General features: G+C 52.7%; 58 protein-coding genes, 1 tRNA gene and 2 pseudogenes (2 of these 61 running past the window's edge). 15 read left to right on the forward strand and 46 right to left on the reverse strand.

Annotation, left to right across the window (positions count from 1 at the left end; genetic code table 11):
* From R2K26_RS05440 to R2K26_RS05465, 6 genes are all read right to left on the reverse strand, one after another.
* Positions 1-235, reverse strand: the beginning of a protein-coding gene (locus R2K26_RS05440) for an aldo/keto reductase (protein ID WP_316519118.1). Its footprint begins 623 nt before the window's first position; only the first 235 of its 858 coding nucleotides appear in the window; its start codon is at positions 233-235; the stop codon falls past the left edge of the window.
* 184 nt (positions 236-419) lie between these two features.
* Positions 420-881: a pyruvate formate lyase family protein gene (locus R2K26_RS05445; RefSeq protein ID WP_316519119.1), complete on the reverse strand. Its 462-nt coding sequence runs from the start codon at positions 879-881 to the stop codon at positions 420-422.
* Between the two features lie 45 nt (positions 882-926).
* Positions 927-2,255, reverse strand: coding sequence for a carboxylesterase family protein (locus R2K26_RS05450; RefSeq protein ID WP_316519120.1), 1,329 nt, complete (start codon positions 2,253-2,255; stop codon positions 927-929).
* An 82-nt stretch (positions 2,256-2,337) separates the two neighbouring features.
* Entirely contained in the window at positions 2,338-4,584 is a 2,247-nt protein-coding gene (locus tag R2K26_RS05455; RefSeq protein ID WP_316519121.1) for a glycoside hydrolase family 3 C-terminal domain-containing protein, read from the reverse strand.
* 136 nt (positions 4,585-4,720) lie between these two features.
* Positions 4,721-5,530: an amidohydrolase family protein gene (locus R2K26_RS05460; RefSeq protein ID WP_316519122.1), complete on the reverse strand. Its 810-nt coding sequence runs from the start codon at positions 5,528-5,530 to the stop codon at positions 4,721-4,723.
* Entirely contained in the window at positions 5,517-6,158 is a 642-nt protein-coding gene (locus R2K26_RS05465) for an epoxyqueuosine reductase QueH (protein ID WP_316519123.1), read from the reverse strand. The genes R2K26_RS05460 and R2K26_RS05465 overlap by 14 nt, the downstream gene beginning before the upstream one ends.
* A gap of 183 nt (positions 6,159-6,341) precedes the next feature.
* Here R2K26_RS05465 and R2K26_RS05470 point away from each other — a divergent pair, with 183 nt between their 5' ends.
* Positions 6,342-6,815, forward strand: a complete 474-nt coding sequence (locus R2K26_RS05470; RefSeq protein ID WP_316519124.1) for a divergent PAP2 family protein — start codon at positions 6,342-6,344, stop codon at positions 6,813-6,815.
* Between the two features lie 142 nt (positions 6,816-6,957).
* Here the strand turns inward: R2K26_RS05470 and R2K26_RS05475 are convergent, their stop codons facing one another.
* Positions 6,958-7,263 carry a DUF4368 domain-containing protein gene (locus R2K26_RS05475; protein WP_316519125.1) on the reverse strand — a complete coding sequence of 102 codons (306 nt, stop codon included), beginning with the start codon at positions 7,261-7,263 and terminating at the stop codon, positions 6,958-6,960.
* A gap of 132 nt (positions 7,264-7,395) precedes the next feature.
* A complete protein-coding gene (locus R2K26_RS05480; protein ID WP_316519126.1) occupies positions 7,396-7,521 on the reverse strand; it encodes a hypothetical protein in 126 nt (41 codons plus the stop codon).
* Positions 7,522-7,533: 12 nt separating this feature from the next.
* Here R2K26_RS05480 and R2K26_RS05485 point away from each other — a divergent pair, with 12 nt between their 5' ends.
* From R2K26_RS05485 to R2K26_RS05505, 5 genes are all read left to right on the forward strand, one after another.
* The gene (locus R2K26_RS05485) at positions 7,534-8,271 is read left to right on the forward strand and encodes a TetR/AcrR family transcriptional regulator (RefSeq protein ID WP_316519127.1); all 738 of its coding nucleotides are present in this window, start codon (positions 7,534-7,536) and stop codon (positions 8,269-8,271) included.
* An 87-nt stretch (positions 8,272-8,358) separates the two neighbouring features.
* Positions 8,359-10,521, forward strand: coding sequence for an ATP-binding cassette domain-containing protein (locus R2K26_RS05490; protein ID WP_316519128.1), 2,163 nt, complete (start codon positions 8,359-8,361; stop codon positions 10,519-10,521).
* 53 nt (positions 10,522-10,574) lie between these two features.
* Entirely contained in the window at positions 10,575-11,150 is a 576-nt protein-coding gene (locus R2K26_RS05495; protein ID WP_316519129.1) for an MptD family putative ECF transporter S component, read from the forward strand.
* Between the two features lie 21 nt (positions 11,151-11,171).
* On the forward strand, positions 11,172-12,929 hold the full coding sequence (locus R2K26_RS05500; protein WP_316519130.1) for an ABC transporter ATP-binding protein: 1,758 nt from the start codon (positions 11,172-11,174) through the stop codon (positions 12,927-12,929).
* Entirely contained in the window at positions 12,929-14,662 is a 1,734-nt protein-coding gene (locus R2K26_RS05505; RefSeq protein WP_316519131.1) for an ABC transporter ATP-binding protein, read from the forward strand. Before R2K26_RS05500 ends, R2K26_RS05505 begins: the two co-directional genes overlap by 1 nt.
* Positions 14,663-14,727: 65 nt before the next feature.
* Here the strand turns inward: R2K26_RS05505 and R2K26_RS05510 are convergent, their stop codons facing one another.
* From R2K26_RS05510 to R2K26_RS05585, 16 genes are all read right to left on the reverse strand, one after another.
* Positions 14,728-15,354: an L-2-amino-thiazoline-4-carboxylic acid hydrolase gene (locus R2K26_RS05510; protein ID WP_316519132.1), complete on the reverse strand. Its 627-nt coding sequence runs from the start codon at positions 15,352-15,354 to the stop codon at positions 14,728-14,730.
* 178 nt (positions 15,355-15,532) lie between these two features.
* The gene (locus R2K26_RS05515) at positions 15,533-16,324 is read right to left on the reverse strand and encodes a class I SAM-dependent methyltransferase (protein ID WP_316519133.1); all 792 of its coding nucleotides are present in this window, start codon (positions 16,322-16,324) and stop codon (positions 15,533-15,535) included.
* Positions 16,325-16,339: 15 nt separating this feature from the next.
* Positions 16,340-17,041 carry a DUF6796 family protein gene (locus R2K26_RS05520; RefSeq protein ID WP_316519134.1) on the reverse strand — a complete coding sequence of 234 codons (702 nt, stop codon included), beginning with the start codon at positions 17,039-17,041 and terminating at the stop codon, positions 16,340-16,342.
* Between the two features lie 19 nt (positions 17,042-17,060).
* Positions 17,061-17,660, reverse strand: a complete 600-nt coding sequence (locus tag R2K26_RS05525; RefSeq protein WP_316519135.1) for an L-2-amino-thiazoline-4-carboxylic acid hydrolase — start codon at positions 17,658-17,660, stop codon at positions 17,061-17,063.
* Positions 17,657-18,319, reverse strand: coding sequence for an L-2-amino-thiazoline-4-carboxylic acid hydrolase (locus R2K26_RS05530; RefSeq protein WP_316519136.1), 663 nt, complete (start codon positions 18,317-18,319; stop codon positions 17,657-17,659). Before R2K26_RS05530 ends, R2K26_RS05525 begins: the two co-directional genes overlap by 4 nt.
* Positions 18,316-19,248 (reverse strand): acyl-CoA thioester hydrolase/BAAT C-terminal domain-containing protein, encoded by a 933-nt coding sequence (locus R2K26_RS05535; RefSeq protein WP_316519137.1) that lies wholly within the window; start codon positions 19,246-19,248, stop codon positions 18,316-18,318. The genes R2K26_RS05530 and R2K26_RS05535 overlap by 4 nt, the downstream gene beginning before the upstream one ends.
* Positions 19,249-19,262: 14 nt before the next feature.
* Positions 19,263-20,093: a class I SAM-dependent methyltransferase gene (locus R2K26_RS05540; RefSeq protein WP_316519138.1), complete on the reverse strand. Its 831-nt coding sequence runs from the start codon at positions 20,091-20,093 to the stop codon at positions 19,263-19,265.
* A gap of 9 nt (positions 20,094-20,102) precedes the next feature.
* Positions 20,103-20,876: a hypothetical protein gene (locus R2K26_RS05545; protein ID WP_316519139.1), complete on the reverse strand. Its 774-nt coding sequence runs from the start codon at positions 20,874-20,876 to the stop codon at positions 20,103-20,105.
* A gap of 10 nt (positions 20,877-20,886) precedes the next feature.
* Positions 20,887-21,381, reverse strand: coding sequence for a hypothetical protein (locus tag R2K26_RS05550; RefSeq protein ID WP_316519140.1), 495 nt, complete (start codon positions 21,379-21,381; stop codon positions 20,887-20,889).
* Positions 21,381-22,082 (reverse strand): L-2-amino-thiazoline-4-carboxylic acid hydrolase, encoded by a 702-nt coding sequence (locus tag R2K26_RS05555; protein WP_316519141.1) that lies wholly within the window; start codon positions 22,080-22,082, stop codon positions 21,381-21,383. The genes R2K26_RS05550 and R2K26_RS05555 overlap by 1 nt, the downstream gene beginning before the upstream one ends.
* Positions 22,079-22,942: an MBL fold metallo-hydrolase gene (locus R2K26_RS05560; RefSeq protein WP_078783451.1), complete on the reverse strand. Its 864-nt coding sequence runs from the start codon at positions 22,940-22,942 to the stop codon at positions 22,079-22,081. Before R2K26_RS05560 ends, R2K26_RS05555 begins: the two co-directional genes overlap by 4 nt.
* An 11-nt stretch (positions 22,943-22,953) precedes the next feature.
* On the reverse strand, positions 22,954-23,637 hold the full coding sequence (locus R2K26_RS05565; protein WP_316519142.1) for a class I SAM-dependent methyltransferase: 684 nt from the start codon (positions 23,635-23,637) through the stop codon (positions 22,954-22,956).
* 44 nt (positions 23,638-23,681) lie between these two features.
* Entirely contained in the window at positions 23,682-24,587 is a 906-nt protein-coding gene (locus R2K26_RS05570) for an alpha/beta hydrolase (RefSeq protein ID WP_316519143.1), read from the reverse strand.
* Between the two features lie 12 nt (positions 24,588-24,599).
* Entirely contained in the window at positions 24,600-25,205 is a 606-nt protein-coding gene (locus R2K26_RS05575; RefSeq protein ID WP_316519144.1) for a class I SAM-dependent methyltransferase, read from the reverse strand.
* A 4-nt stretch (positions 25,206-25,209) separates the two neighbouring features.
* Positions 25,210-25,824, reverse strand: coding sequence for a class I SAM-dependent methyltransferase (locus tag R2K26_RS05580; protein ID WP_316519145.1), 615 nt, complete (start codon positions 25,822-25,824; stop codon positions 25,210-25,212).
* A 110-nt stretch (positions 25,825-25,934) separates the two neighbouring features.
* The gene (locus tag R2K26_RS05585) at positions 25,935-26,513 is read right to left on the reverse strand and encodes a TetR/AcrR family transcriptional regulator (protein ID WP_316519146.1); all 579 of its coding nucleotides are present in this window, start codon (positions 26,511-26,513) and stop codon (positions 25,935-25,937) included.
* Positions 26,514-26,784: 271 nt separating this feature from the next.
* Here R2K26_RS05585 and R2K26_RS05590 point away from each other — a divergent pair, with 271 nt between their 5' ends.
* The 3 genes and pseudogenes from R2K26_RS05590 to R2K26_RS05600 all read left to right on the forward strand — a co-directional run.
* Positions 26,785-27,453 (forward strand): integrase core domain-containing protein, encoded by a 669-nt coding sequence (locus tag R2K26_RS05590; protein ID WP_316519147.1) that lies wholly within the window; start codon positions 26,785-26,787, stop codon positions 27,451-27,453.
* Between the two features lie 387 nt (positions 27,454-27,840).
* Entirely contained in the window at positions 27,841-28,050 is a 210-nt protein-coding gene (locus R2K26_RS05595; RefSeq protein WP_316519148.1) for an IS3 family transposase, read from the forward strand.
* Positions 28,051-28,102: 52 nt separating this feature from the next.
* Positions 28,103-28,270 (forward strand): annotated as a pseudogene (locus R2K26_RS05600) (IS6 family transposase); the annotation flags it as partial.
* Positions 28,271-28,496: 226 nt separating this feature from the next.
* Here the strand turns inward: R2K26_RS05600 and R2K26_RS05605 are convergent.
* On the reverse strand, positions 28,497-28,973 hold the full coding sequence (locus R2K26_RS05605) for a hypothetical protein (RefSeq protein ID WP_316519149.1): 477 nt from the start codon (positions 28,971-28,973) through the stop codon (positions 28,497-28,499).
* A gap of 30 nt (positions 28,974-29,003) precedes the next feature.
* On the reverse strand, positions 29,004-29,183 hold the full coding sequence (locus tag R2K26_RS05610) for a hypothetical protein (protein WP_316519150.1): 180 nt from the start codon (positions 29,181-29,183) through the stop codon (positions 29,004-29,006).
* A gap of 167 nt (positions 29,184-29,350) precedes the next feature.
* Here R2K26_RS05610 and R2K26_RS05615 point away from each other — a divergent pair, with 167 nt between their 5' ends.
* The gene (locus tag R2K26_RS05615; RefSeq protein ID WP_308449742.1) at positions 29,351-30,940 is read left to right on the forward strand and encodes a peptide chain release factor 3; all 1,590 of its coding nucleotides are present in this window, start codon (positions 29,351-29,353) and stop codon (positions 30,938-30,940) included.
* Positions 30,941-30,994: 54 nt separating this feature from the next.
* Here R2K26_RS05615 and R2K26_RS05620 read toward each other — a convergent pair whose 3' ends face one another.
* Positions 30,995-31,825, reverse strand: coding sequence for an AraC family transcriptional regulator (locus tag R2K26_RS05620; protein WP_316519151.1), 831 nt, complete (start codon positions 31,823-31,825; stop codon positions 30,995-30,997).
* 156 nt (positions 31,826-31,981) lie between these two features.
* Here R2K26_RS05620 and R2K26_RS05625 point away from each other — a divergent pair, with 156 nt between their 5' ends.
* The gene (locus tag R2K26_RS05625; protein WP_316519152.1) at positions 31,982-33,304 is read left to right on the forward strand and encodes an alpha-glucosidase/alpha-galactosidase; all 1,323 of its coding nucleotides are present in this window, start codon (positions 31,982-31,984) and stop codon (positions 33,302-33,304) included.
* 85 nt (positions 33,305-33,389) lie between these two features.
* Here the strand turns inward: R2K26_RS05625 and R2K26_RS05630 are convergent, their stop codons facing one another.
* The 5 genes from R2K26_RS05630 to R2K26_RS05650 form a co-directional block, all read right to left on the reverse strand.
* Positions 33,390-35,009 carry a PASTA domain-containing protein gene (locus tag R2K26_RS05630; protein WP_316519153.1) on the reverse strand — a complete coding sequence of 540 codons (1,620 nt, stop codon included), beginning with the start codon at positions 35,007-35,009 and terminating at the stop codon, positions 33,390-33,392.
* 278 nt (positions 35,010-35,287) lie between these two features.
* Entirely contained in the window at positions 35,288-36,151 is an 864-nt protein-coding gene (fba, locus tag R2K26_RS05635) for a class II fructose-1,6-bisphosphate aldolase (RefSeq protein ID WP_176820503.1), read from the reverse strand.
* Between the two features lie 176 nt (positions 36,152-36,327).
* Positions 36,328-37,368 carry an ABC transporter permease gene (locus R2K26_RS05640; protein ID WP_316519154.1) on the reverse strand — a complete coding sequence of 347 codons (1,041 nt, stop codon included), beginning with the start codon at positions 37,366-37,368 and terminating at the stop codon, positions 36,328-36,330.
* Positions 37,368-38,852 (reverse strand): sugar ABC transporter ATP-binding protein, encoded by a 1,485-nt coding sequence (locus R2K26_RS05645; protein ID WP_316519155.1) that lies wholly within the window; start codon positions 38,850-38,852, stop codon positions 37,368-37,370. The genes R2K26_RS05640 and R2K26_RS05645 overlap by 1 nt, the downstream gene beginning before the upstream one ends.
* Before the next feature lie 122 nt (positions 38,853-38,974).
* A complete protein-coding gene (locus R2K26_RS05650) occupies positions 38,975-40,015 on the reverse strand; it encodes an ABC transporter substrate-binding protein (RefSeq protein WP_316519156.1) in 1,041 nt (346 codons plus the stop codon).
* A gap of 250 nt (positions 40,016-40,265) precedes the next feature.
* On the opposite strand from R2K26_RS05650, the gene R2K26_RS05655 reads away from it, so the two are divergent.
* Together R2K26_RS05655 and R2K26_RS05660 are read left to right on the forward strand one after the other, a co-directional pair.
* The gene (locus tag R2K26_RS05655) at positions 40,266-40,535 is read left to right on the forward strand and encodes a hypothetical protein (RefSeq protein ID WP_316519157.1); all 270 of its coding nucleotides are present in this window, start codon (positions 40,266-40,268) and stop codon (positions 40,533-40,535) included.
* Positions 40,536-40,551: 16 nt separating this feature from the next.
* Complete coding sequence (locus R2K26_RS05660) at positions 40,552-41,379, forward strand: RNA methyltransferase (RefSeq protein WP_316519158.1); 828 nt, start codon at positions 40,552-40,554, stop codon at positions 41,377-41,379.
* A gap of 38 nt (positions 41,380-41,417) precedes the next feature.
* On the opposite strand, the gene R2K26_RS05665 is transcribed toward R2K26_RS05660, so the two are convergent.
* Together R2K26_RS05665 and R2K26_RS05670 are read right to left on the reverse strand one after the other, a co-directional pair.
* Complete coding sequence (locus R2K26_RS05665) at positions 41,418-41,942, reverse strand: nitroreductase family protein (protein WP_316519159.1); 525 nt, start codon at positions 41,940-41,942, stop codon at positions 41,418-41,420.
* A 148-nt stretch (positions 41,943-42,090) separates the two neighbouring features.
* Positions 42,091-43,044, reverse strand: a complete 954-nt coding sequence (locus tag R2K26_RS05670) for an AraC family transcriptional regulator (RefSeq protein WP_316519160.1) — start codon at positions 43,042-43,044, stop codon at positions 42,091-42,093.
* Positions 43,045-43,329: 285 nt separating this feature from the next.
* On the opposite strand from R2K26_RS05670, the gene R2K26_RS05675 reads away from it, so the two are divergent.
* A complete protein-coding gene (locus tag R2K26_RS05675) occupies positions 43,330-44,106 on the forward strand; it encodes a ZIP family metal transporter (protein WP_396897224.1) in 777 nt (258 codons plus the stop codon).
* Between the two features lie 243 nt (positions 44,107-44,349).
* Here the strand turns inward: R2K26_RS05675 and R2K26_RS05680 are convergent.
* From R2K26_RS05680 to R2K26_RS05715, 8 genes are all read right to left on the reverse strand, one after another.
* Positions 44,350-44,425 (reverse strand) — tRNA-Ala (locus tag R2K26_RS05680).
* 97 nt (positions 44,426-44,522) lie between these two features.
* Positions 44,523-46,784: a family 78 glycoside hydrolase catalytic domain gene (locus tag R2K26_RS05685; protein WP_316519161.1), complete on the reverse strand. Its 2,262-nt coding sequence runs from the start codon at positions 46,782-46,784 to the stop codon at positions 44,523-44,525.
* A 33-nt stretch (positions 46,785-46,817) separates the two neighbouring features.
* Positions 46,818-48,581, reverse strand: a complete 1,764-nt coding sequence (locus R2K26_RS05690) for an NFACT RNA binding domain-containing protein (RefSeq protein WP_316519162.1) — start codon at positions 48,579-48,581, stop codon at positions 46,818-46,820.
* Positions 48,582-48,624: 43 nt separating this feature from the next.
* Positions 48,625-49,389, reverse strand: coding sequence for a Nif3-like dinuclear metal center hexameric protein (locus R2K26_RS05695; protein ID WP_316519163.1), 765 nt, complete (start codon positions 49,387-49,389; stop codon positions 48,625-48,627).
* Positions 49,386-50,096, reverse strand: a complete 711-nt coding sequence (locus R2K26_RS05700; RefSeq protein WP_316519164.1) for a class I SAM-dependent methyltransferase — start codon at positions 50,094-50,096, stop codon at positions 49,386-49,388. Before R2K26_RS05700 ends, R2K26_RS05695 begins: the two co-directional genes overlap by 4 nt.
* 34 nt (positions 50,097-50,130) lie before the next feature.
* The gene (locus tag R2K26_RS05705) at positions 50,131-50,331 is read right to left on the reverse strand and encodes a DUF1858 domain-containing protein (protein ID WP_316519165.1); all 201 of its coding nucleotides are present in this window, start codon (positions 50,329-50,331) and stop codon (positions 50,131-50,133) included.
* A gap of 177 nt (positions 50,332-50,508) precedes the next feature.
* Positions 50,509-50,787 (reverse strand): zinc-ribbon domain containing protein, encoded by a 279-nt coding sequence (locus R2K26_RS05710; RefSeq protein WP_176820484.1) that lies wholly within the window; start codon positions 50,785-50,787, stop codon positions 50,509-50,511.
* A 146-nt stretch (positions 50,788-50,933) separates the two neighbouring features.
* Complete coding sequence (locus R2K26_RS05715) at positions 50,934-51,578, reverse strand: sigma-70 family RNA polymerase sigma factor (protein ID WP_316519166.1); 645 nt, start codon at positions 51,576-51,578, stop codon at positions 50,934-50,936.
* Positions 51,579-51,733: 155 nt separating this feature from the next.
* On the opposite strand from R2K26_RS05715, the gene R2K26_RS05720 reads away from it, so the two are divergent.
* Positions 51,734-53,260, forward strand: a complete 1,527-nt coding sequence (locus tag R2K26_RS05720; RefSeq protein ID WP_316519167.1) for a YifB family Mg chelatase-like AAA ATPase — start codon at positions 51,734-51,736, stop codon at positions 53,258-53,260.
* 105 nt (positions 53,261-53,365) lie between these two features.
* On the opposite strand, the gene R2K26_RS05725 is transcribed toward R2K26_RS05720, so the two are convergent.
* The 4 genes and pseudogenes from R2K26_RS05725 to R2K26_RS05740 all read right to left on the reverse strand — a co-directional run.
* Complete coding sequence (locus tag R2K26_RS05725; protein WP_316519168.1) at positions 53,366-53,824, reverse strand: low molecular weight protein-tyrosine-phosphatase; 459 nt, start codon at positions 53,822-53,824, stop codon at positions 53,366-53,368.
* A gap of 232 nt (positions 53,825-54,056) precedes the next feature.
* Positions 54,057-54,227, reverse strand: a pseudogene (locus tag R2K26_RS05730) (tyrosine-type recombinase/integrase); the annotation flags it as partial.
* A 120-nt stretch (positions 54,228-54,347) separates the two neighbouring features.
* Complete coding sequence (locus R2K26_RS05735) at positions 54,348-55,925, reverse strand: recombinase family protein (RefSeq protein ID WP_316519169.1); 1,578 nt, start codon at positions 55,923-55,925, stop codon at positions 54,348-54,350.
* Positions 55,922-56,149, reverse strand: partial view of a recombinase family protein gene (locus R2K26_RS05740; RefSeq protein WP_316519170.1) — the end only. The gene runs 1,464 nt beyond the window's last position; only the last 228 of its 1,692 coding nucleotides appear in the window; its start codon lies off the right edge, out of view; it ends in the stop codon at positions 55,922-55,924. Before R2K26_RS05740 ends, R2K26_RS05735 begins: the two co-directional genes overlap by 4 nt.

A 56,149-nucleotide genomic window follows, 5' to 3' on the forward strand; every position in this document is an offset into this window, starting at 1 on the left:
TGGTCACAAACAGCTTTTCTCTCGGCACTCCCGACATGCGGATTCCGGCTCCCACCCCAATCTCGTTGTGATATACCGCCGCCGTATCTATATGGGTGTATCCTGCCTCTATGGCGTGCATTACCGCATCTGCCGCTGTCTCTCCGTCCGGCATCTGCCATGTGCCGAAGCCCACCTGAGGGATCTCCACTTTGTTATGCAACTGAAATGTTCCGTTTTCGTGTATATTTTCCATTATATTTTCTCTCCTTTCTTTACCTGTTACGTCTCTGTCCTTTCCCGTCTAATACATCATTGCATTAATCTCGAAGTAAATATTGCTTGATATCCGTGTCAGCTGTGCGTCTGCGAATCGACGGCGCAGCGGTGCCTGCGTCTAGCTCCGCAGGCGGGCAGAGGATGCGGATAGCGAGTACTATTTACTCGAGAGAATCCGTAGACAGCTTCAGATAAGAATTCAGAGCCGCCATGGGGCCTGATACATCCCTGGACAGAACCGGAGACATGTTAGCGGCAATGGGATCCTTAGACATACGGCCGTCTGCGGAGGCTCCTATCCGCTTTCCGATGTTCACAATCCAGGAAAATGTAGCGATACACGGGGAAAAGATAAGATCGCCATACCGGCTGTTGTATGCCTCTACCCGTTCCACAAAATAGTTTACCATCTCGCAGGCCAGATTGCCAGCTTCTTTTTGTCCGTTTCCGAATTTCGCCCCTTCATTTATCATCTTCATCTGCAGAACCTGATTTCCCTCCCAGTTATTTTTCAGGATCTCCACCAGCTGCGGCAGTGTCACCATCTCTTTTTCAAATACGAATTTCTCAATGGCTGCCATGGCATCCGCCGCATTGGAAACTCCCTCGGGTTTCAGCCGCAAGGCTGAACTGTAACAATTTTTGTAAAAAACCGGATTTGCGTCGGTTTAATCCTCAACGATGATGGCGTTTTCTTCTTTGACTTCTTCCGCAAGCAGCATGCGCACGGGGTGCTCGGCAGTATACGGTTGCCATGTGGGCAAGCCCTCCCCATTCGGGTCGCCGGTCTTTGCGAAGTTTGCCCAGTAGGAGGACATTGCAGCTTCAAGCGTATAGTCGCACGGTTCCCACGGGCGCCAGCATCTGTTCATCGTGTGGAAAACATACCACAACTCGGACGAATGGAACGCACCTGCGTTGTCGCCCGGCAACTGACGGTTGAAGAAATAGATGTAGCTCGGGCATCTGCCGAGTTTATTCTGGTTCTTCGCCCAGCGCACGGCGCTCTTTTCGAGAATTCTCTCGCCCGCTGCGATGTCGCCGCCGGTGCAGCCGATCATGTAATCGATGTCATGCGCATTGCCGGAAAGCGCCACTTCGTCTACGGAAGCCTTCAGCAGCACGTTATCAACAACGGGCTGCCACGCAAGACCGCTTGGGGACTGGATGGTATACTGCACCTCAGCAATTTTTTCTGCCGGGACAGCGCGCATCTCTTCGATGTTTTTCGCGCCGAGCTTTTCCATCAGCTCTTTGGAGGACTTCACGCGCATTTCAACGGAAACGTCGTGCGAAAGGCCGCCGAGGCCGCCTGCGCTCTGCAAAACAGCGCGCTTAATCTTGCCGCGCGTCAAATCGGACGAAATAAGCGTCTGCACGCTCATGCAGCCTGCGGACTGGCCCGCCGCCGTGATGCAGTCCGGGTCGCCACCGAACGCTGCAATATTCTCGTATACCCAGTCGATCGCTGCAACTTGATCGTAAATACCGTAGTTGCCGCTGATGCCCTCGGGGTTTTCGGCATCGAGCTCCGGGTGTGCAAAGAAGCCGAGTGCGCCGACACGGTAGTTGATGGAGACAAACACCACGCCGTTTTTCGCAAACTGCTCGCCGTCGAACTCCTTTTCCGCGCCGCTGCCGTGCGTGAACGCACCGCCGTGAATCCAGAAGAACACGGGCAACTTATCGCCCGGCTGCGCAGATGCAGGCGTCCAGATGTTCAGATACAGGCAGTCTTCGCTCTGCTTTAGGTTTTCATCACTGTAAAACTCCTTGCCGTAGAGATCCATTTTGGACAGGTCAGATTGCGGCGCTTTGGCAGAGAACTCCAGTGCGGGGCGCACACCCTCCCACTTTGCGTGCGGTTGCGGACGCTTCCAGCGCAGCTCGCCGACCGGCGGTGCAGCATACGGCACGCCCTTGAAGATCACGCTTTGTTTATCATCGGAAAACGCACCTTCGAGTGCGCCTTCTTTGACGGTTACGATCGTATTCATTGAAACTTCCTCCCAGGGATAAAATTCACGGCAACGTCGCGGATAAATTTTTGCGGTGCTGTCGGTGGTTTATAAATTTAATTTATGCGTTAAGCTGCTTCAGGAGCATCTCCCCTGCGCCGGCGGGCACAGTGTCGCCGCCGAACGACAACAGCGCACGCAGCGGCATTTCCGCCATCATACGCGCCATGGCCTCGCCCATGCCGATGTCGTCCGCATCTGCCTGTGCAAGCGGGTTCTGTGCCATCATCTTGCCGAGAATCTCGCGGCCGACGGGGCTTTCCATAATCTCTTCAATCGTGGAATTCATTGTGTAGACGCGCTTAATCTGCGTAGTAGAGGTGACGTTCACCGTCGCGGTGCAGGCGATGTCGCGGCTGGATTTTGCCGCCATAATCGTGTAGTCGCCGGACTCGACGTACCAATCGGAAATATCGGTGCGGTAGTACGCGAACGCACGCTTTGCGAGCGTAAAGGTGATGGCCTTCTCCTCACCCGGCTCGAGTTCGATCTTTTCAAAGCCGCGCAGCTCTTTCACGGGACGAATGGTATGGCTTTCGGGCTTTGCTACATACAGCTGTACGACCTCTTTGCCCTTCACCTTGCCGGTGTTGCGGACGTTGACGGAGACGGTCAGCGTATCGGTATCGTTCATTTCGGCCTTATCAAGCGTTAAATCGCTGTATTCAAATGTCGTATAGCTGAGACCGTAGCCGAACGGGAACAACACGTCCATGTTCTTTTTGTCGTAGTAGCGGTAACCGACAAATACACCCTCGCGATACTCGGTCTTATTCTGCTCATCGCCGAAGAAATAGAGGTACGAGGGGTTATCCTCCAGACGGCGCGGGAACGTTTCCGCGAGTTTGCCGGAAGGGTTCACATCGCCGAACAGCAGGTCGAGCGTCGCGGTGCCGACGGCTTCACCGCCGAGGTATGCGTACAGCACACCGCGCACGTCATCAATCCACGGCATGGTGATGCAGCCACCACACATGACGACAACGACGGTGTTCTTCTGCACCTCGGAAACAGCTTTGACGAGTGCTTCGTGGTTTCTCGGCATCGAAAGCGTGCGGCGATCCATGCCCTCGGACTCCATGGCGTCCGTGATGCCGACGAATACAACGGCAATATCGGCGTTCTTTGCGGCCTCCTGCGCTTCCTCGAGGAGCGCTTCGTCGGACTCTGCGGTGTTCGTATCGTAGCCGGGCGCGTAGGTGACATCGAGCCCCTTTGCAGCCTCGAGCGCGCTTGTGACCTTATAGGAGTTCACATGCGAGCTGCCGCCGCCCTGAAAACGCGGAGTCTCCGCAAACTTGCCGATGAACGCAAGTTTCTGGCTGCGCTTTAATGGCAGAATACCATCATTTTTGAGCAGAACCATAGACTCATCTGCAATCTTGCGCGCTTCTTCGTGGTCGGCTTCAAAATCGATCTTCGTTTCGGGCTGCTTATTTTCGGTGTATTTGAGAACAATGTTCAAAATGCGCTCCACAGCGGTATCGAGCACCTTGATATCGAGCGTGCCGTTGTTGACCGCGTCAACGATCTGCTTGTCGTTTGCGGCGTTTTTGCCGGGCATTTCAAGCTCCATGCCGGCTTCAAGGCACTTTACGCGGTCTGCGGTGGTCGCGCCCCAGTCGCTCATCACGTAGCCGTCAAAGCCCCACTCGTCGCGGAGAATATCGGTCAGCAAACGCTTGTTTTCAGCGGCGAACGTACCGTTGATGCGGTTATACGAGCACATAATCGTCCACGGCTTCGAGTCCTTTACGGCGGTCTCGAACGCAGAAAGGTAGATTTCGCGCAGGGTGCGTTCATCAACGACGCTGTCGCTGGACATGCGGTTATATTCCTGACTGTTGGCGGCGAAATGCTTCACGCTGACGCCGACATTCTGGCTCTGCACGCCGTTTATGTAGTTTTTGGCAAGCTCGCCGGTGAGGTACGGGTCTTCGGAAAGATACTCAAAATTGCGGCCACCGAGCGGAGAACGCTTGATGTTGATGGCCGGGCCGAGCAGAACAGAAAGGTCCTCCGCCTGGCAGGCGCGGCCAAGCACTTCACCGGAGCAGCGGAACAGCTCGCGGTCGAATGAGCACGCCATGCAGGAGCCTGTGGGGTAGCTGGTGGCGGGCACGCTGGCGTTGAGGCCGAGGTGGTCGGCGGTGTCAGACTGCTTACGGATGCCGCACGGGCCGTCCGAGACCATGACGGATTCAATGCCGAGGCGCTGCGGAGTATCGAGATGCCAGAAGTCTTTACCGGAGCAAAGCGCGGCTTTCTCTTCCAGCGTCATTTGAGAAATGATCGATTTCACATCCATACAAACAACTCCTATGACTGATTTGAGTTCAGTATAGCACACTTTCTCGAAAATTTCCATAGACAATTCAGAAATTTTGTTGACTTTATTGGTAGAAAGATATTATAAAAGCCGATACGATTACATCGGCTTTTCATCACAATTTGAATAGTTTTTCAAAATTATCATAAAGCATTTTCCGGTTCTCTTCCTCCCCGTAGGCGAGTGCGAAAAAGCGTTCGAGCTCCTTTTCGTGCGTCCACATGGGGAAATCCGTGCCGAACATGACTTTATCCATACCGAAATGCTCAATGCTTTTCCTTGCTTCGTCCGGGCTCAACACAAACAGCGAGCTGCTGGTATCGACCCACACGTTCGCGCCTTTTAGGCACGCTTTGGCTTCATCCCAGCGCCGGTAACCACCGAGATGCGCGGCGATGCACTTTAATTCCGGCAGCTTTTCGAGCACATTCGCAAGCTTCTTCGGCGCAGAGAGCTCGCTTCTGGCGTCACCCATGTGAAATAAAATCGGCAGATCGCGCGCCATGCAGGCTTTGTAGACCGGCAGCATTTTTTCGTCATCGATGGCAAAGCCTTGAAAATCCGAGTGCAGCTTGATGCCGTGCAGGCCGAGCGCCTGAATTTCATTGAGCTCTTTTTCGACGTCCTCAATGTCCCGGTGCCATGCGCCAAGGCCGACGAACTTCGGGTATTTTTCGCATTTGGCCGCGATGAAACGATTGATGGAGCCAACCTGCTCCACTTTTGTCGCAACGGAGCAGACGAGAAATTTATCGAATCCTACGGCAGTGCCTTCTTCGTTTAAAACGTGCGGCAGACCGACCTTCGCCATAGGAAGATCATAAAAACGGCCAACGTTTTCGGTCGCCTTTTCCGCAATCTTGCCGGGGTAAATGTGGGCGTGCGCGTCGGCGGCACGGTACAAAACGCCGTTATGCTTCACCATGCGCCTTCGCCTCCCTTTCTTTTTTCGAGAACACACAGCCACAGAAATCCTGCCGATATAGGTTATAGTCTGCCGAAAGCTGAATGGAGCGCTTATAGCCCTCCTGTTTTTTGAAATCGGACGGCAAGTGCGGCACGCCGTATTCTTCTGCAAGCGATTCGCCGATCTCGTTTAACTTCTGCGCGTTTTTCAGCGGGCTGATGGACAGCGTTGTCGTGAAAAAATCAAAATGATGCCCTGCGGCATACTTTGCTGCTGCTTCCATGCGCAGCTTGTAGCACGCAAAACAGCGCTCGCCGCCCTCCGGGATGTGCTCAAGCCCGCGCACGGCGGTGAAGAATTCTTCCGGCACGTAAGGCAGATCGACAAGCGCTACTTCCTTGGTGCATGGCATTTCGGAGATAAGCCGCTTTAACTCTGCTTCCCTTTTTTGATACTCTGCCTCCGGATAGATATTGGGATTATAAAACAGCACGGTAATTTTAAAATGCGCTGTAAGCTTCTCCAAAACGGCGCTGGAGCACGGCGCACAGCACGCGTGCAAGAGCAAAGTCGGCCGCTTTTCCTCGTGCGTAAAGGTTTCGATGAGTGTATTCAGTTCTTTTGCGTAGTTTCTTTTATTAGCCATGGTCTTATTTTAGCACCGAAGCCTCGTTTTCGCAAGATATGTGTACTCTTTATCACAAATTTCTTACAAATCCGCCGTGTGAATTGACAATATTGCCGTTTCGCGGTAAACTATATATATCAAATTGTGCTCATACGGCGCATTTCGGTGTTTGTGTGCCGTTTTACAGAAAGGTTTCGTGACATGTTCGATTTTTCTATATTGATTTCCAACCCGCTCATCAACGTCGCTGTTGTTTCGTGGTGTGCGGCACAAATCTTAAAGACCAGCATCCATCTTTTTAAACACGGTGAATTTAAGAAAGAGCGTCTCTCCGGCGCAGGCGGCATGCCAAGCTCCCACTCGGCGGTAACGTGCTCGGTGCTGCTGACCTCTTACCTTATCTACGGCTTTTCCTCCCCGATCTTCGCCATGGCGTTCGTGCTGGCACTCATCGTCATGTACGACGCGACCGGCGTACGCTGGGCGGCGGGTCTGCACGCGAAGGCCATCAACTACATTGTGGAATATTTAGGCGATGAGAACACCAAGGACAAAGACCAACTGAAAGAAATGATCCCGAAGCTGAACGAATCGCTTGGCCACCGCATGATCGAGGTGGTGTGCGGCGCGCTGCTCGGCTTTACAATCTCGCTCATCGGGTACTTCTGCTTCTAAAATTCAATTTGCATGAAAAAACGCTGCACGGAGCTTAGCCATGGGCTAATAAGGCAGTATTTAAGGAATTATGGTGTAATCCCGATAAAGGGGGGGTTACACCTTTTCTTTATTTAAGCGGATTTTTCCGCTTTTTTCTGTTTTACTCTTTCCATTGTATTAATAAGCTGCTGCTCTGTTGGGATGTCAAATAACCCGACTGCCGTAAAAAAATATCCACTTTAACATTATTATGAGAATGTTTCTTCTCATCGTTGTAAATTTCAATACGCTCAATAAGTTTGTTTACAACGGTCGGAGTAAGCTGTTTCATCTCTGTAAATTCCATAAGCCCTTGATAGAGCATCTTCATATCAACAGTTTGCTTTTGAAGTTCAATGAGAGCTTTTTCATTTTCCTCAACCTCTGATATAAGTCGCTTTTGCTCAGCTTCGTATTCATTTGCCATACGGGAATAACGCTCATCGGATAACTTACCGAGAATATTATCCTCATAAATTCTTGAGAATTTGGAATAATCTGATAATCATCTTGATATTTCTCAATTTTTTTATGCACTTTGTAACTGACTGTTGTACTCTTACCGTTTACGGTACAGAAGGCTTTCCATTTCCTGAAAACCGGGACGGTTAAATGTTGTTCCGCTGATACCGTCATCAACAAAGAATTGCGGATGTAAATATCCGTTTTTCTTTGCATAAGTCATAAGAATTTCCTTTTGAGACGAGATTTGTCAAGGTATGTTTTTGTAAAGAAGTGTGCAATTTGCATTGACAAGCAGCAAAAAGAACGCTATAATAATGTCGTTATCGATTATGCCGTTATCGTAATGTGGGGAGGTCAACACATGGCCAATAGGGATCATTCCCTGGATGATGGGATCATTCAGGCTGCTTATTCGGAATTTCTTGCTTACGGCTTTCAGAAAGCCTCTCTGCATAAAATCGCTGAAAAGGCCGGCGTCACAACGGGGGCGATCTACACAAGACACAAGAATAAAGACGCGTTGTTTGCCAGTCTGCTTCAGGATTTTTTTGAGACGATGAATGCCTTGTTTGCGCCCATCGCTGAAGAATACGAAAAAGCAAAGTGCAGTGCACAGCCGGAGGATATCCTTCGCGCCATCAACGCCGAGGAACAAGTATATTTTCGGCTGCTGACCGAACATCGTGACGACTGCACTTTATTTTTCTGCCGCAGCGATGGCAGCTCCATGGAAACCGTGCTGCATGAACTGATGAACCGTAAAGCGGAACAAACGGTGGAATTCTTTTCGCATATCTATGGGAAAGCGCCAAATGCTGATGCGATCCGCCTTCTGATGGGCTCACAGTTCTGGTACTTCCGCCAGCTGCTGGATCAGCATATGGAGGAAGGCAGAATGCTTACCTGCTTACAGGCAGTCCTTGATTTCACCAACGCTGGCTGGCGGCAGCTATGCGATACCTTGCAATAAATCCGAAAAGTTGATTCGGACGGTCGATCCGTCCGTTTCTTACGGCTGTTGGTTAGAGATGGCTAACTAATAAGAAAAGAGTTTGCGATGATAGATTTTGAATTTGAATTCCAATATGCGGAGGCAAAGCTGCCCATCCTCCGGCAGGTCGGCGGCGGCATCCCGGCGGGACGCTGCGTGGTGCTTTGCGGAGGCAGCGGATGCGGAAAATCCACGCTGCTGCGGTGCATCAACGGACTGATACCGCAGTTATATGAGGGAGAGCTAAAAGGCTTCTGCCGCCTGAACGGGCAGGACACCGCCGGGCTGCGTATCGGCGAGATCGGCGAGCTGGCAGCATCGGTATTTCAGGATCCGCGAAGTCAATTTTTTACCGTGAACAGTTCCAATGAAGTGGCCTTCGGCCTTGAAAATCACGGTCTGCCGCAAGATAAAATCCGTCAGCGGGTGGAGGATGCCTTCCGGATCTTTCATCTGGAGCGGCTGAAGGACCGCAATGTCTACGAGCTGTCCAGCGGCGAGCGACAGCTCATCTCCATCTTGTCCGCGTGGGCAATGGACACAGATATTTTTCTGCTGGACGAGCCCACGGCCAATCTGGACTTTACAGCCACGCAGCAGTTAAAAGAGATTCTGCTTGCCCTGAAAAGGCAGGGCAAAACGCTGCTGCTCAGTGAGCACCGGCTCTACTATCTTGCCGACATTGCCGATGAATATTGGGTCATGGCAGACGGCGAGATCAAAGGAAAATACACTGCCGCAGAGGCAAAGGCGTTCTCAGTGGAGCGGAGACAAACACTTTCTCTGCGCACGTTCGACCTTGCGGAGATCACCGTGCCGGAGAAAGAGCCGCTGCCGAAAACTGCGCCGACGGCGCTTGCCGTCTCAGAGGTCCGCTATACATACGGCAGGAAGGCCGGAGATACCCTCTCCGGTGTCAGTTTTTCCGTCCTTGAGCATGAGATCGTCGGCCTTGTGGGCGCAAACGGCTGCGGCAAAACGACCATCGGCAAGCTGATTGCAGGGCTTTACCGCCCCTCCGGCGGCAGGATAATGCTTTTCGAAAAGCCGCAAAATCCAAAGCAGCTGCAAAAACAAGTGCTGTTCATCCTTCAGGAGGCGGAGTTCCAGTTCTTCACAGGCTCCGTCCTGCACGAACTGCAATACGGCCATGCGGTGACACCGGAGTTTGAAGCAAAAACGGAAGCACTGCTGAAAAGTATGGATATGTGGGACTGCCGCGACCGGCATCCCTTTTCCCTCTCCGGCGGGCAGATGCAGCGTCTGACGCTGATGACGGCGTATCTATCCGACAAGCCAATCGTCATACTGGACGAGCCGACAGCAGGACAGGACGCGGAAAGTCTGGAGCGGTGCGCGGCGCTGATTCGGGAGATGCGGAAGGAAAAGACTGTTCTCATCATCACCCACGACCTTGAACTGATTGCAGATGCCTGCGACTACTGCATCGGGCTGTCGGATGGACATGCAGAGGCAGAATTTCCCGTTCATTCGGAACGAGATTTGCAAGCGGTACGGCAATATATGGAGCGCTTCCATCCTTCCGATGCTCCTGCGAAAAAACAGCATAAAGAACGATTTCACCCGGCAACGAAGCTGCTTTACTGGCAGGCCCTGCTGGTCGTGATCTCCACATCCAACAACCACTTAGTTTATGCCGTATATACGGCACTGATCCTGCTGACCGCAGCGGACGGCTGGTTCGGAACGGCGCTGGCAGGCGGCATAAGCTTTGGGGTGCTGTGGGCGGCTAACGCCATGCTGCCGGGCACGGTGTTTTCCTTTATGTTAGTGCTGTTCCCGCGTATCATTGCCGTTGGCATTTCCATGCGGACGATGATTGGACGAAATGAAGCCAGCCGTACCCTGGCGGCGCTGCGTAATCTGCACCTGCCGGAACGGCTCATTATGATCGTCGCTGTAATCTTCCGCTTCTTCCCCGTTCTGTCGGGAGACATGAAGCTGCTGCGGCAGTCCATCCGCACGCGGGGCGCATTTGCAACACCGCTTCAGAAGCTGCGTGCGCTGCCATCCTATATCGAAATACTGACCGTGCCGATGGCTTTGCGCGTTATCCGCATCGCCGAGACGCTGTCCGCCTCCGCCGAAACACGGGGCATCGACTTAACCCGCCGCAAAAGCAACTATCTGTCGCTTCGGTTCTCTGCGTGGGATGTTGTGTTCTGCGTCCTGCTGGCAGCATCGATCGCCGCCGGCCTTATTCTGTGATCGCCGTCCTTGCGACGTTCAACCATATTCCATTCAAAAAGGAGTCTTTAACCATGAGTACTGTAACCGCCAACAAGCTGAAAATCAAAGACATCATTACCGTTGTCCTGCTGGCCCTGATCAATGTGGTCATTTTCTTCGCCAGCTCCGTCCTGTACGCAACGCCCATTACCATCATTCTGATGCCGGTGTTTTTCGCCCTGCTGGAGGGCATCGTCTACTTCATCATCGGCACGAAGGTGAAAAAGCCCGGTGCGATCCTGATTTACAGTATCGTCCGCGCCATTATGGGCGGATATCTGCCGTACATCATCCTCTTTATTCTCTCCGGTGTCATTGCCGAGCTGCTGCTGTGGAAGATGGGCTACGGCAATGCGAAGGCGCTGACCATCAGCTATGTCATCAATCAGGTGCTGGCCGCATTCGGCAGCACTATCATTCCCTACGCCATCGCAGCCAAAGCTATGGCGGATCAGATGGTCACTGATGGCCGTCAGGACACCATTCTTGCCGCATCCGAGATGCTGCAGTCCTGGGTGTCTGTGGCGCTGGTGGCCGGTGTGATCGTGGCGGCCTTTATCGGCGTAATGATTGGCAAGCGGATCGTGAAAAAGCATCTTGCTGCGTAATACAGTCGAAAGGAGTTCATCATGAAAGAAATTGAGCCAAAGCGCTCCGCCGCCTCGTGGCTGGCAGAGCTGGCAAAAGGGCGGTACGGCGAGTACGCTTTGAGCGTCCTTACGGCGCTGCTGGGCGTTGCCTGCTCCCTTGCGCCGTATTTCATCATCATTCAAATCATCACCGCACTGGTAAACGGCACGGCGGAGCTGACGTACTGCCTGACGCTCTGCGCGTGGATGGCGGGCTTCTGGGTGCTGCGCTATGTGCTGCACAGCGTGTCCACGTCCCTCTCCCATCACGCCACCTTCCATGTGCTGGCCAATACCCGCACACGGCTGCTGGATAAGCTGGCCACACTGCCCCTTGGCACGGTGCTGGACCGTTCCTCTGGCTCGTACAAGAACATTATCGTAGAGCGGGTGGACTCCATCGAAACCACCCTTGCGCATTTGCTGCCGGAGATGACAGCCAACATTGTGGGCGCGCTGGCGGTGCTGGTGCTGCTGTTTATCGAGGACTGGCGCATGGGGCTTTCCATGTTGATCGTCGTGCCGCTGGGCATTGGCTGCTTCGCGTCCATGTTCAGCGGCTATAACGAGAAGTTCCGGCGCACGGTCACTGCGACGAAGGCACTCAACGACACGGCTGTGGAGTACATCAGCGGCATTGAGGTCATCAAGGCCTTCGGCCAGTCCAAGACCAGCTACGCTAAGTTCGTCTCCGCCGCAAAAGAGGGCGCGGACTGCTTCATCGACTGGATGCGGGGAAGTTTGTTCGGTCAGGCGGCGGGGATGGCAATTTTTCCATCGACACTTCTCGGCATCCTGCCGGTGGGCTGCCTTCTCTATATGCACGGCACACTGTCGGCAGAAACATTTCTGGCGATCATCGTGCTTTCGTTCGGTGTTATGCAGCCGCTGATCACCGCCTTCTCCTACACCGACGACATCGCACAGGTCACGACCATCGTCGGCGAGGTAGCGGAGGTGCTGTCCGGCGAAGATATGCAGCGCCCGGAAAGTGCGGAAAAGCTGCCTGCGGACAACTCCATTGAGCTGAAAAATGTCCGCTTTGCCTATCACGACAAGGAGGTACTGCACGGAATCAATCTGCACATTGCGCCGGGGACGGTCAACGCGCTGGTGGGTCCCTCCGGCAGCGGAAAATCCACCATCGCCCGGCTTATTGCCTCCCTGTGGGACGTGAAGGACGGCTCTATCGAGCTGGGCGGCGTGGATATCCGAACGCTGCCGCTGGCGGAGTGCACGAAGCGCATCGCCTATGTGTCGCAGGATAATTACCTTTTTGACCTTTCTGTCATGGACAATATCCGTATGGGCAAAAAGGGTGCAAGCGACGAGGAAGTGATCGCCGCAGCGAAGAAATGCGGCTGCCATGCGTTTATCATGGGGCTTGAAAACGGCTATCAGACCATATGCGGTGCCTCCGGCGGACACCTCTCCGGCGGCGAACGGCAGCGCATCTCCATTGCCCGTGCCATGCTGAAGGATGCACCCATTGTCATTCTGGACGAGGCCACCTCCTACACTGACCCGGAGAACGAGGCGGTCATCCAGTCGGCACTGGCAAAGCTGGTACGGGGTAAGACGCTGCTGGTCATCGCCCACCGCCTGTCTACCATCGCCGATGCCGATCAGATCATTGTCGTGAATCACGGCAAGATCGAAGCCACCGGCACACAGGCGGAGCTTCTTAAGTCCTGCCCGCTTTATCAAACCATGTGGGAAGCCCACATCAGCGTCAAGGACGATGGGGAGGTGGCGTAATGCTCCAGACACTGAAAAAGTTCTTTGATTTCTGCGGTGAGGACAACCGCAGGCTGTTTATGGCATCCATCTGGCTGGGCGTGGTCAGCGCCATTTGCTCCGCCATGCGGATTCCCGCCACCGCCGTCGTCATTCAGGCGCTGCTGCAAAAGAATGTCACCGTGCCGACGCTCTGGACGAGTCTTGGCATTATCGTGATCTCATTGATCATTACAATTGCCATCAATATGAAGGCCACCATGCTCCAGACCCGTGCGGGCTACCGTGCCTGCGCCAACAAGCGAATTGAGATTGCGGAGCATCTGCGGTATCTGCCTATGGGCTGGTTCAACGACAACAGTCTCGGCGAGGTCACGTCCGTCACCACCAACACCATGGAAAACATGGCGAATGTGGCTACCCGCGTGGTAATGGTCACGACCCGCGGCTTTCTGACCTCCGGCATCATCGCGGTCATGATGTTCCTGTTCGACTGGCGCATGGGGCTGATCACACTGACGGGACTGCTGATGTTCTTCGCCGTCAACGCTGCCATGCAGCGGGCAGAGCAATCGCTGGCGCAGCAAAAATTCAATGCCGACGAACGGCTTGTGTCCAAGGTGCTGGAATATGTGCAGGGCATCGCCGAGGTCAAGAATTTTGACCTGACCCACGATTCCGCAACGCAGGTACACGGTGCCGTGGAGGAAGCCCGCAAGGCTTCCTTCGCCATGGAGATACCGTCTGTTCTTTATATGCTGGCGCTGTTCATCGTCAACAAGCTCACCGGCGTTGCCGTCTGCACCGCTGCCATCGGCTTTTACTTCGGTGGCACCATGGAGCTTACAAACTGCCTTTTGATGCTGATCTGCTCCTTCATTCTCTTTGAACAGCTGGATTCTGCCGGGAGCTTTTCGGCTTTGTTCCGCTCCATTGACATCGGTGTAGATAAGGCAAACGCGATTCTGCGTGTAGAACCCATGGATATTGACGGAGAGGATCTGTCGCCGGAGCAGGAGGACATTGCTCTGTCTCATGTAACCTTCTCCTACGACAGCAAGCCCATTCTGCAAGGCGTGTCGTTGACGATTCCGGAGAAAACCACCGTCGCGATCGTCGGCCCCTCAGGAAGCGGCAAAACAACCCTCTGCAATCTTATGGCGCGGTTTTGGGATGTGCAGTCCGGCAGCGTGCGCCTCGGCGGACGGGATGTACGGGAGTACAGCTACGACAGCCTCATCCGCAATTTCTCCTTCGTGTTCCAGCGGACCTATCTGTTCTCGGACACCATCGCCAACAATATCCGCTTCGGAAAGCCCGAGGCCTCCATGGAGGAGGTAAAGGCTGCAGCAAAGAAGGCGCGGTGCTGCGACTTTATCATGGCGCTGCCGGACGGCTTTGACACTGTTATCGGCGAGGGCGGTGCAACGCTCTCCGGCGGCGAGCGGCAGCGCATTTCCATCGCCCGGGCGATTATGAAGGACGCACCAATCATCATTCTGGACGAAGCCACTGCCAATGTTGACCCCGAAAATGAAAAGGAGCTGATGGAGGCTGTTGCGGAATTGACCCACGATAAGACGGTCATCATGATCGCTCATCGGCTGAAAACTGTGCGCAACGCCGACAAAATATTCGTTGTCGATCACGGTGAGATCGTCCAGCAGGGCACGCATGACGAGCTGGTTGCTGTTGACGGGCTCTACCGCCGCTTTGTGGTGGAGCGCAAGCAGGCTGCCGGATGGAAGGTCTGAAGAAACACAATCTAAAAAATATGAAAAGAAGCTCGTATCATTATTGACGATACGAGCTTCTTCGTTTATTCTCTGTTTCCTGTAATGTAATAGTCGCAGAATTCTCCGCCGTTTGCCAACGTCTGCTTTCTGTGCAGCACGCCGTGCTGAAGCGTGATCATCACTTCATCAAGTTCGCAGAACAACGGCATGAGTTCGGAAACACCGAGTTTCTCCGTGTAAATGCAAATCGGGCAGCGGGTAATGCGGTAGTAACAGGCACCCTCATACGGTTGCCCGACAAAATCCACCTTGAAGGAGGTCGGGTATTTCGCTTCCTTTTCGGGCGTGTACCATTTGGCGTATTTGACAACGCTCTTTTTGTTCTCCGCCTTGCCCTTGTCGGTATTCAAGTCGGTCTTTGCAAAATACCACTTGATATGATAGAGTGAGCGGCGCATCATTTCCTGCACGGCCGTTGGCGGAATTTTCTTTTCGCTTGCCACATAGGGCGCAACGAAGGCAAGGGCGAACAACTCGTTGTATGCCATAGGGTTATCGTCACCGATGTCGTCTGCTTTCTCGACAAGCTCACGATAGACCTTTTTGCTCTTTTTCATAATGTCGGCGGCATATTCCCTGCCGTACTTCTCTGCCAGAACCTTTTTCATCGGGCTTTTGAACATCCAGAAATAAAAACCGTTGTATTTCATATCACTTTTCCTCCCGTGATTTATTTACAGGCTTAAGAAACGCAGCCCAGCCGCCGAAGTGATAGATCATCGTCGCGTCCATATATAGCCCGGCAGTCTTGCGGTCGGTACATTCCGCCATGCTCCGGCGGTAGCTGTCAAACTGTGCGGAGATCAGCTTTCCATGATGCCGCGCCGATTACTTTCTTCCCACCAGCAATGTTGAGCCGTGAAGCATCAGGTGTCCGGCTTCCTTCGATGTCATAAAGCTGCCGTCGGCCGTGTCCATCAGCTCCACGCGCTCATAGCCCATGTCCATGAGCTTTTGGACAAACGCCTGCATATCGCCGTATCTGCGGGGTGACATCAGGTCATGGATAGCAAATGTTCCGCCCTTTTTCAGCACGCGCAGCGTTTCCAGCAGAAGCTGCTGCTTGTCCTTTCCCGTGATATTATGATAGACATAGTTGCTGGTCACCGCGTCGAAGCTCTCGTCGGGGAAATCCAGCTTCACGGCGTTTCCACGCCGGAACGAAGCGTTTTTCACGCCCTCCGCAGCGGCGTTTTTTTCGCACAGCGGCAGGCTGAAGGAGGCGTATTCCTTGCCCCAGCGGTCGATACCGATCATTTTTCCCTGGGGATTGCGCTTTGCGCAGGCAATGGTCAGCGCACCGCTGCCGCAGCCGATGTCCAGTCCCACACCGCCCTCCGGCAGCGTGATATGCTCCGCCGTGCCGTCAATGATCTGCTTTGAGAGCTTGCGCTCGCCGTCATAGGAAAAGACCCGATAGGCATACACGCACCACTGGGTGTACTTTGCACAAACGACAAAGGCAATGCCGAACACCACTCCCAGCACGACGCGCAGCTTTCCGCTCACACAGACGCCGAATACGCCAAAAACCAGCAGCAGCGTAAAGGACAGCACCGTTCCCGCGATGAGCGAAACCATCATTCCCTTGGGAATCCAGTTTTTGTAGTCAGGCTTCATATTCAAGACTCCTTTTTATTGAGTGTGACTTCTCTCATAAACCGCAGCCGCGATGCACCAGATCACGATGGCGCTGTTCGTGCTGCTCTGGCTCATTACGGACATCCATGTGGCTGTCGGCACCTGCATGGCCTGTGCAATATCAGGAACAGCAACCAGCAGAAGATTCCATGTGACCGGATGGAAAACGAGCATCCACCTGGGATAACGGGTTTTACCGACAAGCAGCATCACAAAATGGATACCAAAAACCAATAGCATCGGAACATACATGGGGAGGATCGCGGGGAGCATATCATCCTGATAGGCCGTAACCGCCGCAAGCGTGGCCTCCACTCCGATACGCGGCCCCAGATAGGTAGAAAACCACGCCAGAGTAGCCGCCCAGAGATGGATCGCCAAGGCTACCACAACCGTAAATAACCCGCAAAAATACTGGATAGCTTTTGTTCTCGTATACCTTGCGTCAATATCCGTATTCAGTGCCTTCACCATGAAGGAGCAGAGGAAGCACCCAAGCGCTCCCATTCCGACGACCAATGCAGGCTTCCACAATGCGGAGGCGCCGGACAGATAACAGGCTCTGTTGAACATTCCGGTGTCGGTTTTCTGAAGCGGAACGCACCCCAGCAGCCAGTCCCCGGCAGCCATCAATATCCCGCCGATTGCGCCAAGAATACAGCATTGGATAAACGGTTTCTTTTCTTCCTTCTTCATTTTCTTTATTCCTGTGCATTTATTTCATGATCTTCATGCAAAAATCGCAGCGGTCATTGCCGCGCCCCAGCGTTTTTGTTCGATGCCAAATGAGCTTCGGATGCAGACCGGTGTAGCTGATGTCGTCGCTGTCGCAAAAGCAGCGGCACAGCTCCGGGCAGCCGTATTCTGTGCAGGTGTCGTGATAGGGACACTCCATCATATCCACACGCCATATACCGTTGCCGACCTGCAACTCCTTTGGGTCAAAGCCCGCCGCCGGGCCGAAGACGCTCCGGGTGGATTTGACAAAAACGCCGGGAACAAGGCGGTAAAGCCCCGGTATGTGCAGCAGGGCGGCAAGCTGTTTGTGACTCGTTCTCGCCAGCCGCTCCACATAGCCGTGAACGATTTGCAGCGCTTCTTCTTTCGGCATGACCCGCTGCAAGGCTTCGTAGGCCGCAATGCCCGGTAAGATTTGCCGTTTGAGGTGGTATTGCTTCTCCTTGCTTGCATCTGCATTTTCAGCCAGCAGCGCATTCAACCGCATATCAAAAAAGGCATTCAGCTCCTTGACCTGCGAGGGAAAGCGCTGCGCCGCAGTCTCTCGAAAATCACGGGAGAGATAGGTTTCCTTCATCGTCCTGCCTCCGTCCCAGCTTTCATGAAGCCCTTCTTTTTATACCCGCAGTCGCAGTATGGGCCGCCGGAGGCGAGCGTGTACTGCCGCACAAAGTCAGTCGCGCCGCCGGCTTCGCTCATGGTGTAGTCCAGACGGCACAGCGCGGGAGTGAGGTCATATAGCCCCAGCTTTTTCATCAGCACACAGATGCCGCATTTGGTGAAGCGTCCCTCGTATCCGCTGCCGTCGGGATATTCGTAAAACTCCATATTCCACGAGTAGGGGTTGCGGTCAGCGGCTTTCAAGGCTGCGGTCGCCTTCATGCCGGAAATGTCCTTTTCGGCAAATTTGCTCTTTCCGCTCATTTGGCAGAACCATTTCATGGGCTTTGTCATCATGGCATTGGCGTAGTAGACCGTCAGCCGTTCCACGCCCGGGCGCTCCGGCATGGAGAGGATAAACGCGCCGATCATCGCGCAGTTGACGAGGTTCGTCTTGAACCGGTCGCCTTTTTCAAATTCGGGCAGCTCGGAGATGATCTCCCTGTATTTCGGCTTTGCTTTTTTCGTGATGGTTTTTGCCGTATCGACATCATAGCCGAATACAACCGTCAGCTGTTTTTGGAATGAGCCTGCAAACATCGTCCACATGCCGAAAGGCATTCCAAAATAGGTCACTTTTTGTCCCTCCAATCGCATATCACGCGGGTCATGCGGCGGTCAATGTCAATGCGAGCCGTTTTACACTCCCTGGGATATTTCTTCGCGGCACTGAACGCCAGCTTGACAAACAGTGCCGAGCCGACGGGAAGCATGGTCTTGAGCATACCGTCGGGGAAAACAAAATGCGTGCCGTGCTCATATACGACCGCCTCGACTTCGCAGGAGTGTGGTTTCTCCGCAAGGCGTTTTTCCATGCGGCGGATATATTTTGCGGTGTCCCAAAGCGCGTCGTCCTCTGCGCCGACAAGAAACAGCTTGCCGCAGATATTCTCGACCTTTATGAATTCCTCCTCGGTAATCGGGTGCGCCGTTTCAGAGTCGTCAAACAGCTTGCGGGAGGCAATCATATTGCCGGTGCGTTTGGACTCCTCCGAGATTATGCGCCAATAGTCAGGGTGCTGATAGCAAAACGGCATGTATGGCAAGGGCTTTCCCTTGTAAGAAAAGAGTGATTCTCCCTCGATTGGCCATTCCTTGCAGCCATCCTTTTTGCCCTGCGTGAACCCCTGCCACACAAAGTCGCTGGGTGTCATTGCAATGGTTAGAGAAATGTCGCTGAATATCGATGCTGCCGTCAGGGCGAGGGTACCTGTCGTTGAGGCTCCCGCAATGCCGATTTTGGCGTTGCCGTGCGATTTGAGCCATGTAATCGCTTTTTCGATTCGCTCAAGCGGATAGTTGTGATGACCGTAGTCCTTTTTTGCAGGCGACATGGTCAAAATGTTCACGCCGAGACGGAGTAGCCACTTCACCGCCGAGCGCGCCATATAATCCTCGGGGTCGTCGCCGAGCATGGCGATGACGGCGCAGTCCGAGCCGTCCTTGCATGCCCAATACGCGCCGTAAAAGCCATCACTTTCAACATCAAAGTGGATGTGTTTCATTCAAAACGCCTCTTTCAAAAGTTGATCTTTACAATCTGCATCTTCATCATTCCGTCGCCGGTTTTGGCGAGAAAACGGAAAAAGCCGCTGACGGATGGGTCTTTCAAATCGGTGTAGCCCAGCATATAGCCGCGGCTGGAGACCTGCAAACGGCTGTCCCACGCGCCGATCTCTTTGGGAGCGTCGGAAACCGCGAAATACGCGCCCACATCCTTGATTTTCGCGCTCTTGAGCCATGTCTTGGCGATCATCTTCACTGCCGTCCGGTTCGCCGCATCAAATACCAGCACGCCGCTGGGGAAAGCGTCCGCCATTTTTTGCACCAATGCTTTGACCTGTTCCGTCAGAAAGTAGTAGAACACGCCGGAGGCAAAGAACACCGCGCCGCTGGAGGCATCGATTTGGGAGAACCATTCGGTATTGTTCAAATCGCATGGGGTATTTTCCTCACGCTCCCCGGCGGGTAAAAGTTCGTTACGCACGGCTATGACATCGGGAAAGTCCAGATTGTAAATTTTACAGCTGCCGTTGTCGCAGCTTCTTCCGGTGCTGTCCAGCCCGCAGCCCAGATTGACCACCGCCGCATTGGGATGAGTTCTCAGATAGTCCCTTACTTCCCACGCCAGATCGTTTTGCCGCATGGCCACCTCCAGTGAACCGAAACGCTGCATCAGGCCGCGGGAGTTTTTCTCCGCCTCTGAAAAATCGTAGTCGATCTCGTCAATCAGGCGAACCGCTGTTTCGTCCCGGTAAAGATTCGGGTATAGTTCTGAGCAGACCTTCCGCGCATACAGCGGAATGATCAGCGTCTCCTGTACGGTGTTTTTCTCTATTTTATATTTCATATGTAACGCTCACTTTCTGATAAATGGCAGCTCCGGCATACAGTCACACTCGGCGATGTGGGTCAGCATTCCGGCGAACCCCTTTGGATCGCGTATCTGATATTGCATATGCTCGTATCCCTCAAACACGGGATAATGGCCGCAGGGGTAGGCTTCCATCACCGCTTGACGGTATTTGAAATGATCTTCTATGCTGCCAAACTCAAAATAGCTGTGCTTTTGCAGTTCCTCGGGAAGGGACGGAAAGGGCTTATCCTCCAGGCTGTCCGAAATCTGCCGCCGCAAATTTGTATAGGTCAGATTTTCCCCTGCGGCTATAAAATACGGCTTTATGGAATCGTCGTCACACCACAGTATCTTTTTCAGCGTACCGCCCTTCGACCAATACAGGCTCTTGATGGCAAAATACAGAAACGGCGTCATGATACGGCGCGTGCCCTTTCCGATTTGGGCGAACTGCCCGCCGTCAAAGAAAGCGTGCTCCACGGGCAGCTTCGTCTGCGTCAGAAACGCCATGGCAAGGTCTGCACCGATGGAAGAAGCGACCACCATCGCCAGCCGCTCCACGCCCTGTCGATGCAGAAAGTCCTCCACCTGCCGTATTTCGTCCAGCTTGCTGACATATTTCTGCCCCTCGCAGTAAACGGTGGAGGTGGGCAAGATGCAGAAATATCGATCCTGCAAAAACCTCGCAATCGGTTCGCTGCTCGCTCCTGTCACACCCATTGCATGAAAGAACAGCACGGCAGGATTCCTCCTGTCGCCATATGTTTGAAACAGCATTTCTATCACCTCATATTTTCATAAAAAGCATCATAATCGCCGCCAGTGCTGCCGAAATGGCCGCCATACCAATTGTGCCGAACAGCCACTTTTTGATCTTATCCTTGGCTGTAATGTAGGGTTTCAGGTCTTCCGTTCCCGGAATTTCCCATGCGTTCGTATGTCCTACCCAATAGCCGTCAACCCAAAATCGGTCTATGAGATTCATAACGGACAGTATGACCAGCAGCTGCCAAAAGCCCTGAACGAAGCCCTTTGCGCCGTTGAGCGCATAGACGCAGACCAGCACATAGGCGATGTAGCCGGGGACGCAGACAGCTTTGAAAATCAAAGCGTTCCGCTTTATTCTTTCGTGTGTTGTAAGCCCCAGCGTTACACACCTGTTCTGGACTTCCGGGCTGTAAAGATGCACCATGCCCACCGCGCCCTTGCGGATACCGATGGCGCAAACCAAAATGAGCAGAACGCCCAGCCCGATGCCTTCCAAAATCACCTGTAAAAGCATTACCGATTCCTCCTGAAGCCCGCCTCATCCCGGTATTCGGGATGTCCCTTCAAGTACGGGTCTTTATCGCCGCAGATAGTGTAGTCGCATCGGCAGCCGTTCACGCAGGTGGTCGTCCGCACCAGCTTGGCATGAAGCAGTTCCATGGACGCATAGTCCACATTGCACAGGGCGGGCATGATGTCCGTAAGACCGTGCCGGATAGCAAACTCCGCTGCCGGGCACGCCGTAAATTCATAATAAATAGGCTTGTCGGTTTCATAAGGCGCAACCGTCATCTCGTAATCGTGCCATTTGTCGCAGCCGCTTTTCGCACGAACAAACGCCTTGTACATCAGCTTCCTCCAGAACGGCTTGTTGCAGTCCACAATTTTCAGCTTGCGGAAAGTCGGAAGAATCAGATTTTCCTCCATCTCTTCGATTTCACGGAACGAAGTAACTGCTTTGCAGACCACATAATAGCTCATGATGGCGATGCAGTCGTAGGTGCCGCCTACGCCGTTGTGGAAGTTCTTTTTGCCGCCCAAGTCGGTGCGCCAGTCGGAGAGAAAGACCGCGTACTGCCGCTGCACCTTTTCCCATACTGTCTCCAGCTCTGCTTCCGGATAGTGCAGGGCGATTTTCGCCAGGATTTCTTTCTTGCAGGGCTTGGTATACAGCACATGGCAGCTGCGGTCAATTTGTAATTTGCTGTCCTTCATCTTCCCACGCCTTTCAGAAAACCGCTCTTTGCATTTTCTTCGGTGTCGTCCGATTCGTCGTAGGCATCATAGGGTGCCGACGGGTCGTGTACCCGTTTCTTGAATGGCGAACAGAGCTTGTCCTTATGGGCAAAAGCAAATTCCAAATTGTCCGTCCATCCCGTGTGACCGGTGATGAAATACGGATGCAGACCACGGGCGCGCAGTTTCCGTTCCAGCTCCGCCAGTGACTGCACAGCCAGCTTATTATCCTCTGCCAGAGAGGAAATAAAGCTGTATCCGCCGTCCGCACCGAACCACAGCGTGTCGCCGGTGAACAGATACTTATCGTCAATGAGATATACCATGTGCCCCCAGGTATGACCGGGGACAAGGAAGCATTCGATTTTGATGCCGCCAATATCGAAAACCTCGCCGTCATGCAACAGTACCTTTTCGTTGTGGATCGTGACCTGCGGCAGCTTGTACAGGCGATAGATCACCTTGCGGCGCACTTCGCCGGTCAGATAGCGGTTCTCAACCTCGCCGATGTAGAGCTTTGCGTCCCGGAATAGTCCCGGACTGTCGGCCTCTACTGCACCCACATGGTCAGTGTCCTGATGCGTGATGAGGATGTGCCGGACGGATGCCGGATCGATGCTGAGCCAGCTCATTTTTTCGGCAAGGCGGTCGTAGTTATAGCCCGCATCGATCATAATGGCCGTATCGCCCTTGCGGTAGAAGAAGATGTTCGCCACCCATTCGCGCACACAGGCGACACTCCCGTCGATCCAGCCGGTATTCAGCGGCTTGAAGATCTCCTTGCCTCGGTACATCTTGCTCATTTCTTTTTTCTGAAACTCGGTTGCTTTCTTTGACATATTATCGCTCCCTATTTTGATTTTCGGCAGACAAACCACGCCATGCTTTTCAGGTTTCCCATGTCCACATCCGTATACATTCCATCCAGCCGTGCTTTCAGACTGGAAACCGTCTCATAGGGCGGTGTGAAGAAGCCCGCCTTTTCATAAACGTGCCGGACGAACCAATCCGTCCGCTTGTGCTCGCCCATCACATAAAAGCAGCCGCAAAATATCCCACCGGGCCGCAAGACCCGGAAAACCTCCCGGTAAGCGGCCTCCTTGTCCGGGAAAGCGTGAAAGCCGTTCAGCGACAACACAATATCAAACGCACCGTCCGCATAGGGAAGTGCGCCCACATCACCCTGCCGAAAGGTTACGTTTTTCAGGTGCAGGCGGTCGGCCTTTTCCTGCGCCTGTCCCATCATATCCGCCGAGTAATCTAGACAGGTGATGTCTGCTTTTGGCAGCGTCTGATAAACCGGCATGGTCAGGATACCCGTCCCTACCGGCACCTCCAGCAGCTTGCCAGAGAAATCATCTGGAATACCCGACAGTGCTTTTTCAAGATAAGCATCACATTCCGCCTTGTTCATATCCCACACCAGACGGCACACCGCTTTCCCGCTCAGGGTAGAGCAGGTGATCATACCATCATAAAAATTATTGCCGCCCGTCATTCGGTACGCACCGCGAATGACTTCTTTTCGTTCCATGGGTTTCCCTCCGTATTTCAATCATCACACGACCGTTTCCGATCTCATTTTTTCAAAATGTCCACGATTTTCGCAAAGTCCTCCTTTGCCTCCTTGAAGATCGGCAGCATACAGTAGCAATGCACCATCTTCGGGCGGGCAGACACCGTACAGGGGACATTTGCCCGCTTACAGGCTTCCTCAAAATCCGGCAAAGCACCGTAGAGCACTTCGTCGGCAGAATAGAAGAAGTGGATATCGCCTACGCCGGTAAAATCTCCCCGGGAGCCGGAGAGCATATAGTCCGGCACATTCTCGCAGCCATGCCGCATGAATTTTTCCACCGTCACCATGAAGGCATAGTCGATGGAAACGTCCCTTTCATTGAGCGCCTGCATCCGTACCTTTTCCGCGTCGTTCCACGGCACCTCGCCGGGGGATACGGCGACAATGTGTCTCGGCTGCGGCAGCGGCTCGGGCTGCGCGTTGTTGTGCGCCGCAATGCCAAGTGCCAGCGCGCCGCCGGATGAAAAACCACAGGTGCTGACATTTCCGCCGCCGTACAGTGTAATCATTTTTCGGTAACATTCGTACACCATCGCGTATGTTTCAGTAATGCAGTGTTCCATGCAGAGCGGGTAAAACGGAAACCACACATCACAGCCGGTCTCGCGGCAGAGCTTGCGCATCACAGGCAGGTCGCCCTTATCGGGGCCGATCACCATACCGCCGCCAAAGAAGTAGAGGATCGCGCGCTCGGACGGCTTCGGATGCTCTCGCACGATCAGGCAGGGAAAGCCGTTTACCGCGATCGTTTCATAATATGCCTTGCGGTCGGTGGGCGTAAAAACGCCACGATGCCGATTCTGCTTTTCAATTTCTTTTCGCAGTGCATCCTCCGGCAAGGCGAACACCTTTTTCGCGCCGGAGAGCTTGTATACGCTGCGTAAGATAGATGCAAAGATGCTCATGATTTAGCCCCCTCATTTCCGTGCCGTGATGCACAGCCAGCTTTTCTTTTTGTGTATCTGCACATCGTGAAATCCTGCCTGCTCCAGATACGCCTTTAATTCAATGTCCTTGTAGATGGTCATGCCGCCGATGATTTCCGTCCACTTCTTGTCCTTGTCCGTATCGCCGTTGCTTTCGTTGCAGATGAGTAATGTCCCGCCGGGCTTCAGCACCCGGTAAACCTCCCGGAAGCACTGCGGCAGATCGGGCCAGAAATAGACGGTTTCAAAGGCTGTTACCGCATCGAACCAGTCGCCTGCAAAGATCATATCCGCCACGCTGCCTTGCAAAACGGTACAGCGGCCCTCCGCGATGGCGGCCTCGTTGACCTTTTTGGATTTCTCCACACTGACGGGGGAATAGTCGATGCCCTTGACAATTCCCTCCGGGCATTTTTTCAGAAATCTCTTGATGTTCACCCCTCCGCCGCAGCCGCAGTCCAGCACCTTGGCGTCCGGAGGAAGCTCCAAAAAGCGAAGTCCCCACCGTGCCACAGGACTGTGCCCCAAGTTCATCATGGCGACCATGATTTTCCCGCCAAGCCCCACAGGCTTTCTGGTGTTCTCAAAAAATGACATCTTATCATACCTCCGATTTCACACATTCCGCATAGGTCAGCGGGAAGGATGCCTTCAGAACAGCGCTTTTCCGCACCGTCCAGCCGTTTTGCCGTAGGAAGCGCAGGTATTCCGCGCTCGTCCACTTGCTGCGGAGAGGGAAGCCTGCCATCCTCATAAAAAATGCCCTGACCTTGCCGGAAAACGAGTTTCCCGCATGGGTGAAGGTGGGCGCGATGAGCACACCGTCGTCCTTCAGCACCCGGCGGATCTCGGCAAGGGCTTTCTCCGGCTGCGGCACGATATGCAGCGCGTTGGACACGATCACCACATCAAAGGACTTATCCGCATAGGGCAGGCGGAACATATCCTGCACGGAGAAGTACAGCTTGGCAGAGCGATTATCCCGCTTTGCCTCGGCGATCATCTCCGCAGAGGCGTCCGTCGCCTCGATGTGCGCCGCCGCGTTTACGATGTGCTTTGCGATCAATCCCGTGCCGGTCGCCAGCTCCAACACCGTCTTGGCTTTTACGACCGGCCGGATCAGCTCATACATCTCGTCATACGCCGCCCGATCCTTTCGCATAAAGCGGTCGTAACGTCCGGCATTTTTGTCCCAGAAATTCTTGTGTCCCTGCATCGCTATCATTCCTTTCAATGTTAGATTAGCTTAACCGACGCGTGCACTTGGACGGTTAGATTGTGCTAACCATTGTGCCTTGGAAAAGCCGCATCTCTGCGGCCTTCCGCTTATTTAAATAACTCCCTGCAAGCGCCGTACACCAGCGTTTCCAGCACCTGCGGGTACAGTCCTCCTATTTGCTCCTTGTGTGAGACGGTCAGAATCAGTCCGCGTACTGCCGCGGCGGCAAGTGAAATCCCCCGTTTAGGAACAAGGTCATATTTTTCCAGAAGCTGACGGATGTGCGTCTCGTCATCGTGGTAATGTTCCTTTTTGACGCCCTCCGGCAGCCTTTGCAAAAGCCGCTTCGCATCATTTTCGATGAAAACCATGTCGCCGGTATCGGACAGCCGCCGGCAGACGGCCAGAACCGCCTCTGCCGCGCGCTCCGATGTTGGCAGGCCGCCATTTCTGTGCAACGCCTGGTCAGCCACCCCGTAAAGCTCGGAGTGAATGTTCTCCAAAACCGCGAAGAAGGCTATCTCCTTGGATTCGAAGAATTTATAAAATGAGCCCTTCGCAATGCCGACCGCCTTTGTCAGTTGATCCACTGAGGTTTTCTTCATCCCCAGTGTGACGGCACAATGTCTCGTTTCCTTCAGCAACGCCTTGCGGAGCTGCTCAGTCTCGTAATCGGTAAAAGCCAAGGTCGCACCCTCCCTGAAATATGACCATTTCGGTTCTTCTGGTCATATTATACCGCGCTTTTTTCTGGTTTGCAATGGGTGTAGAGAAAAAATCGCTAATCAAAAGGAGTGCAGTGTTGCAGAAAGAGACGACGGAATTCCGGTAATCGTTGAAAGAAAAGTCGCACAGACCGAATAGCTATCCGCATCAGCATACAGCCCGTGAAGAAGATATGATTCGTGAAGCTGTGCGGCAGTCTTACTTTCGCTACGGCTGGGAAGGTGCATATATATGGCAGCAAGGGAAGGCGGTTACAGCAGAAGTTACAGCGGATTCATCTATGCTGCCAAAAGACTCGGACTGTGCGGAGGCAAGCAGGAAAAGCCAAACATACGCAAGAGTGACCGCCGGTATTCCGAGATTCTTGTTCTGGGAGGAAAAGTACAGGTAGACGTTAAAGAAGTGCCGTATAACTGCCTGAAAGGCGCAGCGAGACGGGACGGAAAGCACTTATACCAATGGACAGCCATAGACGAATGCACCAGAATACGATTCATTTACGGGTTTGAGGAGCATACACCGGAAAACTCGGTAAAGTTCTTCAAAATGCTTCAAAAAGTATTTCCGTTCAAGATTCAGACAATCCAGACGGATAACGGAACTGAGTTTACATACAAGTACATCAGCGATACGGAACTCTGTCCGTTTGACATTGCTTTGAAGAACGCCGGCGGGCAGCACAAGCTGATTCCACCCAGAACGCCTTGGCACAACGGCAAGGTAGAGCGGAGTCATCGAAACGACCAGCGTTATTTTTACAACTGGGAAAAGTTTGCAAGTGTAGAAGATCTAAACCGAAAGCTCAAAGATCATTTGCACTGGAGCAACAGAAAGCCCATGCTCACGTTAGGCGGCAAAAGCCCTCTTGATCTCCTCCGTGAAATACTTTCTAACGCCTGATTCTTTTCTATCCCTCTTTTCTTTACCTTCTGTGTTTCTATTTCAGAAAATTTGAGTACTTTCGATATATTGACAAACTCCCCCTATAACGGTTTCGATTATACGCATCATATTGCTATGACGTATTGTATTGACATCATAAGTGATAGCGAGAAAGAAATTAGTGAGTATGTAAACGATAGATCAGGCTCGGTCGAAAACGACTCTCTAGGTTACAAGTGGATATCTATCGATAGTTTTTGCGAGAAAAATGCATCACCACTAGTAATAAAGGTGTGTGAACTTATTAACAACAAAAAGTCCTTTGAAATAATTGAGTACGTAATCTAATATTTTCAGAGGAAACAGTGTTATTTTGTTGACACATGGATTCTGCACCATGCGTGCATGGAATCCTTTCATTCTATTGTCAAGCGTGAATGGCTCAATCGCTTTAAAATTCGCGATTACAAGCAGGCATACCGGTCGATTTTCGAATATTTGGAAGCTTTTTACAACACGAAACGAATCTACAGTCATTGCGACTTTATGTCACCAGATGAATTCGAGCGAGTATATAAAAGAGCACACATTAAGGCGGAGCTGCGGGCAGGTTGAATTTGGGAGAAATTTCTCATTTTAACTTGTACTAAATCTTGACATAGGACCAAAGCAGGGCTTTTCTTCCTTTGAGAGCGCTAATAACCTGATCTCCATGTTTGTGTTCTTCTTTAACTTTGTTCGTCCTCATTCCGCTTTGAACGGGCTTACACCCGCGCAAGTCGCCGGTCTCAGTTTACCCACCCGCAAAAAACGAGATTTTCCTCTCGTCGCTTGATATTTTCCTGTGTTTTGTCCCTCGCTCTTTCATTTTTACTTTACGGTGCCTTTGGTAACTTCATTATACTGAATACAAAACGAAAAGACAAATGTGTGGATTTAAGAAACAGAAAAAGGCTCTGACCTTTTACAGTCAAAGCCTCATCTGCCATTGCAATGCCTTAGTTTTATTAAGTTTTATCATACTGCCTTATCAAACCTCAGCATTTCCTGCAGCGTTTTTATTATGGCTCTTTCCTGCGGTTTTGAATGCGGCGTATGAGCAGCGCCGAACCGCCGACAGCGAGCACGCCCCAGCCAAAGAAGAGCGATGCACGGACAATCCATTTCCCGGCTGCGTTCTCTTGCTTCTCGCCATGAATGTGAAGCTTTGCGTTTCCGCCTTCCCCGCACTGCACGGTAAATGTCATGCTCTCTTCGGCGGTAAGCGTACCGATATAAATCTCGGCAAACCCGAGTGCAGCACTGTCCCCCGAGAAAAGCATCACACTTTGCCCGTTTTGCACACGCAGAAGCTTTACTTCACCTTGGCTTTCTTCTGCCGTGAGATATAACTCAAGCGGCACGGTACATTCGTTTTTGAATACAAGGCTGAGGGGCACGCCGCTTTCGGCTATGACAGTCTTTTCTAAACGGTCTCCGCTGAAAAACACCGGCAGCAAAAACGCCGTGATGAACGCTAGGACCCGAACCGAAAACATGCGCACCCCTCCTCGGCCGCCGGGCGCGCATCACCATACGCGCCGCCTGTAAGAGGGCACCGACGGGCCTTTTTCTTCATGTATATGCGTGCGCGCCGGCGTTATATACGCACGGTACCGCATGACGATCTCCGCATGCCTGCCGAACAGCTTTTCCAAAAGCATCAGGACGGTCTTTTTCTCTTCGCGATAGTGCTTTCCGTGTTTCATCGTTTTCCTATGCCCTTTCCGTAAATTTTGTGATCTCTACGGATAAAATACCACGACACGGCGAAATATTTTGTCATTCCCATCATGCGGAAATCTTGAACTTTCCACGCATTTGTGGTAAAATAAATCGGTTATTTTGAATTTGTGAAGAAACAGAGGTTATCATCTTGGCCGATTTTAGAAATGAGATTGAAAAACGGCGCACGTTCGCGATTATTTCGCACCCGGACGCCGGTAAAACGACACTGACGGAAAAGTTCCTTCTGTACGGCGGCGCCATTCAGCTGGCCGGTGCGGTCAAGGGCAAAAAGAATGCGCGCCACGCCGTTTCCGACTGGATGGAAATTGAAAAGCAGCGTGGTATCTCCGTCACCTCTTCTGTTATGCAGTTCCAGTATGAGGGCTACTGCATCAATATTCTGGACACCCCGGGCCACCAGGACTTCTCTGAAGACACGTACCGCACGCTGATGGCGGCAGACTCCGCCGTGATGGTCATTGACGCTTCAAAGGGCGTTGAGGCACAGACGAGAAAGCTTTTTAAGGTCTGCGTCATGCGCGATATTCCGATTTTCACGTTCATCAACAAGATGGACCGCGACGCGCAGAGCCCGTATGATCTTTTGGATGAGATCGAAAAAGAGCTCGGCATCGGCACCTACCCGATGAACTGGCCGATTGGCTCCGGTGTGGACTTCAAGGGCGTTTACGACCGCGAAAAGTCCGAAATTCTCGCGTTTGAAGGAGACAAAGAGCTGCGCGGTCAACACGAAGTCAAAGCGCACGAGATCGATCTGAACGACGCGGCGCTTGAGACCATTCTCGGTGAAAGCCTGTGCCAGACGCTGCGCGATGACGTAGAGCTTCTGGACGGCGCGGGCTATGAATTTGACCTTGAAAAAGTGCGTCATGGCAAGCTCTCCCCTGTGTTCTTCGGCTCCGCTTTGACAAACTTCGGTGTGGAGCCGTTCCTCGAGAGCTTTTTGCGTATGACGACCTCCCCGCTGCCGCGCCAAACCTCGGAGGGTGTGGTTGACCCGTTCAGCAAGGATTTTTCTGCGTTCGTCTTCAAAATTCAGGCGAACATGAACAAGGCGCACCGCGACCGTATTGCATTCATGCGCATTTGCAGCGGCAAGTTTGAAAAAGGCATGGAGGTCACCCATGTGCAGGGCGGTCGCAAGATCAAGCTTTCGCAGCCGCAGCAGATGATGGCGCAGAGCCGTGAAATCATTGACGAGGCGTATGCGGGCGACATCATCGGTGTGTTCGACCCGGGCATTTTCTCCATCGGCGACACGATCTGCACGGGTAAAAAAGTGCAATTTGAAGGCATTCCAACGTTCGCGCCGGAATTTTTCTGCCGCGTGCAGCAAAAGGACACGATGAAGCGCAAGCAGTTCGTCAAGGGCACTACACAGATTGCACAGGAAGGCGCCATTCAGATCTTCCAGGAGATCGCCTCCGGCATGGAGGAAGTCATTGTAGGCGTTGTGGGTACACTGCAGTTTGACGTATTCAAGTACCGCATGGAAAACGAGTACAACGTTGAAATTCGCATGGAAACGCTGCCGTACTCACTCATCCGATGGATCGACACGCCGGACGTGGACCTCAAAAAGCTGAACCTCACGTCCGACACAAAAAAGGTGCAGGACATCCGCGGACGTTACCTTTTGCTTTTCTCAAATGAGTGGAGCATCCGCTGGGCGCTGGAGCACAACGAAGGCCTGGAGCTTTCCGAGTTCAGCCGCTAAATTTTATAAAAAGCAACGCTCTGTATGGCTTTTGTGCCGTACAGAGCGTTGTTGTTATGTATTGCTGCTTGATTTTTGCTTGTGGCTGTCCGCGACGAACTCTTTCGGCGTCATGCCGGTGCAGCGCTTAAAGCGTCCGCAGAACGAGGCGGAATCCGAAAAGCCGCAGGAAAGCGCCGTTTCACTGACAGTATATGTACCCGCCAGCAGCATTTTTTTCGCCGCATTGATGCGCACCTGCATCAAATATTGCTTCGGCGACATGCTTTCGGAAGCGGAGAAAATGCGGTAAAGATACGTGCGGTCTATGCCGATATGCCGCGCGAGGTCGCTGATCTGAATGGGATAGCCGTAGTTGCTTTTGATGTAGCCGATGGCCTTATTCACATACTCATGCTCGCGGGTGTACGCGCCGCCGTGTGCGGATTCCTCCAAAACGGACATCGCGCCGTAAAAGCCGCTCATCACTTTAAATAAGCTGCCTTTGTTGAATTCGTCGATCATCTCGTGCATGTAGCGGATGAACTCGTCGCCGTTTTCAAGCTTTGTAGTGTATTGGCTGACAAGACCCGTGCGGCGCAGGATCTCCAGTACATCAAAGCCGTCGAATGCGACCCACATGTACTCCCACGGGTCTTCGCGATCGGCAATGTAATATGTGCGCTCACCCGGGCGAATGAGGAAGCACTCGTTTGCGTGCAGCGTGTAGGTTTCATCTCCGACGGTATACGTACCCTTGCCGGAGATGACGTAGTGCAGCAAATACTGATTGCGTACGGCCGGACCCCAGAAATGTCCGCCCTCACATTTTTCGTAACCGCAGTAATACACGGTAACAGAGCCGCCGTTATTCAAATTTTCCGCTCTATGCTTTATGGTGTTCATACCTGTCCCTACCTTTGTAATTCCCTATTCAGTATAGCACACTTAAACGCAAAATACAACAAAATCACAACGAAAAGAAACAAAAAATATAGAATCTGCACACTATGCACCGTATAATGAATACAAGAATCGTTTTTATGGAAGGAGTTACAAATTATGCCAAAAATTACATTCATGGGCGCGGGCAGCACCGTTTTCGCACGCAATGTGCTCGGCGACTGCATGTGCACGCCCTCTCTGTGTGAGAGTGAGATTGCTCTCTATGATATCGATGCCGAGCGTTTGGAAGAGTCTTACATCATTCTCAGCGCTATCAACAAGAATACGAACGGCGGCAAGGCGACACTGAAGACCTATTGCGGCGTTGAGAACCGCAAAGAAGCGCTGCGCGGCGCGGACTTCGTCGTAGACGCCATTCAGGTCGGCTTCTACGACCCGTGCACAATCATCGATTTCGAGGTGCCGAAGAAGTACGGTCTGCGCCAGACGATTGCTGATACGATGGGCATTGGCGGCATCATGCGTGCATTGCGCACCATTCCTGTTTTGGAGGATTTTGCCCGCGACATGGAAGAAGTTTGCCCGAACGCATGGTTTCTCAATTACACAAACCCGATGGCAATGCTTTCCGGCTACATGCAGCGCTATACGAACGTAAAGACCGTCGGCCTCTGCCACAGCGTGCAGGTCTGCTCTAAGGAGCTTCTAAAGGCCCTTGGCATGGAAGATAAGGTTGAAGGCCGCCGCGAGCTCATCGCCGGCATCAACCACATGGGCTGGCTTTTGAAGATTGAAGACAAGGACGGCAACGACCTCTACCCCGAGATCAAGCGCCGCGCCGCAGAAAAGAATGCGACCGAAAAGCACAAAGATATGGTGCGCTATGAGTACATTCGCCGCCTCGGCTACTACTGCACCGAATCCAGCGAGCACAACGCGGAATACAATCCGCTCTTCATCAAATTCCGTTATCCGGAGCTCATTGAACAGTTCAACATTCCGCTGGACGAATACCCGCGCCGCTGCATCAACCAGATCAAGGGCTGGAAGGAAGAAAAAGAAAGCATTTTGAAGGACGGCAAAGTGGAGCACACCCGTTCCAGCGAATATGCCTCCTACATTATGGAAGCTATGGTCACCGGCAACCCGTATAAGATTGGTGGCAACGTACTGAACACCGGCCTTATCGATAACCTGCCCGCCGATGCGTGCGTTGAGGTACCGTGCCTTGTGGACAAGATGGGTGTAAACCCGTGCCACGTTGGCCGCCTGCCGGTACAGCTTGCCGCAATGAACATGACAAACATCAACGCACAGCTGATGACAATCGAAGCGGCACGCACCAGAAAGCGCGAGGATATCTACCGCGCCGCTATGCTGGATCCGCACACCGCAGCCGAGCTTTCCATCGACGACATCGTGAAGATGTGCGACGACCTCATTGAGGCACACGGCGATTACATGGCGATGTACAAATAACTCAACGTTTTCCTCCATTGATACTTCTATAAAAATACACCCGCAGGAACGAACCGCCTGCGGGTGTATTGCTTTCTATCCGATTTTACTCCCCGTCTTCCCCGCTGCTTTCCGCGCTGACGAGAATGCCCACAACGGCACCGTGCGCAAGCGTATCGCCGGGGCTGTCGGACTGATAACCAATGACGCGGCCAATCTCCGTATAATCGTTGACTTCGGCGACCTGCACCGGCTCGAAGCCGAGGGCTTTTAGAGCTGTTACGGCTTCGTCGGCGGTCATGCCTTCGATATCCGGCAGCGTGCGCAGCTGCGGGCCTTTGCATACAGCAATCTTTACCGTGCTGCCGGCCTCGATGATCTCGCCCGCGAGCGGATACTGCCCGGTGATTTGCCCCTCCGGCAATGTATCGCTGAATGTTTCCTTGTAAATTTCAAGCTCAAATTTATATTTTTTGTCCTTTTCTGTTAAGGAGAGCAGCTTGTCGTAGTCCATGCCAACAAGGTTCGGCACCTCAAGAGTTTGCTTTTCTTCGACAACGCCCGGATCTTTGATGAACGCAACGATGCTTTGCGGCGAGAATGGGCTGTCTTTGAACCACACGCTCGTCACGGCAAAGATGACGACGAGTGTAAACACGAATGACGCGGCAAGCCACAGGAAAGTAGGCACGCGACGCTTGCTCGGCGTGCGGCCGGAACCGCTCGGCAGCGAGCGCACCGTTTCGGTTTCGACGAATTTTTCCACAACGGTTGGCTCAGCGGCAAGCTCTGCGGAAAAGCGCGAGAAGCTTGACGTGCGGCGAGAGGGATCAACCTGCAGGCCGTTTGCAATAGCCGGAATGACCTGCTCCGGCAGTTGCTTTAGGATATTTTTGGAGATCATCAGGCGCGGGTCCTGCTTGCGCTTCGGCGCTTCCATGGGTGCGACGCCCGTGAGCGCGAACAGCAACGATGCGCACAGGCCGTAAACGTCCGTGACCTCATCGCAAATTTTCGTTTTGGAGTACTGCTCCAGCGCCCAGCAGCCGGGGAAAATATCCTCAATGAGATCGGTGCCGGCACGGCGCACAGACTGTATGTCAAAGCCCGTAACGATCATTTTATCGTCTTTTGTGATGCGCAGCGTGTTCGGCGAGAGGCCGAGGTGCTCGACGTTCTGCGCATGAACGGCGCCGAGCGCGTGAATGACCGGGTAAAAGAACTGTTCGCACTGCGCCCAGCTTAGAACGCCGTGCTCCTCCACGTACTGTCGCAGGGAAACGGACTCTGTGAACGAGAACACGATGTACTGCGTGTTGTTCTGCGAAAACGTATCGATGGCGCGCTGAATGTGTTTTGTATCGGAAACACGCAGGAGCTTCTGCGCATAGCGCTCGAACTCGCTTAAATAGTCGCTGAACTTGAGTTCTGCCCCGCTGACCGGCAGTACGGACGCGCCGGTCTCGCCGCGCACAGCGATGGTATGCGGATAAAACTCGCGCACTTCTACTTTCTGCGCCGTTTTGGCTTCTAACGCAGCGTATGTAATGCCTGCGCCGTTGACGTGCACGGCCTGTCCCACAAGGTATTTTTCGCCGAGCAATGTGCCGTACGGCAGCGCGTTTTTCACCTGATCGCCGTTGTGCCAGCCGCAGTGCGGACAGGTATTGCTGCCGTCCTCCATTGCTTCAAAGCATCTCATGCAATATAATTTGTTCTCTCCCATGCGCTCAGCTTCCTCTCGATCTCCGCTTCGGAATGCGGTGCATTTTATACAACATCCCCGAAAAATTCTTTTTACTGAACACAGTATACCACATTTTGCCTGTGCTTTCAAGGTGTGTACGCACCCGAAAGCGCGAAGAAACTGTCGGAAAGCTGCAAGGGCCGCAATTTTAATGAAGTTGTAAGAAAAATTTTGCTTTTCTTTTCCAGCATATATTCGGACAAAAAAAGAACGCTCCGGTCATAGGAGCGTTCTCTGTAATTCGATTTAAGCTGAAATTAAGCCTTGTCGATAGAACCGAAGAGCTCCATCTTTTCCTTAACGGTAGCCTTAATCGCCTCAAAGCCCGGAGCGAGGAGCTTTCTCGGGTCGAAGCCCTTGCCCTCGAGATCCTTGCCTGCTTCGATGTACTTTCTCGTAGCATCTGCGAAGGAGAGCTGGCACTCGGTGTTGACGTTGATTTTGGAAACGCCAAGGGAGATTGCTTCCTTGATCATGTCAGCCGGGATGCCCGTGCCGCCATGGAGAACGAGCGGCATGGTGCCGGTGAGCTTCTGAATCTCAGCGAGAACGTCGAAGTTCAGGCCCTTCCAGTTTGCCGGGTACTTGCCATGGATGTTGCCGATGCCTGCTGCGAGCATGTCAACGCCGAGGTCAGCAATCATTTTGCATTCCTTCGGGTCTGCAACTTCGCCGCCGCCGATAACGCCGTCTTCCTCGCCGCCGATTGCGCCGACCTCAGCCTCAACGGAGATGCCCTTTGCATGAGCGATACCGATGAGCTCGGTGGTCTTTGCGATGTTCTCTTCGATCGGATAGTGGGAACCGTCGAACATGATGGAAGAGAAGCCTGCTTCGATGCAAGCCTTAGCGCCTTCATAGGAGCCGTGGTCGAGGTGCAGAGCAACCGGGACCGTGATCTTCAGGGTCTCCAGCATGCCGTTTACCATGCCAACTACGGTGTTGTAGCCGCACATGTACTTGCCTGCGCCCTCGGAAACACCGAGGATGACCGGGGAGTTGTTCTCCTGAGCCGTGAGCAGGATAGCCTTTGTCCATTCGAGGTTATTGATGTTGAACTGACCGACAGCGTATTTGCCTGCCTTAGCCTTGTCCAGCATTTCCTTTGCAGATACTAACATAAATTCAGCCTCCATGATCCATGAAAGGATTTTTATTTCTTTGTATATTATAGAATATACGGCGCAAAAAATCAACCCTATTTGAAAATATCGGGCTGTTTCGCGTTATTTTACAAAAAAAAGTAAGACCTTTTCGCGATTTCTTACGACAAGGTCTTACAAAATACCGTTTATGTTCAGTTATCGGAAGACTTGCGCTGGAGTAGGACGGCGGCGATGATGATCGCGCCCTTGAAGGCTTCGCGCAGGAACGGCGGAACGCCGAGGAGATTGAGGAGGTTGTTCATAACGGCGATGATGAGCATACCAAACACAGTGCCTGCAACGGAGCCCTTGCCGCCGGACATGCTGGTGCCGCCGACGATGACCGCCGCGATGGAATCGAGCTCATAACCGCTGCCGGCGTTTGCCGGGTCCATAGCGCCGATGCGGGAGACCTGTAATACGGCCGCGATAGCGACAACCGCGCCCATCAGCGCATATACGCCGAGCTTTACACGATTGACGTTGATGCCGGAAAGACGGGACGTCTTCTCGTTGGAGCCGACCGCGAACACGTGGCGGCCGAACACGGTCTTCTTAGAGACGATGTACAGCACGAGCGCGATGAGGAGCCAATAGAGGATCGGCATAAACATCTGGCCGCCGACCTTCACACGGGCGATCTGCTGAAAACCCGTCGGAACCTTCGGCGAACTGGACTGCATGAACTGCTGTGTCACGCTGCGAAGAATCTTCATAGCACCGAGCGTTGCGATGAACGGCGGAATCTTGCCCGCAGTGACCATGAGGCCGTTGAGGCCGCCGAAAATGATGCCGGCCGCGACGGAAATCAGAATGGCAACTATGTACGCAGGTGCGCCGGTAAGGCCGATCGTGCCGAGCCAGCCACCGTTTGCGGCGTCGATGAGCGTCATGGTAATGGCGCCGACCGCGACAAGCGTGGAGCCGACGGCAAGATCAATGCCGCCGGAAATGATGACGAACGTCATGCCGAGCGCGATGATACCGACGCTGGAGTTGTTGCGGAGAATGTTCATCCAGTTGTTAATCCATGCGCCGAACCATTCGCCGAAGCTTGCATAGTCAAAGCCGAGCGCGAGCGTCTGCAGAATAACCATGACGATCAGTGCAATGCCTGTGGAAAACAGCGCATTATTCTTCCAATTATCGCGGAACCATGCGCCAAAGCCCTTTTTGTTTGTTTTTTCGTTCATTATACCTGTCCCCCTGTTGCAAGGCGCATGATGGCCTGCTCATTCATTTCATCGCCGACAAGCTCGCCCTGCACGCTGCCGTGGAACATCACGACGGTGCGGTCGCACACGCGGATAATCTCCTGGGCCTCGCTGGAAAGCACGATGACGGCGACGCCCGCCTCTGCGAGCTTCAGGATAATATCGTAGATTTCCTCCTTAGCACCTACGTCCACGCCCTGTGTGGGGTTATCGAACACAAGCACCTTTGGGTTTGCATCCAGCCACTTTGCCAGCACCACCTTCTGCTGGTTGCCGCCGGAAAGGCTGCCGATGAGATCTTTTGCGGAGCCGAGCTTGATGTGCAGCTCTTTTTCGAGATCATCAAAATCCTTTTCAATCTTCTTCGAGTGCAAAAAGCCCATCTTGCTGTCTCTGGGCCATGTGACGACCGTGCCGTTTTCAAGAATACTCATATCCTTGATGATGCCGTTTTCCTTGCGGTTGCGCGGCACATAGCCGACGCCGGCCTTGAGCGCCTGCCCCGTAGTTCGGATATGCACGGGCTTGCCCTCTACTTCTACCGTGCCGGAAGCCCCGTGTATCGCACCGAAAATCGCCTGAAACAGCTCGCTTCTGCCGTCACCCAAAAGGCCCGTGAAACCAAGCACCTCGCCGGCGTGCACTTCAAAGCTGACGTTTCTGAAATGCGGCTCCAACGTCATACCTTTGCCGCTTAAAATAACATTACCAATCTTTTTCTCACGGCGGAGCGACTGTGTGCGCACATCGTGGCCGACCATATCGCGTGCCAGCATATCGACAGAGGTCTCCGAGACAAGGCCGGAGGAAACCATATTGCCGTCTCGCAGCACTGTGTAGCGTGTGCAGATCTCCATGACCTCGCGTAGCTTGTGAGAAATAAACACAATGCCCACGCCGCTCTTTCTCAGCGTACTCATCATATCGAACACACGGCGAATTTCCGGCTCCGTAAGCGAAGTGGTCGGCTCGTCCATGATGATGATGGAAGCCTCCATCAAAAGTGCGCGGGCAATCTCGACAATTTGCTTATAAGAAGCATCGAGGTCGCGCACCATGATACGCGGGTCGAGATCGAGGTCCATTTTTTTGAAAACTTCGTTCGTTTTCGCAATCATCGCGGCGGAATCCAGAAAACGGTTCTTCTTCCGCAGCTCGTGGCCGATAAACATGTTCTCGTAAATGGCAAGATCATTTACAAGGTTTAATTCCTGATGGATAAAAGCAATGCCATGCTTCAGGGAATCCGCCGGCGTTTGAAACGCAACGCGCTTGCCGTCCAGCATGATCTGGCCCTGATCCGCATGATGGACGCCGCCGAGAATATTCATCAGGGTAGATTTTCCGGCGCCGTTTTCACCGAGCAGCGCGCAGATCTCGCCGCCGTTTAAGGTAAACGAAACGTCCCGCAGAACATCGTTTGCACCGAAGGATTTGTAGATCCCCTTCATTTCAAGTGTCATACATACACTTTCCTTTCTGTATGGCGTACAAATAGGAGATCTGCCGCCCATAGAAGACGGCTATCCCCTTTTAACAAAAAAGGCTGCTGCTTGCGCAACAGCCCCTTTGCAGAACTTTTAAATTAGTAAACGGTGTTCTCCGGGTCGAGGTACTCGTCAACGTTGTCTCTGTCAACAACTGTCGTCGAGATAATCTTGACCGGCTCTACGTCCTTGCCTGCGAGAACGTCAAGCGCCATATCAACAGCGTCCTTGACCATCAGCGGGCTGTAAAGAGAAGACTCAATCCAAATGTTCTCGTTTTCCTTCATCATGTTGAAGTACTCCTGGCAGCCGCCGCCACCGGTGATGACCTTAATGTCGTCACGGTTTGCTTCGGAAATAGCCTGCAGAACACCGATGGAAGTCTCGTCGTCCATGGAGTAAACAGCGTCGATGTGATCGTTGCTGGTGAGGATGTCGGCGAAGTCAGCCTGACCGGCTTCACGGGTGAACTGCGTAGCATACTCAACAATCTCCATATCCGGCGCAATCTCCTTGATGGTATCCATGAAGCCCTTCTTACGGAGCTCTGCAACGGAACCGGAGGTCGGAACGTCGAGAACGACGACTTTGCCGGTGGTGCCGATTTTATCGACAATGTACTTAGCGCCTTCAACGCCCATGGATTCGTTATCGCCGGATACACGGTAAACGCCGTCCGCTGCGATCTCGATATCGAAGTTTACAACAACGATGCCCTCATCGATTGCTTCCTGAATCGGCACTTCCATGCCTTCCCACTGCGGGAAAGCAACGATAGCTTCTGCGCCCCAGGACTTGAGGTCGTCGATCTGAGAAGTCATTTCCTCAGCGTTGTTGCTGGTGTAGAGCTTGTAGTCGACAGTGTCGCTCAGCTCTTTGCAGCGCTGCTCAGCGTAATATGCAACGCCTGCGACCCAACCGTGGGTAACAGCCGGTGCAAGGATGCCGATCTTGGTCTTTTCCGTGGAAGTGCTTTCCTCGGAAGACGCGGAAGACTCGGATTCTGCAGAGGATTCAGAGCTGACAGCACTGGATTCCTCAGAGGCAGAGCTTGTGGAAGAGGTTCCGTTGCCTGCGCATGCTGCGAAGGTGACGCAGAGAAGCGCGAGCGCCAGAACAATGCTCAATACCTTTTTCATGTGTGTTTCCTCCTGTATCTGCGATCTGCCGCAGATGATCTGAAATATTTTGAGACGTTGTGAATAAACTGTAAACGCCTCATACACTGGGTATTTTACTCTTTGCTGTATACTTTGTCAATGATATTTCATGAAAATTTTACGTTTTTGAGCGGTTTTCTTTATAAGCGGCATTCTTCCTGCCCTATCTACTTGATTTTCTGCTTTGCGGTATGATAAAATATTTGGGAATATAGGGCGGGATTGCGCTTTGCAGCTTTTCAACGCCTCGCTCTACTCATCGTTCGGGAACTCCCTAATTGGGTTTCCCGAGCAAAACAGTCCATCGGACTGTTTTGCTTCCCTTCCTGATTTTTGGATAGACAAAAAGATTTCGTCGTCTGCGGACGGCGATCTAGGGCGCTGCCCTAAAAAAAAGCGCAACCGAACGCGTGCGTTCGGTTTAAGCTTCTTGAAAAAGCTTGCGCAAAACTTTGTGCGCTCGCTTTACTTTAGCTTAGATAGCTTCAATATTAAATAATTGAAAGTGTGTTTTTATGGCAAATATCATTTCCATCACGTCCTTTTCCGCGCCGGAGCTGGACGTTTTTGCGCGGCTTACGGAAAACCAGCTTGTCAACCGCGCCGACCCCGCAAACGCAATGTTCATTGCGGAAAGCCCGCTCGTTATCGGCCGCGCCTTAGACGGCGGCTGCGTGCCGCTCTCTTTTTTAATGGAAACGAAGCATGTGGAGGGCAAGGCTGCGGAAATTCTGTCTCGCTGTCCCGAAGATATTCCTGTTTACGCAGCAGAGTTGGATGTTTTGACACAGCTGACCGGCTTTAAGCTAACCCGCGGCATGCTGTGTGCGATGCGCCGCCCGGCTTTGAAAAGTGTTGCGGAAGTTTGCACAAATGCGCGCCGCATTGCCGTGCTCGAAAATGTGATGAACCCCACGAACATCGGCGCAATCTTCCGCAGTGCGGCGGCGCTCGGCATGGACGCGGTCTTATTGACCGCCGCAGGCAGCGACCCGCTGTATCGCCGCGCGAGCCGCGTGAGCATGGGCACGGTATTTCAGGTGCCGTGGACGTATCTGCCCGAAGACGTTTCGTGGCAGGATACGCTGCACGGTCTCGGCTTTAAGACGGCCGCCATGGCGCTGCGCGACGACACGCTTCCCCTCTCTGACCCGCGTCTGGAGAAAGAGCCGAAGCTCGCCGTTGTGCTTGGCACCGAGGGTGACGGCCTTGCAAACACGACGATCGAGCATTGCGACTATACGGTGAAGATTCCCATGTCGCACGGTGTGGACTCGCTGAACGTTGCCGCCGCAAGCGCCGTGGCGTTTTATCAACTCGGCACACTGCACAACAAAGTATGAGAAAAGGACGCTGCCCGCCGGGGCAACGTCCTTCGTTTTTACCACTTTTCAAAATGCACGCGGTTTTCTTCGTAGCGGCTTTCACGCGGTTCTTTATTCTCTTTCGCGGGATAGCCGAGTGCGAGAACGGAATGCGGCACAATGGTCTCCGGCAGGTTAAACAGTGCGGCTTGCTTTTCTACGCGATCCATCTGCGGCCATGTGCCGAGCCACACAGAGCCGAGACCGAGTGCATCGGCGCAAAGCGTCATATTCTGCGCGGCAATGGCGCCGTCGATGACCCAATAGTCCTTCGCAGGTGGGAATGCACGCTCGAGATCGCCGCAGATCAGAATGGCGGCCGCAGCCTTTTTCAGCGGCTGTGCCGGTCTACCGTTCGCCTCTGCCATTTCAAGCAGCTTTTCGCGGTCGGTGACGACGATGAACGACCAATCGCGCGCATTCACGCAGCAAGGACCGCTCATGCCGGCCTCTAAAATCCGGTGCAGCTTCTCTTCTTCAATGGGCTGTGCGGTGAAATCCCGCACGCTTCTGCGATTAAAAAGGTTTTGCAAAGCATCCATACGGGCACGCTCCTTTATGTTTTTCGAAGTCGTTTTGATTTTACCGTTATTCTACTACACAAGGGAAAAGGTTGCAAGTGAAACTTTTCTGAGATTCTAAAAGCACCGAAGCAACGTTATATTGGAACTTCACTGCTTTATTTTGGATTTATCGCAACGCGCTGCGGTATTCAGCGGGCGTCATGTGCTTTACTTTTTTGAACGCCGCCGCAAACTTACTGGCGCTGTCGTATCCGACCTGTGCGGCAATCTCGGCAATGTTCCGGCGTTTTTCACGCAACAAAATTTCCGCCGCGTAATTCATGCGATAATCGGTGAGCCACGCGCCGATGGATGTGCCGTACGTCGCCTTAAAGCAGGTCTTCATCGGCGTCAGCGCAAAATCGAATCGTGCAGAAAGCTCTTCCTGCGTGAAGTTTTCGGAGATATGCTCGGCGAGAAAATCGCGCACGGCCTTGGTTTTTTCAAGCTGTGTCTTATAAAAGTACGGATGCGCCGCGTTTTCCTTCGGCGGCGTCATGCTGTCGAGCGCGAGCAGCAGCTCCAGTATTTTAATCTGAAAATAGGAAATACGTGCTTTTTCCGGCACGCGGTACATTTCCTCAAAAATGCGTGCGACCGGCTCCGTGCACGCAATAACCTTAGGCGTTCCGTTCAGCGCAAAGCGGCGCAGAATCGCCGCCGGGGTAACGGAAAAGCCCGCCATGACGTTCGGCAGGGAACGCGAGGCCTGCTCCGGGTCGAGCGTGACCACGAGTCCATGGTAATGACCGGAGGGCAAATCGAGTTTCTGCGAGCATGACGCGCCGTTTTCAAGCTTCATCTCACCGGCGCTCACATAGGAAAAAGCGCCTTCTCCCAACGCGTAGGCCATGCGCCCTTCGCGGCAATGCTCAATTGTGAGCCGCATACGGTCGTCGGTCTTTCCGCATACGCAGTGCGTCATGTGCATATCTCGAAACCGAAGCTCCACACCCGGAAAAATGGTATAGCATGTCACAGTGCCCTCGCCCGTCTCGTTGCGCAGCTGCCACACGGCACAGCCGTCACTTTCCGCAAGCAGCATCGTGTTTTGCTCTTCTTGTTGTATCGCGTCACGCATGATACGCGCCCCCTAACATTATGTTCTGACTGCGGGAAAAGAGGCCGTTGCCCGCGTGCGGCATTGTATTAAAAGTTAGCAACTTCTAACTCAAATTCAAAAATAAAAGTGAAATTTTCGCTCTATTTGGTCTTTTCGCCCTATTTCCTTGCTAGTGATCTTTTATGTATCGCCAAAACAGAATTTCTCGGTTCACGGTTGACTTCTGCTTTAATTTCGTGTATGCTATATTCGGAAGTTAGTTAAAACTAACCTATTCGATTTCACGGTATACGGAGGATACATATGGAAACATTTTACGGCATACTGATTCCGTTTCTTGGCACCTCGCTCGGCGCAGCGTGCGTGTTCTTCATGAAAAAATCGCTCAGCGATCGCGTACAGCGCAGCCTGACCGGCTTTGCGGCAGGTGTGATGGTGGCGGCTTCGGTATGGAGCTTATTAATCCCCGCCATAGAGCAATCCGCAGCGCTCGGCAAGCTCTCGTTTCTGCCGGCAGCGGTCGGGTTTTGGGCAGGCGTTTTGTTCCTGCTTTTGCTTGACCACACCATCCCCCACCTGCACCGCAGCAGCGAACAGGCGGAAGGCCCGAAAAGCCGACTGCACCGCACCACAATGATGATGCTTGCCGTCACGCTGCACAATATTCCGGAGGGTATGGCCGTAGGCGTGGTGTACGCCGGGTACCTTTCCGGCAGCGCACAGATCACCGCCGCAGGCGCACTTGCACTTTCGCTCGGCATTGCCATTCAAAATTTTCCCGAAGGCGCCATCATCTCCATGCCGTTGCACGCTGAAGGCATGAAAAAGTCGCGTGCGTTTTTGGACGGCGTGCTTTCCGGTGCGGTGGAACCCATCGGTGCCGTGCTGACCGTTTTGGCCGCCCAGCTCATTGTGCCGGCGCTGCCGTACCTTTTGAGCTTCGCCGCCGGAGCAATGCTGTACGTCGTCGTAGAGGAGCTTATCCCCGAAATGTCACAGGGCACGCACTCCAACATCGGCACGGTGTTTTTTGCCGTGGGCTTTACCGCCATGATGATCTTAGACGTTGCGCTTGGGTGAACGGTGAGAATGCCATTTTAAATGCTTTGCTCTTTTCAGCCTTAACGACTCCGTTTCATCGCGCAAAAAGTTAGTTTGTTCTAACCCACAAATCTATTATAACGCGCCATTCAAAAAAAATCAAGGGCATACCGCAAAAGCATTTCATCTTTAACGCGGTATGCCCTGTTTTGATCTCCTCGATTTTTTCAAAAGTTCCGCATATAGCAAAAAGTCCTGACTTTCCGAAGAAAATCAGGACTTTGGTGGAGACGGACGGGATCGAACCGTTGACCTCTTGAATGCCATTCAAGCGCTCTCCCAGCTGAGCTACGCCCCCGTTTGGTACTTGAAGATTATAACACAGGCGGTTACAAATTTCAAGCCCTTTTTTGTTTTTTATTGATCTTTTTTCGCAAAGCGAAAAATATCGCCGTTTATTCGATGCTGTGAATGCGGTATGTTCCGCTTTCGGCAGCTTTGTAAGCGAGGCCATCTTCAAAGACATAGCCGCTTTCAAGACGAATAACGCCGTGCATGGTGCTTGGCAGCTCAACCGTCAACTCAATGACGTCGTCCTCATCCCTCTCCCATGCGGAAGCGATGCGGCCTGCGGGTGCAATGTGGAACGCTTCGGCATGTGTGAGGCGCGAGATGAACGACGGGCGGAAATCCACCTCATTCGGTTCACCGTGCGGCGCCATGCGGATACCGGAGAGCGCCTGCGTAAACCAGCTGCTGATGTCGCCCCAGAAGTGGTGATTCAGTGAGCCGATGCGATCACTGCCCTCGGGCTGAAACACCTCCCACAGCGTCGTGGCGCCGCGTGCGATCCAGTTGCCGTAGGACGGATAATCCGGGCGGGTGATCATGGAGAACGCGAGGTCACTGTACCCGAAATCCGTCAAAACATGGAACAGCACACGTCCGCCGAGCACGCCGACATCGAGGTGATACTCCTGCTCCTCAATGAGGTTGATGAGCTGCTCAAACGCCGCCTTGCGCTCTGCGGGCTCGAAGATGTTGTAGTAGATGGCCATGGCCTGCGAAGTCTGGCAGTTGCCGGCAGCGAGCATAGTGTTCTCGTCGATGAGATACTGGCGCACGGCAGCTTTCCAGCGCTTAGAAAGCGCGCGGGCAAACGCCGCCTGCTCCGGCATATGGAGCTTATCGAACAGAAACGCGGCTTTATCCGCCATGTCCTTTGAGAGCACCGTATCGGTGAATGCGAGCGGCGATTTATATTCGTGCGCTTCGCGTCCCGGCGGGCACCAGTCGCCAAGGCCGATGGCAAGCAAGTCGTGCTCGTCCATACGCGTTGTGAGGTAGTGCAGGTATTTGATGATCGCCGGGGCGCATAGTTTTGCGGAATCCAAATCGCCGCGGTACTGATACAGTCTGTACGGCAGCTCAATGAGCACGCTGTCCCATGCGGGGCCGTTGCCCCAAGCAAAGCCCCAGCCGCTTGTGGGCACGATGCCGGGCAGCGCGCCGTTATGATCCTGTGCTTTCACAATGGCACGCAGCCATTCGCGGTAGCTCTTTTCTGCGCCGAGGTTCAGCAAAATATGTTCGGAAGAAAGTGCCGCGTCGGCCGTCCAGCCGTTTTTCTCGCGCTGCGGGCAGTCCGTCGGGAAATAATAGAAATTCGTCACGTCCGATTGGCGCGTCATTTGCTGCAATTTGTTTGCGGTCTCATCCGAGCAGGAGAAACCGCCGCGCTCTTCGAGCAGCGAGTGCATCTCAAGCGCTGTGAGCAGGTCTTCCGTCGCCTGCGCTTCGGTGATGCCGCTGACGAGCACATAACGGAAACCGTGATACGTAAACGCCGGTGTATATACCTCTTCCCCGTCGCCGCGGCAGGTATACACGTCTTTGTGGACATATTCGAGGTCGCGCGCCCAGTGCTCACGCTTAAACCAGATATTTTCCACGTCCGGCAGGCCGTCCTTCAAGTGCTCGCCGTGCCGAAGTTCTATGCGCTGGTCAAGCTCGCCGCGCACGCACAAGCGGCACACACCGGCGGTGTTGATGCCGAAATCGTACAGATAGCCCTTTTCCGTTTTCGTAACGGAGATGGGCTTTAATTCATTTACGATGTCAATCGGCTCCGCGGTACACAGGCGCTTTTCGCCGCGCGGCTGCGGGGCGCGTTCGGCAAATTTCCATGCACTGTCGTCAAAGCCGATCGTATTCCAGCCAGGTATTTCCAAGCGGCCGTCGTAAATTTCACCGAAGCGATAGTCATCAAACAGCAGCGGAGACGATTCCGTACGCCACGTTTCGTCACTTTCAATGCAGTGTGCCTCCCCGCTTTTGTCCGTGTACGTCAGGCACAGCGCCATTTGCGGTGCGGCACGGAATGCGGCGGTGTCGAAATCCCAGATATGCCCGCCGGGGTTATTCGTGAAGCCGTTGCCAAGCCACACGCCAAGCACATTTTCGCCCGCGCGGAGCGTGACCTCATACGTATCGTAATACACAAGGTCATCGGGATTGCTGATGTACGGCGCAAGACGTCCCTTTGTGATGCGTTCGCCATTTAAATACAGCTCATAAAAGCCGAGCGCCGTGATGATAACGTTTGCTTTGGCTTCGTAATCGGCTTGAAATGCGCGGCGCAGATACGGCGCAGGCACGTGGTGTTCAAACGTGTTATAAGCTTCGGACGCGCGGATAAAAGACTTCGGAAATTCCATTTTAACTCCTCCAAAAAGGGCTGAATTCCTCTTTTATGACTGCTGTTTCGCTTTTGATTCGGTTGTGGGATCTACGTAGACGGTCTTATACTGCACATAGATGACCATGCCGGGCTTTGCGCCCTGCGGCTTTGAAACATAGCGGATCTGCGTGTAATCGACCGGCACCTGCGCGGAATCCTTCGCGCGGCTGTGCTGTGCGGCAAGCACGGCGGCTTCCTCCATGGCGGTCTCCGTCGGTGCTTTGCCGTCTGTGACGAGCACCGTGTGCGAGCCGGGGATGTTCTTCGTGTGAAACCAAATATCGTTGTTGTTTGCGTCCTTCATCGTCAGCTTGTCATTCTGGCGGTTATTGCGCCCGACAAGCACCGTGAAGCCGTCGCTCGTCTTGAACTTGAGCGGTGCGGAAAGCGCAGGCTGCTTCTGGTTCTTTTTGCCCGCTTTGCGGCGCACGTAGCCCTGTTCGGCAAGCTCGGCGCGAATCTCATTTAAATCACGTTCGTTTTCGGCGAGGGCAAGCGATTCGAACACGCTGTCGATATACGTCAGCTCCGTCTGCGCAAGGCCGATCTGCTCGGTCAACTTTTCCTCCGCCGTTTTTGCCTTGCGGTAGTTTTTATAGTATTTCTGCGCGTTCTGCTGCGGTGTGAGCGCCGGGTCGAGCGCAATCTCAAGCTCTGCCAAATTCTCATCATAGAAATTTTGCAGTTTTACGGATGTTTCACCCTTTTGAATCGCATACATATTCGCACTGAGCAGGTCGCCCTTGATGCGCAGTGTGTCGCGCTCGGCGCATGCGGAAAGCTCTGCCTGCTGGTTCGCGATCTTGCGGCTCAAACGGTCGGCGTGATTCGCAAGCAGACGCAGAAGATCCTGACTTTTCACGCGCATACGCTCAATCTGGTCGCGCTCGGCGTAGAACGCGTCGAGCATTTCGGAAAAGCTCTTTTTTTCACTGACCGTCATCGCGCTGCCGTACTGACGAATGTCCATAAACGCGAAGTCTTTCGGTTTATTCTGCGGGTCGATGACAATATGCGGCGTGCCGGAAACGTTTTTCGCCGTCTCCATCAGCGTCGTCACGTACATCTCCGTACGGCGGCGCTGCGGGGGCGTCATGCTTTTCACATACACTTCATGCCCCAGCCCCGCGCTGTTTTCGATCTCGCGCGCAATGATCGGCGAAATGCCCTGCAAAACGGACATCAACGCTTTGGAAAGCTCCATATCACGCGGTAAAGCGTCGATACGCGCCATGATCTCCTCCACCGTGCAGGTAAGCATGGAAAGCTTATCCTGCGGGGGCGGCAGGCGGTATAAAAGCCCAGGCAACACAAGACGCTCCGAAGACATCTCGGCATCCACGCGTTTTAGTGCATCGATGATTTTGCCGTTTTCGTCAACCAAAATGATATTGCTGTACCGGCCCATGATCTCCACGGCAAGCGTCAGCTCCACGTGGTCGCCGAGCTCGTTCACGCTGTCGAATTTCAGCATGAGCGCACGCTCCAAGTCGGGCTGCGTGATCTCCAAAAGCTTTGCGCCCTGCAATTTCTTGCGCAAAAGCATGCACAGCATCGGCGGCTGCTGCGGGTTTTCCACCGGAATTGTCGTCAGATTGACGCGCGCACTGTTTGCACGGGCGGAAATGAGCAGCTTATATGCGGCGCTGAAGCCGCGAAATGCGAGAATCAGCTCATCGCGGTTCGGCTGAAACACACGGTCTACGCGCGTGCCGAGCAAGGATGTGCCGATTTCCTCTTTTAAATGTCGTAAAAATACACCATCCAGTGCCATTTTATAAAACCATCGCTTTTAAAAAGCGCCTTTCTGTTCTGTTTCAAAGCGTTTCCATCGGCGGGCGTTCACTTTCGGAAACGATAAATTCCACACCCGGGCAGGCTGTGTCAAGATACGCTTTCAGCCGCTCGCGGTACGGCAGCTCCGTGTGGTAGTGCCCGGCTTCATACAAAACCAGTCCCGCCTGCTGCGCCGCGATGGCCTCGTGGTGCTTCACTTCGCCGGTGACGAACGCGTCCGCGCCCTTTGCCTGCGCTGCAAGGGCATAGTCTCCCCCGGCACCGCCAACGACCGCGACTGTGCGGAGCATTTTGCTGACCGCCGTGCAGCGCACCGCCGAAAGCCCCAGCGCTTCCTTAATGTGCGCAGCAAAGTCCTCCGTTGTCATTTCTTCCGGCAGCTCGCCCATGTAGGCAATGTCCGTTTCGCCCTCTTTTAAAATGCCGCGGACGTTTTGCAGTCCCAACTTGCGGCAAAGCGCATCGTTCACGCCGTAGGGATATGCCATATCGAGATTCGTGTGCGCACTGATGACCGCAATGCCGCTCTGCACAAGCGCATAGATGATGTTCTGCGGCTGCACGGTACGCAGCGGGTTAAAGATCACCGGGTGGTGGCTGATGATGAGCTCCACGCCGATGCTTTTCGCCTCACGCAGAACGCGCGGCGTGACATCCAAGCAAAGCAACGTCTTTGTGACCTCGACATTTTCATCACCGACCAGAATACCGACGTTATCAAAATCCATTGCCGCTTGAAACGGCGCAATACGGTCTATGGCATCATAGATCTCTCGAACGGTCATGCGTTCTCCTCCTCGCCGTACAGGTCTAAAAGCATTTGCAGCAAAATTTCCAGCGCGCTGCTGTCCGCGCCGCCGTGCCGCATGCCCTTGATCTTATTTTCGATGTTGTGCCGCACGCTTTTGGCATAACGTGCGCTGAACGGACTGCCGGGTTTGATCTGCCCCATATATAAATCAATCAGCTTTAAATTATCCCGCTTTTGATCGGTATAGTACACGGACATCACGGAGTAAATTTTATCACTATCTACTACCGCTTCTTCGCGGTCAATCGTAAAGCCCAGCGCGGCAAGTCCCTCTCTAAGCTGCATGGCGGTCGTCATCGGTTGCAAAACAAGGTGCTTATCCATCGCGCACAGCCATGGCGCTTCCGAGATGATACGCAAAATAAGTTCACCGCCCATGCCGGCGATGACAATGTCCTCCGCCTCATCCGGCAGCACCCCGTGCAGACCGTCTGCACACACAAAGTGCATTTTGTTCGCCACACCGCAGCGCGAAGCATTGTTCACGGCGCTTTCCAGCGGCCCTTTGTGAACATCAACCGCAACGGCAAACGGTATCTTGCCGCTTTGCAGCAAACAGACCGGCACATAGCCGTGGTCTGTACCGATATCGGCAAGTTTTTTGCCTTCCCGCACAAAATCTGCACATTTTTGCAGACGCGCGCCAAGGGTGGGTGCTCGTTCTATTCTGTTTTGTTCCATGAGTTCCTCCGAATTGCCGGATCGGCGAATTTGCTTATTTTGCGGCGAAGCGCGCGTTAAATGCTGCTGCGAACTGCTCTGCATCCATACCATGCACCGCACAGGCCTCTGCAACTGTTTCGCCGCGTGCGGCGGGACATTCCATGCAATGCATGCCCGCTTCCCTGAAAAACACTGCGGCCTCTGTCTCCCGCCGCAGAATATCGCCGATGATGGTATCAACCGTAATGTGCATAAAACATCCCCCTTTAAAGATATTTAACCAATTTAATTATACGATGCATAAGTTTGTTTTGCAAGGTGTATCACGGCTTTCCGCGTAAATATCGTAAATATTTATAAAGCAATATTTGTCTTTGAACTGCAAAATGCCCGGCAGTCTCCCGCCGGGCACCGATATGCGTTTTAAAGCTTATCTTTCTTCCTTCATGCGTGCAAAGCACTCGCTGCAATAGACCGGACGGTCCTCACGCGGCTTGAAGGGAACGGTTGCTTCCTTGCCGCAGGCGGCGCAGACAGCCGTGTACATCTCACGTTCCGGCTTTGCTGCATTCTTGCGGTTCTGGCGGCATGCCTTGCATCTCTGCGGCTCGTTCTCGAAGCCCTTGGATGCGTAAAATTCCTGCTCGCCGGCTGTGAATACAAATTCTTTGCCGCATTCCTTGCAGATCAGGGTCTTGTCTTCGTACATGTGTTTTTACCTCGCTTTGGTCATAATAGAATAGAATGAGTTTTGCCCCCGGCGGATTTGCACCGCTTCATTGAAAAACAACGCCATGAACTGTGGAAGGGCATATACATACATATAAATATATAGAAAAGATATCCGCGCGAAAGTCATCCTTTGGCGTCATTGTTTTTCTGCCGCAGCTTTTTGCGTACACGCGCCATCGCGTTATCGAACGCACGCGCCGAAATGCCGAGTTTTCTCTCTGCTTCCTGCCGCTTATAGCCGCCAAGATACAAAGAAAGCACACGCAGCTCAAAATCGGAAAGTGAAATATGGATAGCGGAAAGCAGCCGGTCCATCTCGTCACGGCTCTCCAAAAGCGTTTGCGGGTCGGAAAGGCGGTCTGCCCCAAGGTCTTCCATCTCCTCAATGGGCACAGCGTTATTGAGGAAAGAATTTTTCAGACTGGAGCTACGCCGCACGGCGCTGACGATTCGATTGTTGATGCACCGTCCGGCATACGTTTCAAACGACGTCCTTTCGCTCGGCTTATAGGAATTCGCCGCATCTAAAAGCCCCAAAAGCCCCTCCTGGTACAGATCTTCCCGCTCAAGGGAAAAAATCTCGCGAAAACTGCACGCCTTGATGCGGATGACCTTCAGGTAGCGCGCCGCAAGCTCCGAAAACGCCGCGTCATCTCCGTTTTGAAAACGAAGTGCCAGCGCCTCATCGCTGAGCGGTATACTATTTTTCTGCCCGGTTTCCTGCATGAGAACGCTCCAAATGACTACTGTTTCTTTATCATACTCCAAACCCTTACAGAAGTCAAGACAAATCTTCCTATACTGTACAAAAATGCTCGACCGAATTTTTACATTTATATCTATCCTGCAAACTTAAACTTCTATTGCTAAAATTCGACAAAAAGTATATAATGCAGACAAGAACTGCGAAAGGCGGTAAAAATATGGTATCAAAAGCATTCAGCATGGGACTTTTCGGCATGCACGCGTTCAAAGTGGAAGTGGAATGTGACCTTTCTGCCGGTCTGCCTGCCTTTGACCTTGTCGGCCTGCCGGACGCCGCCGTAAAGGAATCGCGCAATCGCGTGCGCGCCGCACTGAAAAACTGCGGGTTCGATTTCCCCGTCAGCCGCATCACGATGAACCTTGCCCCTGCCGACGTGCGCAAAGAGGGTCCCGTTTACGACCTGCCGCTGCTCATCGCTTTATTAAAAGCCACCGGCCAGCTGAATGTCAACACGGACGACTGCATTTTTGCGGGCGAGCTTTCGCTTTCCGGTGCGCTGCATCCTGTGCGCGGTGTGCTCTCCATGGCGATAGAAGCCGGAAAGCTCGGCTACACGCGCATGTTTGTGCCTGCGGAAAACGCCTATGAAGCCGCCGTTGTGACCGGGCTTTCGGTCTACCCTGTGCCGGACGTGTTCACACTCATCGACCATCTGCGCGGTACAAAGCCGATTCTGCCCGCCGCGCCGTACCACAGCGATCCGAAAAATCAGCCGCCGCTGCCGGACTTCGCCGATGTAAAAGGACAGGCACAGGCAAAGCGCGCTTTAGAGATTGCCGCAAGCGGCGGGCACAACGTGCTGCTCATCGGCTCGCCCGGTTCCGGCAAAAGCATGCTTGCAAAGCGGCTGCCGTCCATTCTGCCGCAAATGTGCTTTGAGGAAATGATCGAAACGACCGAAATTCACTCCGTTGCGGGACTTCTGCCGAGCAACACCGCGCTCATTGAAACGCGCCCCTTCCGCTCGCCGCACCATACCATCTCCGGCCCGGGGCTTTCAGGCGGCGGGTCTATCCCCCGCCCCGGCGAGATCTCCCTCGCACACAACGGCGTGCTGTTTTTGGATGAGCTGCCGGAGTTTTCGCGCAGCTCCATGGAGACGCTGCGCCAGCCGCTTGAGGACGGCGTTGTGACCGTCTCGCGCGTGAACGGCACGGTCTCTTTCCCGTGTAAATTCATGCTCGTCGCCGCCATGAACCCCTGCCCATGCGGCTATTACGGTCACCCCACACGCCCGTGCACCTGCTCGGAGACCGCCGTGGCACGGTACCTCGGCCGCGTTTCCGGGCCACTGCTCGACCGTATCGACCTGCACATTGAAGTGCCGCCGGTCGATTTTCGCGACCTCTCGAACGCCGCAAAGGAGGAAAGCTCCGCGTCCATCAAAGCGCGTGTGGATGCCGCACGGGATATTCAAAACAAGCGTTTTGCGAACACCGGCATCACCTGCAATGCACAGATTCCGCCGGAAATGCTGCATGAAGTCTGCCGCACCGCGCCTGCTGCCGATGCCCTGCTGAAAAACGCATTTGAAAAATTCGGGCTTTCCGCCCGCGCCTACGACCGTGTGCTAAAGGTTTCGCGCACCATCGCCGACCTTGATAACAGCCGCGACATCGAAGCGCGCCATGCCGCCGAGGCCGTGCGCTACCGCACGCTCGACCGCAAATATTGGACAAGATAGAATTATACAAACTAAAAAGCAGTTCTTCCTCACGGAGGTCACATCGCGTCAGCTGTGAAAATTCTGCCGTTTACTTCAATACTCCGCTTCTTTGTGCTTTTCCGTTCATCCCGAAATCTCCTTCAAAAGCGCGGTGCAGCCTTCATAAACATTGCGCCAGGTCGCTTCAAAATCGCCGGTGTACCACGGGTCAGCCACGTCGCCGGGGCGTTCGGTGTGCTCCATCAGCAACGAGAATTTATGCTCCGGGTCACCTCCGCAAATACGCTGCATGCCGCGCAGATTGGAGCTGTCCATGCCGATGATGTAGTCAAACTTATCATAATCCGCACGCGTCATCTGGCGCGCCGCATGGCCGCCGCAGCGAATGCCGTGTTCCAAAAGCTTGCGCTTTGCGGGCGGATACACCGGGTTGCCGAGTTCCTCTCGGCTCACCGCCGCCGAAGCAATCTCAAATGCGCCTCTTTTCCCCGCTTTTGCCGCAAGGTCTTTCATCACAAACTCCGCCATCGGGCTGCGGCAGATATTGCCGTGGCAAACAAATAATATTTTGATTTTTCCCATATTTCCTTTATTTTCAGGCTTTTCAAGCCTTTTTACCTTTCTTTATTTTCACCTTATCTTGGCATATTTTGGCATATCTTTGCATATTTTTGTCAGCAATTTTGGTAAATTCTTTGGTAAATTTCAAGTCTGTACCAAAGGCTTTTCTGCCATTGGGAATCGACAGGTAAGAAATGGGGGATTAGGATAAATACTGGCATCCAGCCATTTTTCTCTCATTTTCATCAGGTTATTATGAATTGATTGCTTTTTGAAAATCTTCCTGTGCATCCTGAAATTTAACATGAGTATAGGTATTCATCGTAACACTGATATCAGAATGTCCCATTATATACTGGAGCATCTTCGGATTCATTCCCGACTTAGCCATATTAGAACAAAACGTATGGCGACACACATGTGGATGTGTCAAGTATAGGACAAAAAAATTTTATTTTTTTCTGCCGAAGACTATCTGACGCTTCCATCAGGTAGTCCCAGCACCTTTATTATCTTATGATAAGTCATTCTTGTCCTGCTCAAGTTACCTCTGTTCCGAAAAAATATCGTCAAAATTCCATTCGATTTCAATTTCATCCTGACTATGAACACGAATCACCTTGATAATCTCACGCAACTTCTCTGTATCGAACTTCTGAATTCCCAAGAAATCTTTTAGTTTTATTTTATCAGAAAGTTCGTTTTGTTCAAGAAGCTTTTTACTATTCTCTGCATCTTCTATCTTTCGTTTTATTTCATCCAGCTGTACACTTATCTTTTCAGCTCTCTGCTTATACAAATCACGATCTATACGACCATCTTTATAATCATCATAGAGCTTCATCTTTTCCGAGGTCAACTGTCGGCTCTGTTTTTGCAATTCTGAGGTATTGATCTCTTTGTAGTCGCATTGCCTTTTGGCAGATACTTTCTTTTCTTTTTCCAACATTGACGCTGCATACTGATGAACAAGCCCAAGGATATTCTCCTCCAGCGGTTTCCGCCGGATCACCAGACTTCGACACACAGGATCTCCATTGGTTCGGGCATCTGAGCATTTCAGCAGATGCTCTGTTTCTTTTAACAGAGAATGCCCACAGTTGGCACATAGCAGCAATGCCGGCTGTTTTTTACGTCTTTCCAGAGTAAAATTAGTGCGTGACTCTGCAACACTTCTCTTCTTTTTCGGATGCATTTCATTTGCTTTTTCAAACAATGCCCTGTCTATAATTGCCGTATGATGATTTTCCAGGCGAACCCATTCTGTTTCCTCATTTAGAACTGCTTTATGACCGGTATGCATACTGCAACGTGTTTTTCCCCAGATTCTGGTTCCAATATAAATCTCATCCCGTACAATTGCCGCTACTGTCGTAGGGCTCCAGTGTTTCTTTTTAATCGTGTCAAACCTCTGGAACTGCACCTGATCCCCTCTTGATAATTTCTGCTCATCACAAGTGGCAATCGCCTGTCTGTTCAATTCCCTTGTAATATCTGCAAAACTTGTTCCCTCTGCTGCCATCTGAAAAATCATTTTCACAACTTTTGCAGCTTCCGGATCAACTTCCAGCCTTCCATCTTTTCCTTTTTTATAGCCATATCTGGCATTTACCGGAAGACGTGTGCCGTTTTTTGTTCTTGTCTGCATTGCTGATGAAATTTTCTTGGACAAATCCAGGCTATACATATTGTATACCAGATTCTGCAATGCTACATTCATTCCACCAGTCATTCCGCTGCTTGCTGCACTGTCATAGCTGTCATTAATCGAAATAAATCGTATTTGTAGAAGTGGGAAAATATATTCAATATAAAATCCAACTTCCAGATAGTCTCTTCCGAATCTGGAAAAGTCTTTTACAACTACACAGCCGATTTCTCCGCTTTTCATGTCATCCTGCAGCTGTTGAAATCCATGCCGTTTAAAATGAGTACCGCTGACACCGTCATCCACATATTCCAGGATGTCAGCCTCAGCTACACCCAGCTGATCAAGCACAAATGATTTTAACAGAATTCTCTGAGAAGTTACACTGTCGCTCTCTTTTTTGGCTCTGCCATCTACATTGTCATCTTCTGCGGATAAACGGATATAAACAGCTGTTTTTCTATGCTCTGTCATCTTGACTGCGCCTCCTTCTCTTTCTTTAATTTCTGTAAATCTGCAAACTGATCGTCATATACCAGCTTGATCTCATAATCATACTTACCATGGATAATAATTGAATCCACAAAGGCATCTGCCATTTCTTTTGTCAGCTTACGCTTTGACATATAAGTATGTATCACATTTCCCCAGCCTTCTTCAATGTGGTAATCCTGGGAATACCGAACCTGTGCCGCCAA

Source organism: Neglectibacter sp. CSJ-5, assembly GCF_032490475.1.
GTDB classification, from domain to species: domain Bacteria; phylum Bacillota; class Clostridia; order Oscillospirales; family Acutalibacteraceae; genus Hominenteromicrobium; species Hominenteromicrobium mulieris.

Excerpts from the sequence above, each read along its gene's own strand:
- R2K26_RS05475 (WP_316519125.1), bottom strand. The coding sequence starts at position 7,263 with ATGGCAAATGAATACGAAGCTGAGCAAAAGCGACTTATATCAGAGGTT.
- R2K26_RS05450 (WP_316519120.1), bottom strand. The coding sequence starts at position 2,255 with ATGAATACGATCGTAACCGTCAAAGAAGGCGCACTCGAAGGTGCGTTT.
- R2K26_RS05470 (WP_316519124.1), top strand. The coding sequence starts at position 6,342 with ATGTTCGATTTTTCTATATTGATTTCCAACCCGCTCATCAACGTCGCT.
- R2K26_RS05520 (WP_316519134.1), bottom strand. The coding sequence starts at position 17,041 with ATGAAGAAGGAAGAAAAGAAACCGTTTATCCAATGCTGTATTCTTGGC.
- fba (WP_176820503.1), bottom strand. The coding sequence starts at position 36,151 with ATGTTAGTATCTGCAAAGGAAATGCTGGACAAGGCTAAGGCAGGCAAA.
- R2K26_RS05540 (WP_316519138.1), bottom strand. The coding sequence starts at position 20,093 with ATGAAATATAAAATAGAGAAAAACACCGTACAGGAGACGCTGATCATT.
- R2K26_RS05685 (WP_316519161.1), bottom strand. The coding sequence starts at position 46,784 with ATGGAATTTCCGAAGTCTTTTATCCGCGCGTCCGAAGCTTATAACACG.
- R2K26_RS05710 (WP_176820484.1), bottom strand. The coding sequence starts at position 50,787 with ATGTACGAAGACAAGACCCTGATCTGCAAGGAATGCGGCAAAGAATTT.
- R2K26_RS05575 (WP_316519144.1), bottom strand. The coding sequence starts at position 25,205 with ATGTCATTTTTTGAGAACACCAGAAAGCCTGTGGGGCTTGGCGGGAAA.
- R2K26_RS05480 (WP_316519126.1), bottom strand. The coding sequence starts at position 7,521 with ATGACTTATGCAAAGAAAAACGGATATTTACATCCGCAATTCTTTGTT.
- R2K26_RS05725 (WP_316519168.1), bottom strand. The coding sequence starts at position 53,824 with ATGGGAAAAATCAAAATATTATTTGTTTGCCACGGCAATATCTGCCGC.
- R2K26_RS05465 (WP_316519123.1), bottom strand. The coding sequence starts at position 6,158 with ATGGCTAATAAAAGAAACTACGCAAAAGAACTGAATACACTCATCGAA.
- R2K26_RS05560 (WP_078783451.1), bottom strand. The coding sequence starts at position 22,942 with ATGTCAAAGAAAGCAACCGAGTTTCAGAAAAAAGAAATGAGCAAGATG.
- R2K26_RS05510 (WP_316519132.1), bottom strand. The coding sequence starts at position 15,354 with ATGAAATACAACGGTTTTTATTTCTGGATGTTCAAAAGCCCGATGAAA.
- R2K26_RS05695 (WP_316519163.1), bottom strand. The coding sequence starts at position 49,389 with ATGACCGTTCGAGAGATCTATGATGCCATAGACCGTATTGCGCCGTTT.
- R2K26_RS05495 (WP_316519129.1), top strand. The coding sequence starts at position 10,575 with ATGAGTACTGTAACCGCCAACAAGCTGAAAATCAAAGACATCATTACC.
- R2K26_RS05720 (WP_316519167.1), top strand. The coding sequence starts at position 51,734 with ATGGTATCAAAAGCATTCAGCATGGGACTTTTCGGCATGCACGCGTTC.
- R2K26_RS05460 (WP_316519122.1), bottom strand. The coding sequence starts at position 5,530 with ATGGTGAAGCATAACGGCGTTTTGTACCGTGCCGCCGACGCGCACGCC.
- R2K26_RS05605 (WP_316519149.1), bottom strand. The coding sequence starts at position 28,973 with ATGTTTTCGGTTCGGGTCCTAGCGTTCATCACGGCGTTTTTGCTGCCG.
- R2K26_RS05610 (WP_316519150.1), bottom strand. The coding sequence starts at position 29,183 with ATGAAACACGGAAAGCACTATCGCGAAGAGAAAAAGACCGTCCTGATG.
- R2K26_RS05620 (WP_316519151.1), bottom strand. The coding sequence starts at position 31,825 with ATGAACACCATAAAGCATAGAGCGGAAAATTTGAATAACGGCGGCTCT.
- R2K26_RS05645 (WP_316519155.1), bottom strand. The coding sequence starts at position 38,852 with ATGACACTTGAAATGAAGGGGATCTACAAATCCTTCGGTGCAAACGAT.
- R2K26_RS05660 (WP_316519158.1), top strand. The coding sequence starts at position 40,552 with ATGGCAAATATCATTTCCATCACGTCCTTTTCCGCGCCGGAGCTGGAC.
- R2K26_RS05700 (WP_316519164.1), bottom strand. The coding sequence starts at position 50,096 with ATGGAACAAAACAGAATAGAACGAGCACCCACCCTTGGCGCGCGTCTG.
- R2K26_RS05640 (WP_316519154.1), bottom strand. The coding sequence starts at position 37,368 with ATGAACGAAAAAACAAACAAAAAGGGCTTTGGCGCATGGTTCCGCGAT.
- R2K26_RS05545 (WP_316519139.1), bottom strand. The coding sequence starts at position 20,876 with ATGCTGTTTCAAACATATGGCGACAGGAGGAATCCTGCCGTGCTGTTC.
- R2K26_RS05675 (WP_396897224.1), top strand. The coding sequence starts at position 43,330 with ATGGAAACATTTTACGGCATACTGATTCCGTTTCTTGGCACCTCGCTC.
- R2K26_RS05630 (WP_316519153.1), bottom strand. The coding sequence starts at position 35,009 with ATGGGAGAGAACAAATTATATTGCATGAGATGCTTTGAAGCAATGGAG.
- R2K26_RS05590 (WP_316519147.1), top strand. The coding sequence starts at position 26,785 with ATGGCAGCAAGGGAAGGCGGTTACAGCAGAAGTTACAGCGGATTCATC.
- R2K26_RS05455 (WP_316519121.1), bottom strand. The coding sequence starts at position 4,584 with ATGGATGTGAAATCGATCATTTCTCAAATGACGCTGGAAGAGAAAGCC.
- R2K26_RS05525 (WP_316519135.1), bottom strand. The coding sequence starts at position 17,660 with ATGAAGGAAACCTATCTCTCCCGTGATTTTCGAGAGACTGCGGCGCAG.
- R2K26_RS05505 (WP_316519131.1), top strand. The coding sequence starts at position 12,929 with ATGCTCCAGACACTGAAAAAGTTCTTTGATTTCTGCGGTGAGGACAAC.
- R2K26_RS05490 (WP_316519128.1), top strand. The coding sequence starts at position 8,359 with ATGATAGATTTTGAATTTGAATTCCAATATGCGGAGGCAAAGCTGCCC.
- R2K26_RS05565 (WP_316519142.1), bottom strand. The coding sequence starts at position 23,637 with ATGGAACGAAAAGAAGTCATTCGCGGTGCGTACCGAATGACGGGCGGC.
- R2K26_RS05625 (WP_316519152.1), top strand. The coding sequence starts at position 31,982 with ATGCCAAAAATTACATTCATGGGCGCGGGCAGCACCGTTTTCGCACGC.
- R2K26_RS05650 (WP_316519156.1), bottom strand. The coding sequence starts at position 40,015 with ATGAAAAAGGTATTGAGCATTGTTCTGGCGCTCGCGCTTCTCTGCGTC.
- R2K26_RS05555 (WP_316519141.1), bottom strand. The coding sequence starts at position 22,082 with ATGAAGGACAGCAAATTACAAATTGACCGCAGCTGCCATGTGCTGTAT.
- R2K26_RS05735 (WP_316519169.1), bottom strand. The coding sequence starts at position 55,925 with ATGACAGAGCATAGAAAAACAGCTGTTTATATCCGTTTATCCGCAGAA.
- R2K26_RS05595 (WP_316519148.1), top strand. The coding sequence starts at position 27,841 with ATGGAATCCTTTCATTCTATTGTCAAGCGTGAATGGCTCAATCGCTTT.
- R2K26_RS05535 (WP_316519137.1), bottom strand. The coding sequence starts at position 19,248 with ATGAAACACATCCACTTTGATGTTGAAAGTGATGGCTTTTACGGCGCG.
- R2K26_RS05690 (WP_316519162.1), bottom strand. The coding sequence starts at position 48,581 with ATGGCACTGGATGGTGTATTTTTACGACATTTAAAAGAGGAAATCGGC.
- R2K26_RS05500 (WP_316519130.1), top strand. The coding sequence starts at position 11,172 with ATGAAAGAAATTGAGCCAAAGCGCTCCGCCGCCTCGTGGCTGGCAGAG.
- R2K26_RS05550 (WP_316519140.1), bottom strand. The coding sequence starts at position 21,381 with ATGCTTTTACAGGTGATTTTGGAAGGCATCGGGCTGGGCGTTCTGCTC.
- R2K26_RS05515 (WP_316519133.1), bottom strand. The coding sequence starts at position 16,324 with ATGAAGCCTGACTACAAAAACTGGATTCCCAAGGGAATGATGGTTTCG.
- R2K26_RS05670 (WP_316519160.1), bottom strand. The coding sequence starts at position 43,044 with ATGCGTGACGCGATACAACAAGAAGAGCAAAACACGATGCTGCTTGCG.
- R2K26_RS05570 (WP_316519143.1), bottom strand. The coding sequence starts at position 24,587 with ATGAGCATCTTTGCATCTATCTTACGCAGCGTATACAAGCTCTCCGGC.
- R2K26_RS05580 (WP_316519145.1), bottom strand. The coding sequence starts at position 25,824 with ATGCAGGGACACAAGAATTTCTGGGACAAAAATGCCGGACGTTACGAC.
- R2K26_RS05705 (WP_316519165.1), bottom strand. The coding sequence starts at position 50,331 with ATGCACATTACGGTTGATACCATCATCGGCGATATTCTGCGGCGGGAG.
- R2K26_RS05665 (WP_316519159.1), bottom strand. The coding sequence starts at position 41,942 with ATGGATGCTTTGCAAAACCTTTTTAATCGCAGAAGCGTGCGGGATTTC.